This is a genomic window from Microcoleus sp. Pol8_D6 (assembly GCF_036700965.1).
Taxonomy (GTDB): domain Bacteria; phylum Cyanobacteriota; class Cyanobacteriia; order Cyanobacteriales; family Microcoleaceae; genus Microcoleus.
In genome coordinates this window covers 1-57,671 of sequence record NZ_JAUBPW010000017.1, presented here as the reverse complement: position 1 = coordinate 57,671, position 57,671 = coordinate 1, and the positions used below count along the sequence as shown (strand labels likewise).

The 57,671-nt window shown below is 46.3% G+C and carries 48 protein-coding genes (1 of these 48 running past the window's edge); 28 read left to right on the top strand and 20 right to left on the bottom strand.

Annotated elements, in window-relative coordinates:
* A protein-coding gene (locus tag QUA10_RS09720; protein WP_333082664.1) for a COP23 domain-containing protein crosses the window boundary here: on the bottom strand, positions 1-280 show its 5' portion. Its footprint begins 185 nt before the window's first position; 280 of the gene's 465 nt are visible here — the first part of the coding sequence; it begins with the start codon at positions 278-280; the stop codon falls past the left edge of the window.
* 345 nt (positions 281-625) lie between these two features.
* Here QUA10_RS09720 and QUA10_RS09715 point away from each other — a divergent pair, with 345 nt between their 5' ends.
* The 5 genes from QUA10_RS09715 (at position 626) to QUA10_RS09695 (ending at position 9,093) form a co-directional block, all read left to right on the top strand.
* The gene (locus QUA10_RS09715; RefSeq protein ID WP_333082663.1) at positions 626-1,123 is read left to right on the top strand and encodes an HNH endonuclease; all 498 of its coding nucleotides are present in this window, start codon (positions 626-628) and stop codon (positions 1,121-1,123) included.
* 238 nt (positions 1,124-1,361) lie between these two features.
* Complete coding sequence (locus QUA10_RS09710; RefSeq protein WP_333082662.1) at positions 1,362-2,639, top strand: bifunctional oligoribonuclease/PAP phosphatase NrnA; 1,278 nt, start codon at positions 1,362-1,364, stop codon at positions 2,637-2,639.
* Positions 2,640-3,510: 871 nt separating this feature from the next.
* Entirely contained in the window at positions 3,511-7,152 is a 3,642-nt protein-coding gene (locus tag QUA10_RS09705; protein WP_333082661.1) for a diguanylate cyclase domain-containing protein, read from the top strand.
* 67 nt (positions 7,153-7,219) lie between these two features.
* Positions 7,220-7,714 carry a phosphohistidine phosphatase SixA gene (gene sixA, locus QUA10_RS09700; protein WP_333082658.1) on the top strand — a complete coding sequence of 165 codons (495 nt, stop codon included), beginning with the start codon at positions 7,220-7,222 and terminating at the stop codon, positions 7,712-7,714.
* A gap of 233 nt (positions 7,715-7,947) precedes the next feature.
* Entirely contained in the window at positions 7,948-9,093 is a 1,146-nt protein-coding gene (locus QUA10_RS09695) for a citrate synthase (protein WP_333082657.1), read from the top strand.
* A gap of 422 nt (positions 9,094-9,515) precedes the next feature.
* Here QUA10_RS09695 and QUA10_RS09690 read toward each other — a convergent pair whose 3' ends face one another.
* The 4 genes from QUA10_RS09690 to QUA10_RS09675 all read right to left on the bottom strand — a co-directional run bounded on the left by QUA10_RS09690 (position 9,516) and on the right by QUA10_RS09675 (position 17,383).
* Positions 9,516-10,022 (bottom strand): DUF29 family protein, encoded by a 507-nt coding sequence (locus QUA10_RS09690; protein WP_333082656.1) that lies wholly within the window; start codon positions 10,020-10,022, stop codon positions 9,516-9,518.
* Between the two features lie 206 nt (positions 10,023-10,228).
* Complete coding sequence (gene argZ, locus QUA10_RS09685) at positions 10,229-12,343, bottom strand: bifunctional arginine dihydrolase/ornithine cyclodeaminase (protein ID WP_333082655.1); 2,115 nt, start codon at positions 12,341-12,343, stop codon at positions 10,229-10,231.
* Positions 12,344-12,720: 377 nt separating this feature from the next.
* Positions 12,721-15,873, bottom strand: coding sequence for a PAS domain-containing protein (locus tag QUA10_RS09680; protein WP_333082654.1), 3,153 nt, complete (start codon positions 15,871-15,873; stop codon positions 12,721-12,723).
* Positions 15,874-16,444: 571 nt separating this feature from the next.
* The gene (locus QUA10_RS09675) at positions 16,445-17,383 is read right to left on the bottom strand and encodes a glycosyltransferase (protein WP_333082653.1); all 939 of its coding nucleotides are present in this window, start codon (positions 17,381-17,383) and stop codon (positions 16,445-16,447) included.
* Positions 17,384-17,692: 309 nt separating this feature from the next.
* On the opposite strand from QUA10_RS09675, the gene QUA10_RS09670 reads away from it, so the two are divergent.
* Positions 17,693-18,901 (top strand): argininosuccinate synthase, encoded by a 1,209-nt coding sequence (locus tag QUA10_RS09670; RefSeq protein WP_333082651.1) that lies wholly within the window; start codon positions 17,693-17,695, stop codon positions 18,899-18,901.
* 356 nt (positions 18,902-19,257) lie between these two features.
* Here the strand turns inward: QUA10_RS09670 and QUA10_RS09665 are convergent, their stop codons facing one another.
* From QUA10_RS09665 to QUA10_RS09655, 3 genes are all read right to left on the bottom strand, one after another.
* Positions 19,258-20,727, bottom strand: coding sequence for a GTP-binding protein (locus QUA10_RS09665; RefSeq protein WP_333082649.1), 1,470 nt, complete (start codon positions 20,725-20,727; stop codon positions 19,258-19,260).
* A 179-nt stretch (positions 20,728-20,906) separates the two neighbouring features.
* The gene (locus QUA10_RS09660; RefSeq protein WP_333082647.1) at positions 20,907-21,329 is read right to left on the bottom strand and encodes a hypothetical protein; all 423 of its coding nucleotides are present in this window, start codon (positions 21,327-21,329) and stop codon (positions 20,907-20,909) included.
* 114 nt (positions 21,330-21,443) lie between these two features.
* Complete coding sequence (locus tag QUA10_RS09655; protein ID WP_333082646.1) at positions 21,444-23,552, bottom strand: hypothetical protein; 2,109 nt, start codon at positions 23,550-23,552, stop codon at positions 21,444-21,446.
* Between the two features lie 215 nt (positions 23,553-23,767).
* Between QUA10_RS09655 and QUA10_RS09650 the strand changes: the two genes are divergently transcribed.
* Positions 23,768-24,601 (top strand): type II CAAX endopeptidase family protein, encoded by an 834-nt coding sequence (locus QUA10_RS09650; protein ID WP_333082645.1) that lies wholly within the window; start codon positions 23,768-23,770, stop codon positions 24,599-24,601.
* A gap of 81 nt (positions 24,602-24,682) precedes the next feature.
* Positions 24,683-25,042, top strand: a complete 360-nt coding sequence (locus QUA10_RS09645; RefSeq protein WP_333082644.1) for an S-layer protein — start codon at positions 24,683-24,685, stop codon at positions 25,040-25,042.
* Here QUA10_RS09645 and QUA10_RS09640 read toward each other — a convergent pair.
* From QUA10_RS09640 to psbH, 4 genes are all read right to left on the bottom strand, one after another.
* The gene (locus QUA10_RS09640; RefSeq protein ID WP_332958583.1) at positions 25,039-25,305 is read right to left on the bottom strand and encodes a DUF3146 family protein; all 267 of its coding nucleotides are present in this window, start codon (positions 25,303-25,305) and stop codon (positions 25,039-25,041) included. The two genes, QUA10_RS09645 and QUA10_RS09640, sit on opposite strands and share 4 nt — an antisense overlap.
* Positions 25,302-25,964, bottom strand: coding sequence for an aminoacyl-tRNA hydrolase (gene pth / locus QUA10_RS09635; protein ID WP_015176009.1), 663 nt, complete (start codon positions 25,962-25,964; stop codon positions 25,302-25,304). The genes QUA10_RS09640 and pth overlap by 4 nt, the downstream gene beginning before the upstream one ends.
* Positions 25,965-26,225 (bottom strand): TatA/E family twin arginine-targeting protein translocase, encoded by a 261-nt coding sequence (locus tag QUA10_RS09630; protein ID WP_333082643.1) that lies wholly within the window; start codon positions 26,223-26,225, stop codon positions 25,965-25,967.
* 151 nt (positions 26,226-26,376) lie between these two features.
* Entirely contained in the window at positions 26,377-26,580 is a 204-nt protein-coding gene (gene psbH / locus QUA10_RS09625; RefSeq protein ID WP_333082642.1) for a photosystem II reaction center phosphoprotein PsbH, read from the bottom strand.
* Between the two features lie 212 nt (positions 26,581-26,792).
* Between psbH and psbN the strand changes: the two genes are divergently transcribed.
* The 7 genes from psbN to QUA10_RS09590 all read left to right on the top strand — a co-directional run bounded on the left by psbN (position 26,793) and on the right by QUA10_RS09590 (position 33,667).
* Positions 26,793-26,924: a photosystem II reaction center protein PsbN gene (gene psbN, locus QUA10_RS09620; protein ID WP_190742515.1), complete on the top strand. Its 132-nt coding sequence runs from the start codon at positions 26,793-26,795 to the stop codon at positions 26,922-26,924.
* 244 nt (positions 26,925-27,168) lie between these two features.
* A complete protein-coding gene (aroC, locus tag QUA10_RS09615; protein ID WP_190659307.1) occupies positions 27,169-28,269 on the top strand; it encodes a chorismate synthase in 1,101 nt (366 codons plus the stop codon).
* Position 28,270: 1 nt separating this feature from the next.
* Positions 28,271-29,182 (top strand): MBL fold metallo-hydrolase, encoded by a 912-nt coding sequence (locus tag QUA10_RS09610; protein ID WP_333082641.1) that lies wholly within the window; start codon positions 28,271-28,273, stop codon positions 29,180-29,182.
* A gap of 633 nt (positions 29,183-29,815) precedes the next feature.
* On the top strand, positions 29,816-30,739 hold the full coding sequence (locus tag QUA10_RS09605) for a hypothetical protein (protein WP_333082640.1): 924 nt from the start codon (positions 29,816-29,818) through the stop codon (positions 30,737-30,739).
* An 868-nt stretch (positions 30,740-31,607) separates the two neighbouring features.
* Positions 31,608-32,225, top strand: coding sequence for a class II aldolase/adducin family protein (locus QUA10_RS09600; protein ID WP_333082639.1), 618 nt, complete (start codon positions 31,608-31,610; stop codon positions 32,223-32,225).
* Positions 32,226-32,469: 244 nt separating this feature from the next.
* Positions 32,470-33,024, top strand: coding sequence for an Npun_F5560 family protein (locus QUA10_RS09595; protein ID WP_333032327.1), 555 nt, complete (start codon positions 32,470-32,472; stop codon positions 33,022-33,024).
* A complete protein-coding gene (locus QUA10_RS09590; RefSeq protein WP_333082638.1) occupies positions 33,017-33,667 on the top strand; it encodes a hypothetical protein in 651 nt (216 codons plus the stop codon). The genes QUA10_RS09595 and QUA10_RS09590 overlap by 8 nt, the downstream gene beginning before the upstream one ends.
* Before the next feature lie 44 nt (positions 33,668-33,711).
* On the opposite strand, the gene QUA10_RS09585 is transcribed toward QUA10_RS09590, so the two are convergent.
* A complete protein-coding gene (locus QUA10_RS09585) occupies positions 33,712-34,056 on the bottom strand; it encodes an STAS domain-containing protein (RefSeq protein WP_333082637.1) in 345 nt (114 codons plus the stop codon).
* Positions 34,057-34,406: 350 nt separating this feature from the next.
* Here QUA10_RS09585 and QUA10_RS09580 point away from each other — a divergent pair, with 350 nt between their 5' ends.
* Together QUA10_RS09580 and QUA10_RS09575 are read left to right on the top strand one after the other, a co-directional pair.
* Positions 34,407-35,030, top strand: coding sequence for a DedA family protein (locus tag QUA10_RS09580; RefSeq protein WP_333082636.1), 624 nt, complete (start codon positions 34,407-34,409; stop codon positions 35,028-35,030).
* A gap of 298 nt (positions 35,031-35,328) precedes the next feature.
* Positions 35,329-35,514 carry a Uma2 family endonuclease gene (locus QUA10_RS09575; protein ID WP_333082635.1) on the top strand — a complete coding sequence of 62 codons (186 nt, stop codon included), beginning with the start codon at positions 35,329-35,331 and terminating at the stop codon, positions 35,512-35,514.
* 793 nt (positions 35,515-36,307) lie between these two features.
* Here QUA10_RS09575 and purM read toward each other — a convergent pair.
* Positions 36,308-37,336: a phosphoribosylformylglycinamidine cyclo-ligase gene (gene purM / locus QUA10_RS09570; RefSeq protein ID WP_333082634.1), complete on the bottom strand. Its 1,029-nt coding sequence runs from the start codon at positions 37,334-37,336 to the stop codon at positions 36,308-36,310.
* A 471-nt stretch (positions 37,337-37,807) separates the two neighbouring features.
* Between purM and QUA10_RS09565 the strand changes: the two genes are divergently transcribed.
* The 5 genes from QUA10_RS09565 (at position 37,808) to QUA10_RS09545 (ending at position 43,836) form a co-directional block, all read left to right on the top strand.
* Positions 37,808-38,908 carry a septal ring lytic transglycosylase RlpA family protein gene (locus tag QUA10_RS09565; protein WP_333086229.1) on the top strand — a complete coding sequence of 367 codons (1,101 nt, stop codon included), beginning with the start codon at positions 37,808-37,810 and terminating at the stop codon, positions 38,906-38,908.
* A 194-nt stretch (positions 38,909-39,102) separates the two neighbouring features.
* A complete protein-coding gene (locus QUA10_RS09560; protein WP_333082695.1) occupies positions 39,103-40,719 on the top strand; it encodes a bifunctional pantoate--beta-alanine ligase/(d)CMP kinase in 1,617 nt (538 codons plus the stop codon).
* A gap of 487 nt (positions 40,720-41,206) precedes the next feature.
* Positions 41,207-42,142, top strand: a complete 936-nt coding sequence (locus tag QUA10_RS09555) for a polysaccharide deacetylase family protein (protein WP_333082632.1) — start codon at positions 41,207-41,209, stop codon at positions 42,140-42,142.
* A 624-nt stretch (positions 42,143-42,766) separates the two neighbouring features.
* Positions 42,767-43,264 (top strand): helix-turn-helix domain-containing protein, encoded by a 498-nt coding sequence (locus QUA10_RS09550; RefSeq protein WP_333082631.1) that lies wholly within the window; start codon positions 42,767-42,769, stop codon positions 43,262-43,264.
* A 50-nt stretch (positions 43,265-43,314) separates the two neighbouring features.
* Positions 43,315-43,836, top strand: a complete 522-nt coding sequence (locus QUA10_RS09545; protein WP_333082630.1) for an IS630 family transposase — start codon at positions 43,315-43,317, stop codon at positions 43,834-43,836.
* 10 nt (positions 43,837-43,846) lie between these two features.
* On the opposite strand, the gene QUA10_RS09540 is transcribed toward QUA10_RS09545, so the two are convergent.
* Together QUA10_RS09540 and QUA10_RS09535 are read right to left on the bottom strand one after the other, a co-directional pair.
* A complete protein-coding gene (locus tag QUA10_RS09540; RefSeq protein WP_333082629.1) occupies positions 43,847-44,914 on the bottom strand; it encodes an FAD-dependent oxidoreductase in 1,068 nt (355 codons plus the stop codon).
* 64 nt (positions 44,915-44,978) lie between these two features.
* Positions 44,979-45,731 (bottom strand): methyltransferase domain-containing protein, encoded by a 753-nt coding sequence (locus QUA10_RS09535; RefSeq protein WP_333082628.1) that lies wholly within the window; start codon positions 45,729-45,731, stop codon positions 44,979-44,981.
* Positions 45,732-46,200: 469 nt separating this feature from the next.
* Between QUA10_RS09535 and QUA10_RS09530 the strand changes: the two genes are divergently transcribed.
* Positions 46,201-47,046: a YaaW family protein gene (locus QUA10_RS09530; protein WP_333082627.1), complete on the top strand. Its 846-nt coding sequence runs from the start codon at positions 46,201-46,203 to the stop codon at positions 47,044-47,046.
* A 43-nt stretch (positions 47,047-47,089) separates the two neighbouring features.
* Positions 47,090-48,604 carry an O-antigen ligase family protein gene (locus QUA10_RS09525; protein ID WP_333082626.1) on the top strand — a complete coding sequence of 505 codons (1,515 nt, stop codon included), beginning with the start codon at positions 47,090-47,092 and terminating at the stop codon, positions 48,602-48,604.
* A 188-nt stretch (positions 48,605-48,792) separates the two neighbouring features.
* On the opposite strand, the gene glmS is transcribed toward QUA10_RS09525, so the two are convergent.
* The 4 genes from glmS to QUA10_RS09505 form a co-directional block, all read right to left on the bottom strand.
* Positions 48,793-50,715, bottom strand: coding sequence for a glutamine--fructose-6-phosphate transaminase (isomerizing) (gene glmS / locus QUA10_RS09520; protein WP_333082625.1), 1,923 nt, complete (start codon positions 50,713-50,715; stop codon positions 48,793-48,795).
* A 159-nt stretch (positions 50,716-50,874) separates the two neighbouring features.
* Positions 50,875-51,120 carry a photosystem I iron-sulfur center protein PsaC gene (gene psaC / locus QUA10_RS09515; protein WP_015175986.1) on the bottom strand — a complete coding sequence of 82 codons (246 nt, stop codon included), beginning with the start codon at positions 51,118-51,120 and terminating at the stop codon, positions 50,875-50,877.
* 597 nt (positions 51,121-51,717) lie between these two features.
* Positions 51,718-52,929: a chloride channel protein gene (locus QUA10_RS09510; protein WP_333082623.1), complete on the bottom strand. Its 1,212-nt coding sequence runs from the start codon at positions 52,927-52,929 to the stop codon at positions 51,718-51,720.
* Positions 52,930-53,270: 341 nt separating this feature from the next.
* Positions 53,271-54,176 (bottom strand): CoB--CoM heterodisulfide reductase iron-sulfur subunit B family protein, encoded by a 906-nt coding sequence (locus QUA10_RS09505; RefSeq protein ID WP_333082622.1) that lies wholly within the window; start codon positions 54,174-54,176, stop codon positions 53,271-53,273.
* A gap of 436 nt (positions 54,177-54,612) precedes the next feature.
* On the opposite strand from QUA10_RS09505, the gene QUA10_RS09500 reads away from it, so the two are divergent.
* The 4 genes from QUA10_RS09500 (at position 54,613) to fabF (ending at position 57,285) form a co-directional block, all read left to right on the top strand.
* Entirely contained in the window at positions 54,613-54,879 is a 267-nt protein-coding gene (locus tag QUA10_RS09500; RefSeq protein WP_333082621.1) for a hypothetical protein, read from the top strand.
* A complete protein-coding gene (locus tag QUA10_RS09495; protein WP_333082620.1) occupies positions 54,872-55,225 on the top strand; it encodes a VOC family protein in 354 nt (117 codons plus the stop codon). The genes QUA10_RS09500 and QUA10_RS09495 overlap by 8 nt, the downstream gene beginning before the upstream one ends.
* A gap of 454 nt (positions 55,226-55,679) precedes the next feature.
* Positions 55,680-55,934 carry an acyl carrier protein gene (gene acpP, locus QUA10_RS09490; protein WP_333082619.1) on the top strand — a complete coding sequence of 85 codons (255 nt, stop codon included), beginning with the start codon at positions 55,680-55,682 and terminating at the stop codon, positions 55,932-55,934.
* Between the two features lie 97 nt (positions 55,935-56,031).
* Positions 56,032-57,285, top strand: coding sequence for a beta-ketoacyl-ACP synthase II (gene fabF / locus QUA10_RS09485; RefSeq protein ID WP_333082618.1), 1,254 nt, complete (start codon positions 56,032-56,034; stop codon positions 57,283-57,285).
* Positions 57,286-57,671 lie beyond the last annotated feature (386 nt).

The window sequence follows — 57,671 nt, the reverse complement described above, 5'->3', positions numbered from 1 at the left end:
TATCCCAAGTTCCTTGCGGTTGTGAGTTGTTGAGAATTCCCGATACTCTGGTGCACCGAGTAATCGCGTCTTCTCCTGATTCATTGAAATAGTTATCAGCTAGCCACAAAATAACGGGAATATTTTTGCCTTGTTGGACAGCAATTGTAGCTGGGCGACCGCCCGCAGCGCCACAGAAGAATGAAGGCGTTTGAGCAAAGGCTGGACTGTTTGCTAAAATCGGAGCAACAAGGGCAATAATTGACGCGCTAAAAGCTGACTTTAAGAGCCGAAATTTCATGAGCAGTAATAAGCTTTTTCATTTAAGGTTACTAATAGTCTAAAAAGTTAAACTGTTTGTTGCCGGGAAGATTAGGCATTTAGAGAAAAAAATAAAGTTTATTCTGCAAATTTTTGCGATCGCACACACTGGCCTCATCTAAGCCAAAACTCAGGGAAAAAAGCTCGCTGACAAACACCAAAGGCAGAAAACAGGTGCAGCCACAGGGGGCGCAAGCGCAAAGGTATAGGGTAAAGGAGTGGTTTTGCACCGTTTTTTGCGCTCCCCTCGCTCTTTCTGAGGTTGTCCCACCTAAAGGGGAACCTGTGTTAACATCGAAAAAAATATTCTCTTTAATAATCAACAATGGGCAATGTTCTGGTGCTGAACGCCTCCTACGAACCCCTTAACATCACCAATTGGCGAAGGGCGGTAGTTTTGTTGCTGAAAGGAAAAGCAGAACAGGTAGAACACAACGGGAAATTTATTGCGCCAAACTTCCCGCTACCAACTGTGATCCGACTGCGGCATTACGTCCGAGTTCCCTATAAGGATATTCCGCTGACCCGCCGGAACATCTTGCACCGGGACGCACACTCTTGTCAATACTGTAGTTATGCGGGGGACGATTTAACCCTCGATCATGTGATTCCCCGATCGCGCGGAGGAGGCGACAGTTGGGAAAACCTCGTCACCGCTTGTGTCCGCTGCAATGTCAATAAAGGCAGCCGCACGCCGAAAGAAGCGGGAATGTCGCTGCGCTATCCGCCTAGGAAACCTCACAGCGGTCTTTATTTTGAAGTGACTAAACACGTTAAGAGCGGTATGCACAAAGAATGGCAAAAATATGTAATAGGCCTTTAAAACCCCTGTCAGCGCAAGCGCGGGGGTTTTTTGCGGGAGTTATTAGTTCTGAGGCTGCTTCGTTCCTGGCAACACACACTCTCTGCATGAATTAAAAAATTAAAGAGAGAATTTACGCTCTTAAATCAGGTTTGTCGTAAAAAGTATGGGCTTGGACCAACAGGCATCTACAAACAAACCGGGTTTAAGATCGAATGTCGTGCAAATCCTGAAATAGTTAAATTGTTAATTTTTACCGATGAAAGACCATCCCCCTAACAATTCCGATGAAACATCCGGCAACCGCGAAAAAAGTGAACTTGAGGCCAGCAGCGAGGTTGTACCCGGAGTGAGTGGGCCTGGGAAACGGCGCAGCAAAGCCGAAGTTGTTTCCGAGGAAAACCGCAGCCGTCTCCGCGAGGAATTGCACGATCGCAAAGTCGAGCAATTGCGCCAAATGTTCGATCGGCACAAAGGCACTCGCCAGTTAATCTTGCTGCAAGATTTTCCCGATCCCGACGCACTTTCCAGCGCTTGGACTTACAAATTAATTGCCGAACAATACGATATCCAATGCGAGATTATCTACGCCGGCGCCCTCAGCCACCAAGAAAATATTGCCTTAGTTAAATTGACAGGGTTGCCGTTGCAGCGGTGGACGCTGGAAACAGTAAAGACTAAGGATTTGTCGGTGTTTCAGGGCTGCGCTTTCATTGACAATCAAGGGACGACTTGTAACTTAACCCAGTATATTTTAGCGGCTGGAGTTCCGATCGCCGCCGTCATCGATCATCACAATTTGCAGGGGGAAATGAACGCAGAATTTACCGATTTGCGCCCTCAAATCCGCGCTACAGCCACCATTTTTGCCGAATATTTACAGTCTGGAATGTTAGCTCTCGACGCCAGCGTCAGTCTGCACATCAAGTGTGCTACAGCTTTGATGCACGGTTTGCGATCGGATACGATCGCCCTCAGACAAGCTCAGGAAGAGGACTTTTTAGCTGCCGCTTATTTGAGCCGATTTTACGACCCGCAGTTGCTGAATGCAGTGTTACAGTCGTCTCGTTCTAAGTGGGTGATGGACGCGATCGAGCGATCGCTCAAACACCGCACCGTCCAGAACAATTTTTCTATCGCCGGCATCGGCTACCTCCGCTATGACGATCGGGATTCTATTCCCCAAGCGGCGGACTTTTTAGTAACAGAAGAGAACGTACACACGGCAGTTGTCTACGCAATTGTTCACGACAAAGACGAAGAAATTGAAGTAGTAATTGGCTCCCTGCGAACTAATAAACTTACTCTCGACCCCGACGAATTTATTAAAGAAGCCTTCGGTCAAGATGCTCAAGGACGCTTTTTTGGGGGAGGCAGAAGTCAAGCTGGAGGTTTTGAAATTCCGGTGGGATTTCTTTCCGGTGGGAATGAGAAGAGCGATTATGCAAGGCTGAAATGGGAAGTATTTGATGCTCAGATTAAGCAAAAATTGCTGAATTTAATTAGTCCTAAAGACAATCCTGTTTACGATCATTAACTCTGGAGTTTTTTAGGTTCGGTCTTAATTCCTGCAACAGCCTGGGAATGCGATCGCTTTTTGACCTCCGCTTGCTACCAGGTGTTGCCGTGTTTTTTTTCTCAGTCCTGGCAAAATCTTAACTTGATAATCAGTCCTGCCCACACTCTAACTCTCATCAATCGGCTTTGTTAAGTTTTATTGAGGGTTTGAACTCACGCCTAGTGCGCTTCTGCCATCAACAGGCTTTCCGGCCTGTTTCACAACAACTGTATTTTCTTGTGGGGAGTAGGGGTTGGGCAGCAGAATCCGCCCATAAAAAGTTTATTGAAAATCCTGCAAGATGCCACTTTTAACGAAGTAAGGAGGTTAAAAACCCTGTTGACTTCTCCAGGACTAACCCTAATAAATTTTATCCCCATGTCCCCAAAATACACACCAAATAAACTGGGTAGTTTAACTATTGTCAAGGGAGGCAACGAAGTATTTTGCTCAAAAAAACCAGGTTGCAGAGCAAATTTAGTTTTATCGAGTTTACTAAAGTCACAATAATTTTTACTTTTTAACAATTATGAAGGTTGATTTTTTGATATTTTAGTGCTTGTTCGCTAAATCAATCACAATTTGTTATAGTTGGTGCAGGAAAGTTTCGATAATAATTAGTAAAAAAAACCTTGAAAAGAATCAAAATAGATACCCAACAACCTAAACCATTGGCTAAATGATATGAAAAAAGTAATTGTAGCAGTCAAAAAAAGTTTTGCTTGTCACATAAACATGGTTTTTTTCCTAAGCCCATGTAGCGATTCCTACAATTTAAAACAAATTATTATATTTATTTGCAGCCGGTTAGGATAGTAGAAAATAGCTTAAAAAAACAAGGAACACGGAGATGTCTACAAAACAGACTTTCTCTTGGTCGTTAGAGAAAAGCCTAGAAAAAGTTTCAGAAATTGCACTTAAAATCAACGAGTTCGTGGCTCTGGAGACAATTTTGCAATGTGCGCTAGAAGAAACCAGGGTGCTGCTGCAAACCGATCGCGTAATTATTTATCGCTTCCTATCGCATAGAGATGGCATAGTATTTGCAGAATCGGTTGATGCTCAGTGGCCGCCAACCCTCGGAAAACAGATTTATGATCCTTGCTTAGAAGCCACCTGGGTAGATCGTTACAGCCAGGGACAAACGAGCAGCATTTCTGATATTCACGCTGGTGATCTTCAAGCTTGTGATGTCGAATTGCTCGATCGCATCCAAGTGCAGGCAAATTTAGTTGCGCCAATCTTGCTAGATGGCCAACAACAGCAATCTCCGAAGCTTTGGGGACTGTTGATTGCTCATCAATGCCGAAATCCGCGTCAGTGGGAACCTCTCGACCTTGAGATCCTGCAACAGGTTGCAATGCAGATCGGGTTGAAGATATGGCACTTGGAATCTCACCCCCCGGTGCTGCCACCGAATCAACCGCGGGAACTCGAAACAGCACCGAATCAAACTGATCCCAATACAGAAAGCGCGCCCAGAGTCAATCATCAAAATTGTCTACCACCAGAGTTTGCCTGTTCCCTGAGCGGCGATATTGTCCACCTCAAAGCCTTTGACTTGTTGCAAAACCCGATCTGGATATTTGATATTGAGGATTGGCAAATGCCATGGGGAAACCAAGCTTCCTTGTACCTGTGGAATGCTTCCACGCGCCAGCAACTCGCGATCCGCAACTTTAGGGATATGTTGTCAGAGTCTACTCGGATTCGCTTGCAGAGCTATCTGCAGCAGTTTGAGCAAGGCCAAACCTTGTCCGAGCAGTGGACGTTTTACCCGGCCGGTGAGGCTGTTTCTGTCGGCTGTCGGTGCTCTGGCATCAGGATTGATAGCGGGCGTTTGGCAATCCTGGTCGAGGGTAAGGTCGAAACCGCTCCTCAAATCGAACCGGAAACCCTGCGATCGATCGAGGCAATCCGACACACCACGCTGATGGTTTCGCTATACACCCTCGAAGGTGTGCCGCTGCTGCAAAACCCGGCGGCCTTGCGCTGTTACGGGGAGGCGCTGCACCGTGGCTCTGCGACAGATAATGCTTTTGTGAGTCACTTTGTTGACTCTCAGGTAGCAGAGCGAGCAATGGCAGTTCTTCAGTCCGGTGAGGTATTTAGCACGGAGGCTCAAGTGATTACTCTGGCGGGAATTCGCTGGCATGGGATGGACGTGCGGTGTACCAACGACCCGGTAACAGGCAACCCGATGTTGCTCGTGAACGAAAAGGACATTACCGACCGCCAGCAGACAGAAACAGCCCTGCAAAAGAGTGAAACCCGGTTGTCAGAAGCCCAGCGGGTTGCCCACATCGGTAACTGGGAGTGGGACGTGATTACGGGTAAAATTACCTGGTCTCCCGAACTATTCGAGATTTTGGGACGATCTAGGGCCCTAGGCGAACCTACTTATGAAGAAAACTTGCGGCTTTACCATCCCGAAAGTGCCAAACAGCTACACCGGGTAGTTCAACGAGCGCTCACTCACGGAGAGCCTTATCTATTGCGCCTTAGAATCGTGGGCGCGAATGGTTCTATCCGCCATACCGAAGCCAGAGGACAGGTTCAACTCAATGCAGAGGGAAAAGTCATTCGGTTGTTTGGTACATCCCAAGACATTACGGATATTGTCCAGGCGGAAACAGAACTCAGAGAAATGAGTACAGCTCTTGCTAATGCTGTCGAAGGCATCTCGCGACTGGATGTTTTCGGACGCTACCTCACCGTTAATCAAGCCTACGCCAATATAGCGGGTTATCAGCCTGAAGAAATGGTTGGTATGAATTGGCAGAAAACAGTTCATCCCGACGACTGCCACAGGATGATGACGGCTTATCAAAAAATGCTAGCCGAGGGCCGAGTGGAAGTTGAGGCCCGGGGTATCAGGAAAGATGGTTCGATTTTTTACAAGCAGGTGGTGATGTTGGCAGCCTACGACTCGCAGGAGCGATCGATCGGGCATCACTGCTTTATGAAGGATATCACCGATCGCAAGCAAGCAGAAGCAGCATTACAGCAAGAGTTCGGGCGTCTGGCTGTGGTGATTGCCACCCAACAGGAAATCGCCATCCGCAATCCTAACCTGGATGCAGTGATGGCGGTGATTAACGATCGAACTCAAAAATTGATCGGTGCCGATGGGGCCGTGATTGAAATCTTGGAAGGGGATGAGTTGGTGTATCGGGCAGCCAGCGGTATCGCCAGCACCTATGTTGGATTACGGATGAAAGTAGGGACAAGTTTATCGGGAAAATGTATTGCGACCGGCCAAATTATGCTTTGTGATGATTCACAAACCGATGCACGGGTGGAGCAGTCTGTCTGTCAGCGCATTGGTATCCGGTCACTGGTGGTTGTTCCCTTGTTCTATCAGGACGATCGGGTTGGCGTCTTAAAAGTTGTTTCCGCTAGACCCTGTGCCTTTACAGAGTCAGATATTCATACCTTACAACTGATGGCCGGGTTTTTGGCGGGTAGCCTGCATCTGGCTTCAGAGTTTGAGGCTAAAAACATTCTCCTGAGTCAATTACAGGAGAGCGAGGAACGGTATCGTTCTGTGATTACAAGCATGACTGAAGGCGTCGTACTTCAGCTCGCAGACGGACAAATTACTACCTGTAATGCTAGTGCCGGAAGGATTCTCGGACTGATCCCCGAACAACTGATGGGGCGTACATCCATAGATTTAGACTGGCGAACCGTTCACGAAGATGGCTCTCCTTTCCCCTGCCAACAGCATCCGGCAATGATTACCCTACGGACAGGAAAACCCGTATCAAATGTGGTGATGGGCATTCAGAAATCGGATAAAACGCTGACTTGGATTTCGATTAATTCGCAACCGCTGTTCCAAATGAATCAGTCTCAACCCTATGGGGTAGTAACAACTTTTGCTGATATTACAGAACGCAAGCGGGCCGAGGAGATGCTCAGACACCGGGCGGAACAAGAAAGATTAATTGCTACGACAGATGGGTTAACACAAGTAGCAAACCGCCGCTGTTTTGATGAGCGATTGCAGTCGGAATGGCACCGACTGATGCAGGGGAAACAACAGCTTTCGTTGATTATGTTGGATGTAGATTATTTCAAGCGATATAACGATTGCTACGGACATCAAGCTGGGGATATTTGTTTAGTAAAAGTGGCTTCATCGGCTGCACAAGCGGTTAAACGTTCATCGGATCTGTTTGCACGTTACGGGGGCGAAGAATTCGCTGCTATCCTACCGAATACGGATGCGGATGGCGCGATTGCGGTTGCTGAGTCGATCCGAGAGGCAATCCGAGATTTGGGAATCCCTCACGAGCAATCTAATGTGAGCTTGATCGTGACTGTTAGCATGGGAATTGCAACTGTGATTCCCACTGCGGAAACATCACCGGATGAACTCATTGCCCTCGCCGATCAAGCATTATATGATGCGAAACGACAAGGGCGCGATCGCTACACAAGCGCCAACCAGATGACAGCGCCAGATTTCAATACAGTTGTAGAATAGGCAAAAGGTAGGTATATCCTAGACATCTCCTAGAAAAACGGGACCCAATGCCTGGAAGTATTGATATATGGTTATTTATCTGATCCGGCACGGTATCGCCGCCGCACCCGAAGAATATGATACAGACTCAGAACGCCCCCTGACTAAAGAGGGCGATCGTAAAACAAGGAAAATTGCCCAACGGCTGTACGAACTCGAAATTCAGTTTGACCTGATTCTCACCAGTCCCCTACTGCGGGCCCAGCAAACCGCCCAAATCCTGCAAACAGTCGGTTTGAGTTCCCAAATAGAAGAATCAGCCACCCTCGCACCTTCAGGAGACATCGGGAACTGGCTGGAGTGGTACAAACATTGGCAGGAAATAGGTAGCCACAGCTTGGCCCTGGTTGGCCACCAACCAGACTTAGGCAACTGGGCAGAAACTTTGCTTTGGGGTCGATCGCAAGATGCCCTGATTCTCAAAAAAGCAGGTATCATCGGCTTAATCCTCCCCGAAACAGGCTCCCCAGTGGGCCGCAGCCAAATGTTTTGGCTAACTGCGCCCAAGTTTTTGCTCCCCTAGAAACAGCGAACCGCCCCGACATTAACAGGACGCGCCAGCCCTCTTAAAACCGCATTCTGGCACGGCGAAACCGGGTTTGAGGGGCGACAATACGCAGCGGGGCGATCGGGCTATCTGTTGAAAAACCCGGTTTCTGAACCCCAATTAAATGATTATTTGTCAAGACTGTGACACTATCTTCGTTTCTGGTAATGTACTTTTAGTAGATTGAACTCACATAAAACGGTATCGCAATGGTCGTCGGCGAATTCAAACCAGGTTTAGAAGGTGTTCCCGCCACCTTGTCCAGCATTAGCTACGTCGATGGACAAAAAGGGTTGCTGGAATATCGCGGGATTAGCATCGAGGAACTGGCACTCAAAAGCTCCTTTCTCGAAACTTCATATTTATTAATCTGGGGGGTACTTCCGACAAAGGAAGAACTAGAAGCTTTCGAGCATGAAATTCGCTATCACCGCCGGATCAAATATCGCATCCGGGACATGATGAAATGCTTTCCAGAAAGAGGACATCCCATGGACGCACTGCAAGCTTCAGCAGCCGCCCTGGGCTTGTTCTACTCACGCAGAGCTCTGGCTAACCCAGCATACATTCGAGAAGCTGTAGTGCGGCTGCTAGCTAAGATTCCCACAATGGTAGCAGCGTTCCAGCAAATGCGACGGGGAAATGACCCGGTGCGGCCGAGGGATGACTTGGACTACTCGGCTAACTTTCTTTATATGCTCAACGAGCAAGAACCCGATCCGCTGTTAGCTAGCATTTTTGACACTTGTCTGACTCTCCACGCTGAACATACAATTAATGCCTCTACATTTTCGGCAATGGTAACAGCTTCGACGCTGACAGACCCTTACGGGGTAATTGCTTCAGCAGTTGGCACTTTGGCGGGGCCGCTGCACGGGGGAGCTAATGAAGAAGTGATTGATATGTTGGAGCAAATTGGTTCGGTAGAAAACGTGCGGCCTTTTGTCGAGAAGTGCGTTGCAAATAAGGACAAAATCATGGGTTTCGGTCACCGAGTTTACAAGGTGAAAGATCCGAGAGCAACTATTCTCCAAGGGTTAGCAGAACAGTTATTTGAGAACTTCGGTCACGATGATTATTACGACATTGCTGTCGAGTTGGAAGAAGTGGTTGAGGAGAAATTGGGTCACAAAGGAATTTATGCAAATGTAGATTTCTATTCGGGTCTGGTTTACCGAAAAATGGGAATTCCGATCGACTTATTTACACCAGTTTTTGCCATCGCCCGCGTTGCTGGCTGGTTGGCGCACTGGAAGGAACAGCTAGAGGCAAACCGCATTTACCGCCCGACTCAAATATATACGGGCACTCACGGTGAGCCTTATATTGCGATCGAGGACAGACTGCCATCCTAAAGCAATAATTATCAACTCAGATCTGAAAATGGCGAGAAGAATTGTTTTGCTTTTGTGAAGTGTTGAGTTAAAAATTGCTTTCGCCTTCCGAGTCAGGAAGCAATTTCTGTCTGCTACAAGCTGTCGTGCTGGGTTGCACCCCTCTTGTATGTTGTGCTGTTTGTTAGCGACAATAGTAAGAAGTGACGATTTTCAGGAACTCCGGTCCTCAGACTTGCGGGTCTGAGGTTTTTTATTGCAATATCTAAAGTTGCAGCCGATTTAGGGGCGAATTCCCCAAATAGCTAAACCAGCGGGAAATAGCCAGTAAACCCACCCCAGCCACGCTTTGATTTACGAATAGCTTTCCATAGGGTGCGATCGCACAAATCCTTTATTACCCTGACTATTCTACAGCAATGCTTTTTCGATTTTTGACTTTCTCAACTCCACTCTTCACCCCCAGGCAACTGGGACAAATATTCGTCGATCGCATCCTCGAATTCACCTCTAGAATAAGTGTAGGTCAAAGACAGTAGCCCAGTTGCGATCGCCATAATTTGCTCTCTGTCCACTCTTTGATTGAGTTGAGCACGGCTTAACTGTCCTTCCAACACTTCCCGGCTAGACTCACGAATAGCCGCTTCTAGTTCATCTTCTATAAAAGGCTCCCACTCCGAGGAATTGATATAGTAGGATGTTTTATTATCTTTGAGATTGAGCTTTTTAATACCTCGGACAGAATTTGCAATAGAAGCGGCCCAAGAATTTGTTAAACGCTGTTCTACTTGATTTGTAATTAGGTGGATTAGCAGAATCAGTAAAAAAGACCCGATATTTCGCAGAGTTGCTTGTTTGCTCATGCCCTCTAATTCATCGACAATTGCTAGAGCATCTTCCTTCCTGCCTTCTAAAATACAATTTCTGAGGTCTATTAATTCCTGTACCATTACTGTTATCCTCAACATTTATAGGAATTTCGTACTCTAACTCAGGGTTGTAGCCTAGTCTCAATCCCCCTAAATCCCCCTTAAAAAGGGGGACTTTGAGTGCTTCCAGCCCCCTTTTTAAGGGGGGTTAGGGGGATCTCCGGGTCAAGAAAACACGCCCTAGGGGAGATTTCCGCCGGGTTTCAACCGCCGATTCCGCGCTACATCTAAACAGATTGAGTTACATGATGGCGGCTAGTCAATTTATCCAATTGATTAACCAACAAACTTAGGAACAATCCCACATCGGTAACAACTCCAATAGACTCGATCGAACCCCGATCGCTCAATTTCGTCACCACCGCCGGATTAATGTCCACACAGACCATCTTCACACCAGCCGGCGTCATATTTCCCACACCAATTGAGTGCAGCATAGACGACAGCATTAACACCATATCCGCACCTCGTAACAGCTCAGTATATTCTTCTTGAGCTTTAACTAAATCCATTTGCGTGTCAGGAAGCGGGCCGTCATCGCGGATCGAACCGGCAAGAGAAAACGGTATATTGTTCTTCACGCACTCGTACATCACACCGTTAGTAACCAGGCCTGCTTCTACAGCTTTTGCAATACTCCCGTAACGTCGCACACTGTTAATTATTTTCAAGTGATGTCGGTGTCCGCCGCGCACAGCAATACCGCGTTTCATGTCAACCCCTAAAGAGGTTCCCATATTCGATTGTTCCATGTCGTGAACTGCGATCGCGTTTCCGCCCAACAACGCTTGTACGTAACCTTCGCGAATCAAATGGGCTAAATGTTCGCCACCGCCGGTGTGGATGACAACAGGCCCTGCGGTAACTACAACTTTGCCACCGCGATCGCGAATTTGGCGTAATTCCCACGCTACTTGTTCCACTACCAATTCTACGCGGCGCTCGCTAGAAACGCTGCCCGACATAAAACTGAATTCTTGAGAATTGCGCTGTTCCCGCGATTCTGTTTTGCGGATGGTGCGGATACCCACTACATCTACAACGACTTTTTCACCTACTTTTAAGTCGCGCAATAATTTGCATTTAGCCACTAAACCATCAGCAGTTTCAGTAATAGCAACGGCTCCATCCATCCGCTGATTTTGCACTTTCACCCACTGGTTATTTACCCGCACTTCTGTGGGATAAATGGTACTCACATAAAAGTCGTCCGGGCCGACACCATCTTGGACTACTGGTTCTAAAATAGCGTCGCAAATCTCTTGTGGTGGCGGCACGGCACCCAAGTCAATCAGCATTCCCATCATTTCTTCCATCACATCGTGGGAAGGAGCCGAAACTTTAACGTCGGCCGATGATGTGCTTTGCCGCTGCTCTCCTAAATTGAAATTGAGCACTTGGAAACTGCCGCCGAGATCGACAATTAAGTCCAAAGCACGACTAATTAAACCAGCGTCAAGTAAGTGACCTTCCATGCGAATTGTGCGGCTTTCTACCATCACGTTTGCCGATCGATCTTCTTGCACCGGTTCCGTTACCCGTAGCGTCAAACACTTACAGGCGCCGCCCGCTTTCAGAAATTCGCTCATCGGCGTTTCAATTACTTGAAAACCGGCCTGAGTAATGCGCGATTTTAAGGCTTCGCTAACCTTGTTCATTACCACAACTTTGTCAATATTGACCGCATTGCAGGCAAAATTTGCGGCATCGGCTTCTTCAATAGCAATGCGTTTTTCCGGCGCAACTCGCATTTCGATTAAGCGGTTGGAGTAGGAGTCAAATGCTGCTGGATAGTAGAGCAAATAGCCGCCTGTCAGAGGACAAAAACAGGTGTCTAGGTGATAGAAACGTTCGTCAACTAAACGCAGCGAAAGCACTTCTATGTTGAGCCATTTTGCTAGTAACGGGTGCGAGTCGAGTTCGGAACGGAATCCGTATCCCGCCCACAACCAGCGTCCTTCGCGATCGAGCAAAGCATCGCCAGCGCCCTCAAACGGCAAGTCTTTCGGGAGTTCATGAACTGTGAAACCTTTGCTTTCAAACCATGCTTTGAAATAGGGTTCTTCGCCTTGGCGTTCTTTGTGATAGAAACGGCTGAGGACGAAGGTATTGCCTAAAAGTAAGCCTGCGTTGGCGGTGAAAACCATATCAGGCCAACCTTTTGCGGGCGGTACGAGGTCTACCACAGCGTTGTCTTTGAGGACGTGGTAAAGTTTTTCCCACTGTTCAACGGCGCGATCGCGCGATGATTTGTGGACATTTCCCTCCATCCACGGATTAATCACGTAATCCACATCGTAGTGGTCGGGAGCACACATGAGGAAGCGAATTGAGTCAGTCATAATTCAGTTAAAATGTGGTAGACGCTACAGCAGACGTATGTTGACAGAGTTTGTATAATAGCAACTGTAATATTCACTACTAATTTTAGCAGCTCCACGTCTGGAGCCTCAAAAGGCTAACTTTTCATTATATCATGTTTAAGATAAGATTAAACTAAATGACAGACCGTTCGCAGCAAGTACGGGAGAAAATGTCAGGTTATGACGCACTCTAAAATAGGTTCTGATAGACGATTCATATAATATCCGTTGAATTCCCTCCCATCTGACGGTCGGGGTGGGTTTAGGCTCATCTCTGGCTGATATTATAGATGGTTGGTGAACTGGCGCCTACAAAAATTATGGTTAATTTACCGCCCCTGATTTAACAGCTTATCCTAACTTTTAACTTTTAACTTTTGCGAAATTGGCAGTTCGATGGCAAATTCTGTTCCCCGGCCAACTTCTGAATGACACTCCAACTTACCGCCGTGGGTGTCTTTCACAATTTGGTAACTAATCGACAGCCCCAAACCAGTGCCGGTGCCGATCGGTTTGGTAGTAAAAAATGGGTCAAACATCCTTGACTGAATTTCGGGACGGATACCGGGCCCGGTGTCAGAAATCCCCACACGCACTTGATTTTCGCTGCTGACTTCAGTAACAATTCGAATCTGGTTAACTTTGCAAGTACAGTTTGCTGATGACTCTTCCACAGCGTCGATCGCATTCACCAGCAAATTCATAAATACTTGGTTTAATTGAGCCGGATAACACTCGACTTTGGGCAGGTTCCCGTAATTTTTAATAACTTGAATCTCCCGACGTTTTGGCTGTGACTGGAATCGGTGCTGCAAAATCACCAAAGTGCTCTCTATCCCTTCATGAATGTCTATTACTTTGCGCTCTGTTTCGTCTAGTCTCGAAAAGTTTCTCAAAGACAGCACTATCTGCTTAATTCGGTTAGCACCTTCTTGCATTGAAGACATGATTTTTGGGAAATCATCAGCAATGAAATCTACCTCAACTTCTGCCAATTCTTGGGCTATTTCTGGAACTTGTTCGGGATAGTATTGCTGGTAGAGATGGATCAATTTTACCAAATCGCGAGCATACTGTGCGGCGGGAATAATATTGCCATAGATGAAGCTGATGGGGTTATTAATTTCGTGGGCTACTCCCGCTACCATTTGCCCAATACTTGACATTTTTTCTGATTGAATAAGCTGAGATTGAGCTTTTTTCAAGTCAGCCAGAGTTTTTTCTAACTGTTGCGCTTTTTCTCGTTCTCGCTGTTCGCTAAATTGCAAATCTACTTCGGCTTGTTTGCGATCACTAATATCAATATGCGTGCCCGTCATCCGCAAAGGATTTCCCGAAGCGTCGCGTTCCATCACCTTCGCTTGAGCTAAAATCCACTTCCACTTGCCTGATTTTGTCAGCATCCTAAATTCCACTTCGTAAGTAGGATTTTGGCCTTCGAGGTGAGCACTTAGCGCTGCTTTAGCCGGAGACAAATCCTCTGGATGTACCAGTTTCTCCCAGGATGCAAAACTATTTGCTATTTCCTCTACTTCATATCCCAGCATCATTTTCCACCGCGGATTAAAATAGACTTCTCCTGTGGCTAGATTCCAGTCCCACAATCCCATCGCACTGCCTTCAAATGCCAGATAAAAACGTTCTTCGCTAATTTGCAAAGCTGCTTCGGCTTGTTTGCGATCGCTAATATCCATCACTGTTCCCAACAGTTTGATTACTTCCCCGGTTTCGCTAAAAACAGCTTCTCCCCTTCCTTCCACGTAGATAATTTGACCGCTAGGATGCAAAAATCTAAACTCTCTTTTGTAGGCAATGCCTTGTGAAATAGTCAGGCTGACTGTTTGTTGAAATAATTCTCTGTCGTCGGGATGACACATCTTTAAAAGTTTGGCAGATGTCGGTTCAGTTGCACTTGAGTCAAGACCAAAAATGCGGAATACTTCTTCTGACCAAGTAATTTTATTGGTGACTAAATCAAATTCCCAACTGCCGATATGGGCAATTTTCTGGGCTGCTGCTAGACTAGCTTCGCTTTGTTGAAGTTTAAGTCGCTGTTGTTTATCTTGTTCCAGAAGAGTTGCTTGAGCGATCGCAATTCCCATCTGTGCCGCCACAGCACTCAATAATCTGATCTCCTCCTGCGTCCAGTGGCGGGGGCGATCGTACTGATGCAAGCATATCATTCCGTTGGCTTTTCCCTGGTAAGAAGTGCGGATAGATATCATGGATTTCAGACCTATTTGACAGCACAAATCTCGGACGTTTTCTAGCAGCGGTTCGGAAAAAACATCGTCAGAAACTACAGCTTGATCTTGGGACAATAAAAACTGAGCGTGAGGATTGCCCTGCACAGGAATTTCTACATCTAAAAGCGATCCTGAGTCAGATTTTCTGTATTTTCCCACACAAAAAATGCGGGGACTAGGGTGGTCTGTGTAGGTGTGAACCAAGCAGCAATCGGCATTAAAAATTCGACCTATTTGGGCACTAGCTGTTTGAAAAACTTGATCTTGATTTAAGCTGTATCGAATTTCGAGAGTAATCGTTTCTAGCATAAATCTTTGTTTGATTTGCCGTTCCAAAGCAGCTAAAGCTGTTTTAAGTTCGAGTTCTGCTTGTTTGCGATCGCTAATTTCAGTAGCCGTCCCCAAAATTTTCCAAGGTTTGTCGTCGGCTGTTCTGGCAAACACGGTATCCACGCTAACAAACCAGCGATATTCACCATTTTTGTGCTGAATTCGGTACTCAAACTCAAAGCTTTCACCGTCTTTTGCTACCTCAATCCTCCTCAGATGTTCTGAGAATCCTGGCAAATCGTCTGGGTGTATTAAGTTAGGAAGAAATCCTCCTGCCATCTGCTGGATTTCTTCTAGGGTGTAGCCAATATCGCTATAGATTTCGCGGTTGATATACAGAGTTCGCTGTTCAATCAAATCGGAAACGTACAAAAGATTAGGATGTGTTTGAATTACTGCCGACAGCCAGCGTTGGCTGTCTCGGAGTTCTGCTTCGATCCGCTTGCGTTCTTCTATTTCTGCTTGCAGACGCGCATTTTGTGCTAAAATTTGTTTATAAAGACGGCTCAGAAGCAGTTGATTTGCGACGCGGCTCACCACTTCTTCTGTTTGAAATGGTTTAGTAATGTAGTCTGCCGCTCCCAGTGAAAAAGCTTTGACTTTATCAAAAACTTCATCGAAACAGCTAATAAAAATCACAGGAATATCTTTGGTTTGCGGACAAGCTTTTAGCTGTTCGCAGACTTGATAGCCATCCATACCGGGCATCATAATGTCCAGCAAAATCAAATCGGGTGGATTCGAGAGAGCAAAGTTAAGAGCCAATTTACCATCTCGTGTCGGCCGCACTTTATATCCCCGCTTAGACAAAAGCTGGGATAAAAGTCGCAAGCTTTCTGGATGGTCGTCCACCATTAAAATATTTTCTTGTAAGACAGTATTTTGAAGTCTAAGTGTTTCTAGTCTTGGATTTTTATTGTCAGTTCTATTCACAGCAGACCCTCAAACGATTCAAGTTGTATATGTGGGAATATTTTTAAAGTCATTAACCGCTTGTAGCTAACACTCTCAGATAAACCAGCACAACTATTGGCTCTCTAGCACACTCCTAAATTATCTGTCATTATATCAAAACTAATGCTCGTTGGAAAATGTTGGTAGATAAAATTATCGGAGCCGAGTGAGAAAACAGCCTATATTGCTCAAATCACAGGCTAAGCAAGCAATTTTGATTAAAGGTAAAGCTTGTAAACTTTCTATCAACCGATTTTGCCTGCCTTTATCTGGTGGCTTTTTTTGTGTTTTTTTTCAGTAGATATCCTCACTGGAAAGGTTAATTAAAACAGGCCGGAACATGGGTGTCAACTTAAGACTAAAATTATTTGTTTTTCTGGTTTGTATCCAAGTCTTGAGTTCCCTAAATCCTCCTTTTTAGCAGCGCTAGGGCAGTGTAGACATAATTGTCAAACAGTAGGCCTTTACTACATTTGAGCTTAAGTTGACACCAATGGGCCCTGAAAGACTCCTACAATATCTTATATTTTATTTGCGCTGTCGGGCTGATTTATGGTATCTTTGTCTCGGTCTGCAATTCCCCGCAAGCGGCGTACACGGCTTTCACGTTATACCAATTCAGAAAAATCCGAGCAATTTCTAGAGCTAACTGCGGCTTGCCTTGGTCAATCAACCACTGCAAAAAAGGAGTCATAGTTCGCTCGTTCAGCATCCCACCTAATGATAAAACTCCCCATAGGATTTGGTGCAAAAAAGTCATTTGAATCATCATCCGTACTTCCCAACTTGGGTGTTTTTGATAAAACAAAACTCCCATTCTACCGCGCTGAATTTCTCGGTCAATCATGCCCGGAATTTGCTCTAAACTAAAAGGTGGATGCCAGTGATAGCCGACAGCATCCGGACATTTAATGAGTTTCAAACCTAATTTTTTTAACCTAACTCCCAACTCTAAATCTTCCCATCCGTACAGTTGAAAGCGATTGTCAAACAGTCCAGCAGCCAGTAGCCAGTGACGGGCGATCGCCACATTTCCCGTAGCAAAATAAGCCGCTGAAAAATCGGTGATTTTATAAGACTCTGAGGTAGGATTGTCGAAATTGCAAGTATTAATCACGCTGCCGTAAGTAAAAACAGCATCAGTATCTTTGTAACCCTGTAGTAAAGCATCGGCGTGTGCTTGCAAAAAATGCTCTGTTACCACCAAATCGCTGTCAATAAAAATAATCGTATCGCCCTTAGCATCTTCAACGCCCAAATTCCGGGCCGCCGCCGGGCCCTGGTGAGATTGACAGATTGATCGCACATGAGGCAACAAGTCAGCATTTGTCGCCAACCACTCCAGCGTCCCGTCCGTCGAACCGTCGTCTACGACAATTACTTCATACTCTCTGACAATCTCACCGAACTGCTGATTTTCCAAAGCCAGTAGACATTTTGCCAAAATCGGTTTACGATTGTACGTCGGAATCACAACACTAAAAAACACGGTTTTTCCCCATCGCCACAGTTACCGTATCCCACGGTAGCAGATTTTCCCCAGCAACTCCCCCGGTAAATAGCCAAGTTTAGCAAAAAAAGAATATATAAATCTGTACTATTTCTGACAAGAATCGATCTCAATTAGGTGCATAATGAAAAGTCGGTTAAATCGGATATCTTGCACCATTCTCAAGAACAGGCTTTCCGGCCTGTTCCACAAAAATGATATTTTTTTGTGGGTGGGCCGAAGAGCCCGCCCTGAAAAGCTTAGTGACAATGGTGCAAGATGTCAGTTAAATTCAGGATGTAAATAGCAATGAGTCGCGCTAAAAAAGTTGTGCTAGCATATTCGGGCGGAGTCGATACCTCCGTCTGCATTCCTTACCTCAAAAACGAGTGGGGTGTGGAAGAGGTAATTACTCTGGCCGCGGATTTGGGACAGGGAGACGAATTAGAACCAATCCGCAAAAAAGCTTTAGCATCCGGTGCTTCGGAATCTTTAGTTATTGATGCTACCGAAGAATTTGTCAAAGACTATGCGTTTCCAGCGATTCAAGCTAACGCACTTTACGAAAATCGTTATCCCCTTTCGACTGCCCTAGCTCGCCCGCTGATTGCTAAATTGTTAGTAGAAGCTGCGGAAAAATACGGTGCAGATGCGATCGCCCACGGTTGCACAGGTAAAGGAAACGATCAGGTGCGGTTCGATGTGTCGATCGGCGCGCTCAACCCCAAGATTAAAATCTTAGCACCGGCGCGGGAGTGGAAAATGAGCCGGGAGGAAACGATCGCATACGGTGAAAAATGCGGCATTCCGTCGCCGGTGAAAAAGTCTTCGCCTTACAGTATCGATCGCAACTTATTGGGAATGGCAATTGAAGCCGGAATCCTCGAAGATCCTTGGGCGGAACCGCCGGAAGAGGTGTATTTGATGACAAAGGCGATCGAGCAAACTCCCGACACACCCGAATACCTAGAAATCGGTTTTGATTGCGGGAATCCTGTCACTTTAAACGGCAAAGATTTATCACCAGTTGCCTTAATTTCCCAACTCAACGAAATAGTTGGAAATCACGGAGTAGGGCGCATCGACATGATTGAAAACCGCTTAGTCGGGATTAAATCGCGGGAAATTTACGAAACACCAGCGATTTTAGTTTTGATGCACGCGCACCGAGACTTAGAAAGTTTGACCCTGACAGCAGATGTCACGCGATACAAGCGCGGCATCGAAGAAACTTACAGCCAAATGATTTACAACGGTCTTTGGTACAATCCTTTGAAAACCGCTTTAGACGCATTTATTCAGGACACGCAAAAGCGAGTCACTGGAACCGTGCGGCTCAAACTATTCAAAGGAAATGCGACGATTGTCGGCCGCAAATCTGACAATTCACTGTACAGTTTCGACTTAGCAACCTACGGCGCAGAGGACGAATTCGATCACAAAGCTGCCGAAGGATTTGTCTATGTTTGGGGACTACCAACCCGCATTTGGTCGGAGAAAAATAGGGGTTATAAATAGGAGCGAATTAGGGTTGAAAACCTGATGTTAAGCCGCTGACTCGGATTAGGATTAAAAATTCGATCTTAACCCGCCGAATCGAATTGGCGGCTACATAAACAAAGTTCGCCTTCGCGGAATTAGAGTAGGGTGTGCACAGCACACCTTATTTGCCGTAATCTCCCCACCTGTGCCAGTTGCATAAGTTGTGAGTTAGTAAGATATAGTAATAATTGCTAATTGGTAACAGGTTGTTATCCTAATAATTTGTTAAATTGTCTTCACACAAATTTAGCTTTGAGGCAGGGGTTTAAACCCCTGCCGGATTGCGCCAGGGCTGCGCCATAATTGCTGGGTCAACGTAAAACAGTCGATCGCTAAGATTTCTGTTTTTCCACACTTCCCAAATCCAACTTAGCCCGCAACTCCTCCTTAATCCGATTTAAAATAGAATCCTCATCCAAAGAAGACAAAATCTTGCTCACCACAGCCTTTGGCCCATCATCTCCCCAAGAAGCACCATTAGCCAAATAAGCCTTAGTAACTTGACCAATTCCGTAGGAAGAAACCCCGGCGATCGCAGCTTGCGTCACCGCCACAGACAAATAAGGCCCTAAAGCCAAACCCCCCGTCGCCGGCGTCGCCAAACCCAACAATCCTTTCAAAGAACTCAAACCAAAATTAGCCAACAATTCCCCCGCAGTAATTCCCCCCATACTAATCGCAATCTTTTGCAGCAATTCCACCGCGCCCGCTTCCGTCATCGCAATGCCGTAAACTTTAGATAAAGTTAAGATCATCACCACATCAATTACCGCACCGCTAAGAATATCAACTACAGTAATTGGATTAAGTGCGATCGCCACCGCTTTCGTCATTACCCCGTTCCAGATAATTCGATTAGCCGCGTCATCTCGAATTTCCATTTTTCGCTGCACCAACTGCTCGTTAATATCCCCCGCACAGAGCATCGTATTCAGCGCCACCAAAGACTTGCCTTCTCGGTCTAAAATCTCCAAAATCTTTAATTTTAAATCTTGCACTTGTGGCAAACTGCGAGTCATTTGCACACCCATACTGCCGTCGGGACGGCGCACCGCCCTCGCTGTCAAAGGCGAAGCCGCCGCCATCACAATTTCATCGGGAGACAATAATTCTCTGACGCGATCGTCCCGAATTTTATGATAAATTGCCAGCCTGTCTGCATCAGGATACTGGTCAATTTTATTAAACACTAATAACATCGGTTTTCCGGCTTCCCGCAACTGCGAAAGTGCTGCGTATTCCACCTTCGTAATGTCGCCAGCAACCACAAACAAAATCAAATCTGCTTGTTGAGCAACGCGGCGGGCTAAAAGTTCGCGAGTTTCGCCGTCAACTTCATCTATTCCCGGAGTATCGACTAATTCAACTTGCGACAAACGGTAAATAACTGGCGAAAGTCGTAGCGTAGCGGGGCGTAAGCCATCGGGCAAATTCTCATCAATTCCCTCTCCGACATCCCACTGGCCGATAGTCGTCGTGCGAGTCACCCCGTGAGTCGGGCCAGTTTCAAACACATTTTGACCTAGCAGCGCGTTCAAAACCGAAGATTTTCCCCTTCCCACCATCCCAAACACAGCTATTTGCACGCAAGCGCGCTCTAGCTTGTCGAGCATTTTCTCTAACCCGCCAATTTCTGGTTCCAGTCCAGTTCGCTCTTGAACTGTCAAGTCGAGATTTTCTACTATATCTCGCAGAGCATCTTTAGCGTGGCGCAGGTTGAGTTCTGCCTGAATGTCTGCGAAGCTTAAAATTGTGTCATCTAATTCTTGATCGACATTGGAAAAATCGGAGGCTTCAGTCATTGTCACCTGGCTTTTTAACTTATTTTACCTAAAGTTGCAACAGCTACAATGCTATTGTACCTGTTTCTGTCTGCTGCGTACAGCCCGCACCAGTTCGCAGCGCCCAAAAATCGGCTTTGCACAATTATGAAATAACCGCAAGATGTCAATGTTTAATTTCCCGTGGAATCGGCTAGTTGCTAAAGCATCGGCATCTCTTCCTTGGATGCTCGCAACTCCATTTTTCCGTTAAGAATCCAGACATCAACAAAAGGAGTCTCTTGCACTCGGATTTCCTTGGTTTGCGTCTCGCCACCCTCCACCGCCACCTTCAATTTAACTGTGGATTCCCCAACAGGAACTTCCACCGCATCCGCGAAGGAAATCGTCAAATCCGTAGTCACGCCAGACTTGCGATAGACTTCCTGTTCATTCACTTCTACAGTCACTGTGTTATTGCTGAAACCGTCGCGAAGTTTGATCGATAAACGCATAGTGGTACTCGCTTGGTAATGGTAAGGGGTAAAAAAATCGGCTTGGGGGCGATCGGGTACGCAGCTAGACCCGATCGCCAAAAGTGCCAACAGAATTATCAGGTGTCGAACCAACAACAGACTTATCATTAATGCTGTGAAGTTGTTCCTAGCAGTGTTTTGTACAAACTAACAAAAATTGCTTTACTTATTTAGTTTAAAATAAAGTAAAGCAATCTTCTGGGTAATTCACCAATTCACTTTTTACTTCTTGGCTGCCGATCGCAATGTCTTGACTTCCATTGCTGAGATTTTGCTAAAGGTTTTGCTAACAGCATCCTCATCGCCGGTTTTAGCCTGAACCTCAGCTAAACAGGAAAGGGACATCTGTGCCGAAACAGGGTCGAGAATATTGGAATCGGCGACTGCTGTCAGCAACTTGGCGCTTTCATCCAACTCCGCAGGGCGTACAATCACCCGGGTTTCACGATCGTCGGTAATCGTTTTAAAGTCACGGCTAGCGTTGATACCCTTCACCATCCGAACATAGTTTGCCATCGCGTGTTTCGGATATTTTGCTAGAACTTCCTCAAAAGCATCGTTACCGCTTCGCAAAGACTCATCATCCGAACCCAGCAAATAGAGCAAAGAACCCTGTTCGTCGCCGATAAACAGAGCGGCCAATTCTTCCTCAATTGGCGTCACAGGATAGCGAACGCGAATAGTGATGATATCCGAGAATACCTCTGAACCGTCCAAAGCCCCATAGACCGCCCGTACCCGGTAATTTCCGGGTTGATCGAAATAAAATCCGTCTTTGCCATAGCCGATATATGCGCTTTCTGGAATTACATCATCGCGCGCGATCGTACTTTCTCGCTGGCCAACTAAATGATCGATTAGCGGTTCATAAACCACAACTGCGCCGCTAGGCTTGCGAATCACGATTTTGACCAAGCCGCAATTCGGATGCAGCCAAGTATGCACCCGGCGCCCACCCGCAGCCGTCGTTCCCAGCATTAATTGCAGTACCACAGGCTCACCTAGCGCGAAGCTCTTTTGGTTGGTAGAGATACTGAAAGTCAGTCCCGACTCATCGCGAATCGGATCGGCCATCACTTCCTGGCCCAGACCAGAGCCGATCGCAAAGTCGTTTCCACCCACAATAATATTGTTGCGGAACGCATGGCGGAGATGGATGACCTCCTCATTGTCGAACTGAAACGCAAACTGGCTCCAGTAGGTAGCCTCGCCACCCGGTGCTGGGTAATTAAAGGGATAGTTCATCCAAGACAGTGCCAGCGGGCGATTCGTACCAGGGGGCGTCGCCAAGGACTTTTGCCACGAGTGCAGCAAGTTAAAACTATGCCCCAGCTCGTGAACATAAGTGTAGAGCTGCAATCGCAGCTTTTCGGGAGTTTCGCCACCTATACCTTGATGAAAAACGGCGCAGCCTTGCCGCTGCTTCCCTTGCTGGTCAAACATGATGCCGTAGAGCCCAGGGCCCAGGTCGTGAAGTTGAGCAACTACCTGCCAAACAGCCCACTGCGGCAAATCCTGCCACAAGGTGAAGTGTTTCTGCATCGAAGCGTGCAGTTCGGAGTTGCTCCATTTAGCGCCCGCACCAGCTTCATCGATATTGATGACGTTGTTTCCTGCTGTTGCGATCATCTCGATCCCAGCTTCTGCATAGGAACTGACGACGCTGAGGTTGCGCGCTGGCCCCCCCGACGGCAGGGAACCCGTGTTGTAGCTGCTGAATATGGGAGTGACAACATCGGAAACCTGGTCTGTTTCTAGTCGCAGACTGCGGAAATAGACAGACTCGAAGACACAAGTGTAAGTTGCTCCGGCGACTCCGCCCTTTGTGAAAAATTCCACCGTTGCTGGCGCCTGCGGCTGGAAGATGAACTTGCGCTGGATTGTCACCTGTATTACGGGAGATCCGGCGGCAAAGGTAAAGCTTCCGAGGCCCTTGATGACGACTTGAGAAGCTGTTACCTTTATCGTCGGCGCATCGACGATAAAGGAGCCAAAATAGGTAGTCGTACCGCCGCTGACTTGGAAGAAGTCGCCGCTTAACCGCTTCATTGGTCGAGTGCGATCAACGTCAACCCGGAGTTCGAGTTGAAAGCTGCCTAATGTACCGCGGTAGCGCCCACTGACGGGCCGTTTGGCGATCGGAATTGCGGTCGGTGCGATCGGTAGCGGTGGGATACTAGGTATTGGTGCGGTTTCGCCCTCGATTGGATGTGTTGGATCGCTAATTCCAGCCTCTATTGCTGCGATCGCAGCTATGTCATCGACTGACATTTCTCCAAACGAAAAATCACTACTGGTTAAATCGATACTTGTAGGATCTTGCTGAGACATTTTTATTTATCCTTTCATATTGTGATACTCCATATATAAGTGGCAGTATTGGGGAGTTTACAGTCGCTTTTTGGAGTGACACTTACTTGTGCTACACCATTTGAGTGTCACTCATTTAAGCGACTGTGTTGTTGACTATTTCACTCATGCGTCCGACCCGTGTTATGTTTATTTTTACTAAAAATTAAAATCTCTCAGCAAGTAAATTGTAACCAATGATTAACCGCTGCCAAATAATAGCCACTTATCCATTTCCTTTCCGTGTGATAATTTTCCTATTAATTTTGCTAGCAATTTGGCTGCCGCTAGCAGCACCAATTTATCTGTTAGTTAAAGATAGTAACCTAGCCACTATTCTGACAATGGGATTGTTGTTTACTGAGTTTCTGTTCTTAGTGCCGCGCTGGGGAAAACTGGTTTACGGACAAACCAAATTACTCAAGAGTTACGGTTTAATCAATACGCGAAAAAACGGTTTTGAGCTTTTAATCGGATTGGCGATCGGGCTTTTGCTCACTTTCAGCTTATTTGCGGTGCAAGGGCTGTTCGGCTTAGTCGCGTGGCAAAATTCTGATAATTTGCCGAGAATCATCGCAGAAGGGCTGTTAAGCGCCCTTGGAGTCGGTTTTGCCGAGGAGTTGGTATTCCGTGGTTGGTTGCTGGACGAGTTGCAGCGAGATTACAATTATAAAATATCTCTGTGGGCGAATAGCCTGGTGTTTGCCCTATCTCATTTTATCAAACCTGTCGCGGCTATGCTGGGGAGTTGGCCGCAGTTTCCGGGGTTGTTGTTGCTGGGTTTGAGTCTGGTTTGGGGTAAAAGATCGCGCCAAAATCGCCTCGGTTTGTCGATCGGGCTTCATGCAGGTTTAGTCTGGGGATATTACATTATTAACATCGGGCAGTTAGTGCGATATTCGGCATCTGTTCCCGACTGGGTGACAGGAGTTAACGGCAATCCGCTAGCTGGCGCGATCGGGCTGTTGTTTTTGACTGTCTTGGCTTTGGGAATGCGAAAAATGTCCCAACAGTCCAAAGGTTTCGAGTAAGGACGAAGAGTCCTTATTTGCCACAATTTTGAGGACTAAATTCCTCACTACCACCCAACTTGTCCAGAAATTTATAAAGTTATGAAACTCAGCATCTTTGGCACTGCTACACTGTTAATTTATACAGGTTTGTTAGCTCCGGCAAACGCACAAAATACCGCACCAGTCAAGCCAAATAATTCTTTAGTTCAAATGCAGGTAATACGAGAAGAAATTCTCAATGCTTGCGTGCAGAATCAGGCTGAAACTTTGCCAAATCCTTTTACCGATGTACCTTCCAATCACTGGGCTTACAAAGCTGTTTTGACAATGTATTATTGCGGGGCTTACCGAGAAGGGACGCCACCTGCTTTAATTAAAGAATCACTGGAATCGGGAGATACTACTAGAGAAAGTTTGCCTTCCCCAGCGCTTTTTCCCTTCCCATTACTAAGATTTTAAAACTCAGCCCGAACCGTAAACGAATAATCGCCACCTGGTTCTAATTGATAATCCCATTTTTCCAGAAACCGGTGCAGCGGTTCCTGAATCAATGCCCTACCCTGAGAAGGCTCAAGTATCAGCGTTTTTTCTGACGTGAAACGCCACTGAAACTGCCACTCAAAATTACCCGCAGTCACTTCACCCTCAATCGTGCCTTTTTGCCAAGATTGACCAGTAACCCGGACATATGCAGTTGTTTCAGGCAAACGTCTCGAACTCACCTTTTTGTTTCCGCGTTTGTTTCTGCAATTGTGCGACTATTGTAAAGGCTCATGGCTTTTTCTACTCCTTGATGTAGACTTAGTTCCACAGCTTCTACAACCAGTTTAAGCACTTTTTCTACTAACTGACTTTCCTCTGAGGAAAACTTTCCTAACACGAAGGAAATCGTATCTTTCTCATTTTTAGCAGCATCGTTTTGAGGTTTGCCGATGCCAATCCGCAAGCGGGGAAACTTGTCTGTACCCAAATGAGAAATTGTGGATTTCATGCCGTTGTGTCCGCCGGCTGAACCGGCAAGCCGCATTCTCAATTTCCCGATCGGCAAATCCATATCATCGTATACTATTAATACCGACTCCGCAGGTATTTTGTACCAATCCGTCGCCGCCCGAATCGCTTGACCCGACAGATTCATGTAAGTAAGCGGTTTCAGCAAACGGATTTTCTGTCCCCGCGGCCGATTTCCCTCGCCAAATATGCCTTGAAATTTGCGATTTTCCGACAGGGAAATCTGCCAAGATTTAGCCAAGGCATCGACAGCATTAAAGCCTATGTTGTGTCGGGTGCGATCGTATTTAGGTTCTGGATTTCCCAACCCAACTATTAGCTGGGGAATCACTAACTCCGCTGGTGTTTCCGACTTCTGAGTGTTGTTCATTTAACTGTCTGTGCTATCTTCCTTGGGAGTAGCCGCCGCGAGTTTTTCAGTTTCCGGTTTGCTGGTAGTTGCTACTGCTTCTTCTAACTGCTTAGCTTCCCGCGTGAATTCCGACTCAAAATCCCGCGAAGCGTCTTGAAAGCCCCGAATTGCTTTCCCCATACTCCGACCGATTTCAGGTAATTTTTTAGGGCCAAATACCAATAGGGCGATCGTAAAAATAACTGCCATTTCGGGCAAACCAATGCCAAAAATATTCATGGTTTTTCTCCAGCAATTTGTTTAGTTACTTTTTGTTTATTTATGGCAAAAGTAATCGGAAAGGGTAAGGAAAAATGGGAAAACTTAGCTTTTACCCTTTCTCCTCAACCCTCAGCTTTTACTTTTAGCCTTACTGTTTTGCGATCAATTTTTAGCGGTCGAGACTCGACCAATCCATATCCACACTCTCCAGAATCAGAGAAGAGTTGTAGATTTGCAAAATAATCAACAAGAACACGAAAAACAGTCCAATGAACACGCTCATCAACAGCGTGGTTCCCCAGCCGGGGGCTACCTTGCCGTATTCCGAGTTAAGGGGTTTGAGTATATCTCCTAACCAAGTCCGTTGTGCCATAAGTCACCTGCAATGAATCTCTACAGAAAAGTTTGACATATTTCTACCGCTAATTGCGATCGCAATTTCTCAGAAATGCTGCCGGGGTACTCGGAAAACGGGGAGTGGCGGTTGGCTGCCATACCGTACAGCGCCTAAAATCACGAGACTTTCAGACGGATTGTTATTTTTTGTAATATTATAGAGTGGAGCACTCATAATCGATCACAAATATGGAACCCGCAGCAGTTCTCGGCATTTCTCTCGGTGTGTGTCTGGTGGCCATCACCGGTTTCTCGATCTACACGGCTTTCGGCCCTCCCGCTAAGGAATTGAGAGATCCTTTTGAAGAACACGAAGACTAAAGAAGAAGGAAGGCACAACACGGATTCGGACACGGATATACGGATGAATTTAAGTGTGTTTCCAGATATCTCCTATTCTCTGTCTCTCCCTCTCTCCCTGGTAGATATTCTTCTAGGGGTGGGAAGGGAGTGATGCTGTGAGGCGATCACCTGTCGCCTACTCGTCAATGGTATATTTTTCATAAATACAGTAAATCTCTATTCCATTTAAGCTAAAAATTATTAGGTGTCAGGCTAAAGCATCATGGGGAACACATTTGGGCATTTATTTCGGATATCGACATTTGGGGAATCTCACGGCGGCGGTGTCGGAGTAGTAATTGACGGTTGCCCGCCCCTGGTGTCGATCGACGCATCGGAAATTCAAGCAGAACTCGATCGCCGTCGCCCCGGCCAAAGCAAAATTACTACGCCCCGCAAAGAAGCAGATACCTGCGAAATTCTGTCCGGGGTGTTTGAAGGCAAAACTTTGGGAACGCCGATCGCAATTTTAGTCCGCAATCAAGACACTCGCCCCCAAGATTACGGCGAAATGGCGACTACCTACCGCCCTTCCCACGCTGATGCTACCTACGATGCTAAGTACGGAATTCGTAACTGGCAAGGCGGAGGTCGATCGTCCGCGAGAGAGACAATAGGTAGAGTAGCAGCAGGGGCGATCGCTAAAAAAATTCTCAAACAAGCAGCAGGAGTCGAAATAGTCGGCTACGTCAAACGCATCAAAGACTTAGAATGTGTCGCCGATCCGGACACTGTTACCTTAGAACAAGTAGAAAGCAACATCGTCCGCTGTCCAGATGCCGAATGTGCCGAAAGAATGATTGAACTGATCGAAAAAGTTCGTGACAGCGGAGATTCAATCGGCGGTGTAGTCGAATGCGTCGCCCGCAATGTACCCAAAGGTCTGGGAATGCCCGTATTCGACAAACTCGAAGCCGACTTGGCCAAAGCCATCATGTCCTTGCCCGCCAGCAAAGGCTTTGAAATTGGTTCCGGGTTTGCCGGGACTCTGCTCAAAGGCAGCGAACATAATGATGAATACTATACTGATGATAAGGGTGTAATTCGTACAGTGACGAATCGCTCTGGCGGAATTCAGGGTGGGATTGCTAACGGCGAAAATATCATTTTGCGGGCGGCATTCAAGCCGACTGCGACAATTCGCCAGCAGCAGCGCACCGTTACCCGAGAAGGCGAAGAAACGCTGCTGGCTGCCAAGGGACGGCACGACCCTTGCGTTTTGCCAAGAGCTGTGCCAATGGTGGAAGCGATGGTAGCTTTAGTGTTGTGCGATCATCTGCTGCGCCATCACGGACAATGTGGAACCTTAAAGCCTGAATTTTAAAATGGAAATCAGCTTGTCCTCTGTAGCGGCAAATCCCCTTGATTGCCCTCAACCCTCCGAATCAATAAAAGGTATAGATGAATTTGTAGTACAGTTTTGGGGCGTGCGGGGCAGTGTTCCGACACCCGGACAGGAAACTGTTCGCTACGGCGGCAATACTTCTTGTTTGGAAATGCGAGTCGCTGGCAAACGCTTGATTTTTGACGGCGGAACAGGCTTGCGGATGCTGGGAGACCAGTTGGTGCAAGAAATGCCCGTGCAAGCTTATATGTTTTTTACTCACTATCACTGGGATCACATTCAAGGTTTCCCTCTGTTCGCCCCAGCTTTCATCCGCGGCAATAGCTTTGATATTTATGGGGCGACTCCGCCGGATGGAGATTGCATGAAAAGGCACTTTGTTGAACGGGTGCTCCACTCGAATTCGCCGGTGCCGCTGATGGGTTTGCAGGCAGATTTGAATTTCTACGAACTCAATCACAACCAGACGATGATGCTGGACGATATTGAGATTAGGACGGGTTCTCTTAATCACCCGAATACTGCTATGGGATATCGGGTGACTTGGCAGGGACGATCTGTTGTTTATTGTTCGGATACTGAGCATTTTCCCGATCGCCTAGATGAGAATGTCTATAATTTAGCCCTCGACGCTGATGTGCTGATTTACGATGCGATGTACACAGACGAGGAATATCACAACCCCAAGTCTCCGAAGGTGGGTTGGGGACACTCGACTTGGCAGGAAGCGGTGAGAATGGCTAAGGAGGCGCGGGTGAAACGAGTGGTGATTTTTCACCATGATCCGGCTCATACTGACGATTTTCTCGATCGCATCGCCGAAGATGTGCAAATTGCTTTTCCGAAGGCTGTCATGGCACGCGAGGGTCTTATTTTGCCGATCGGCTTGTGAACATTCGCCTCAGAGGCTCGATCAAACCATCAACTGATCGAACCATAATTGTTATGTGAATATGTGGATCTGGTCTCGCGCCCCGATCCACAATTTTTTTTAATACGCAGCAAACTCTTAACTGCATGGTATAATTCTTGCTTGTTAAGTTTTTAGGCAGATTATTTAAGGTTTTTTTTATTCTTCAACCGCGTCCGCAAGACGCCAAGACGTAAGATAATTGGAGGATTGCCAAGGGTGAAAAGGTGACTCTTTTGAATGTCAACAAACACGGGGAGGCGAGGATCTCGCACGCCTGAGTGCTAGTCTGATGCGAGTAGACTTCCAGAAGCCTTGTTACAGATTAATTATTAAGGACAAAAACTGAAGTTATAGCTCGGATCAAATAAAAGCGCGATCGGTTTTTTGGGTTCATGAATATTGACAACTCTCAAAAGCTAATAGCTTTTAGGTACAAACTGAGAAAATTTTCAGCAGTCAATTTGACTAACCAGAAAGAAACGATCGCTCTGGTGTTTGGCAGTAGCTGCGGCAAGCGAATGTTATGACTTGACTATCAAAATGGGAAATTTACGTTTTAGATCTTCAGCACATCAATACAGATGGATTGCCCTAGGCAGTTTTGCTGTAATTATGGGTATTTCAGGCGCCCTGGCCTACCGCCTCGCCCCGCCCCCCGGATTCATGGCTCAAGGCACTCTCACTTCTAATAATCCGCCAGTCAAATTTTCGACCACGGGCACGACAATTCTCAAGCAGGGAGAGCAACTCACCCCGGAGGTTCTCCTAGCAGATAATGTTGTCAAAGCCGTGGCAGATGCAGTTAAGCTGTCGCCCCAGCAAGTTCGACAAAATGCTAGTGTCAAGATTTCTAAGCCGGAACAACCCCTAGAGATTGTTGTTGGGTATCGCTCGCTCGATCAGGAGCAAGCAATCCAAACGGCGGATATGTTGATGAAAGGCATGGTTGAAAAAAGTCGCCTGATTAACAGATATCGGTGGCAATCAGTCAATCAGTCGCTCAACCAACGGTTGGCACAAGTCACTCAAGACCTGAAACAAGCTCAGCAAAAACTCGACCAATACGAAAGAGAGCGTGCTCGCCTGTTGCAGCAAATGAAGCTTCAGCAAGACTTTTACAACAAAACTCAGCTTGCAATGGCGGATACGCAAGCGTCGGAAAAAGAAATGGTTAGCAGTTTGGCCGCCGCTACAGTGCCGCAAATTGTGGCGACGCCCACAAGCGATCCGACAGTGCCTCTGATTTTGGGAATTGGCTTACTGTTGGCTATTTTGGTCAGCCGCGGTTTGATTCCTTCGGTGGCGGATTGGAAGTACAAAGCAGCTTTTCAGCGAGAAGAGAGCGAAAGGCTCCAAAGTGCTTTGTACCGACTGATCAAAGAAGGCCACGGCGAAATAACTCTGGTGCGGTTTGCGATGGAAACGCGGCTGTCACCGGATGTGGCTCAGCGTTTTTTGAACCAACAAGCTGAAGTTTTTAATGCCAATTGCGAAATTAAAGACGACGGCAGTATCTTGTATCACTTCCACATTTAAAGGGCTGGGGGCGATCGCGCTTCACAGAAAAATTTAGCCGATCGGGCCCTCACTGCTCGATCGGCTTGTTTGTTTCTTAATAGGATTTATATCAGGTTCGGTCGATCGACTATCCCCCTTTAGGCAGGCGCGGGTTGAGGGGATCTATAACTTATACTACTACTACTACAGATTTTGGTGAACCCGCCGACGCGAGCTGGCGTGGCGGTGATTTTACTGGACATGATATTACCCTCAACCCGCTTTCTTAGCTTGTAGGATGCCCCGGAGCTAAAAATTGCTCGATCGACAGAGGTGTGGACTAACGTAGATCACCCGAAGATTGTGCCAGTTCCTCCCAGACTGGCTAAAAAATATTTTTGTGTTCCACTTGCTTTTTGCTTCATTATATGTATAATGATAAAAAATCAGTAAATGTACGGTTGCTTTTTGCCGGAGTTACCGAATTAAGGGTACTTTATCCTTAAATATTTATTAAGGTAGAGCTCACCTCAGTAGAAATGCTGTAGTATAGAACAATAACCGATTCAGGGATGTTATGTAGTTTCACATCAGAAACTCGATCGGGCAATAGCCTGAAATTAAACTCCCCGACTGAAAGCGTACATATTCATATTGAACTTTTGTAATCACCTAGAGGCTAAATCATGATTTTTGGAATAATTGGTTCTTCTTTCCTAGCTTACTTTTTGCTAATGTCGGTCGCTAATTACGGCGACACTGGAATGTAGATTAGTTAAGGCACTAATGCACGGAGACAGCAGGCCGCAGGCAAAAAAGTTGTTTGACAACTTCTTGACAACTTCGATTAAGTCTCAGCTTCGGCAAGGTCTGTCGTGTCAGAGTCGTGTCTGAATCGGACAAAAAAATGGATGAAGGAGTCGTTAAGTACCGCTGTGACTGGGAAAAAGCAGACCCTGTAGCTGCCCAGAACATAGCAGATTTGATGGACTGGCGCGATCGGCTCCACGCTTGGGGATTAGTTGGCGTCTACGAAAATGGCATAGGGTTTGGCAACGTCAGTGTCAGGCTCGGCAATTCTTGCCAATTTGTGATTTCGGGAACCCAGACTGCACACTTTAGAACTCTGGGACCAGAATCATACTGTACTGTTACCGAATTTAACTTAGAACAAAATTTCCTCGGCTGCCGGGGGCCCGTACAAGCTTCGTCGGAGTCCCTGACTCACGGGGCCCTGTACCTTCAGAGAGAGGATGTGGGCGGGATAATTCACGTCCATAATCCTAAGCTATGGCAGCAACTGCTGTTTAAGATTCCTACTACTAGAAAAGAAATACCTTACGGTACTCCCCAAATGGCTTTAGAAATGTCTAGACTTTTTGAGGAGGAGAATTTGGCAGAGCGCCAAATTCTGGCGATGGCCGGTCACGAGGACGGTATTATCTGTTTTGGCAGCACCGTGGACGAAGCTGGCAAAGTCCTTTCGGCTGCGATTTGTTACACATCAGATCTTGCACTATTCTGAGAAAAAGCTAAGAAACCTGGTTTATTGACAAAAAACCTAGGATTTTACCTGTGTCTAGGGCAAGAAACTAAGGTGGTGACGTGGATGCCTGATTTGAGTTAGACTGAGCTTTACCCTTGACCTCGGGCCGCTGGCTCAATTTAGCCTAATGGGTTCAAAACTTTTGAAGTGCCTCTTGCCTCTGCGGTAAGGGAAAGATATTTTTAAATAGAAACACATTATATAACAAAAGCTGAGAGTCATCGTGAATCAAACTAAACTTGTAAGCTCAAAAGAATTGCAATCAGAGGTATCTCGTCTCACCGAAGAGCTGCAAATGCGCGACCAATTGGTGCAGCAGTTGTCTCAAGAACTTTTCAGGCTGGTGAAGGGCAATTCTAGTTTTGTGCCGGCGCCGGAAGTTTCCGATCGCCACCAAGCTCAAATGCAGGCAATGCGGGAACAACTCCAAGCTGTTGAAGAACAGGTGGGTTTTTATCAGGAACAAATCGCCGAGCGGGATGCTGAGGTTTACCAACTGCGGCAATCGGTGCAAGAATTGACCGATCGCTCTCGGATGCTGGAACAGGTAGTGCAGGAATTGCCGGGGGTTTACCGCCAGAAGTTTGCCGAGCGGATCGAGCCAATCAAGGAAAAGTTGGATCAACTGCAAAAGGAAAATCGCCAATTGCACACTGAGTTGCAAAGCGTAACTTACCGTCTAGCTGTGCGGAGCCGCAAGGCTAAGGGTCTGGATCTGCCGAGCGTCGATGAAACGGATGATCGCGGAATTCAAATGCCGAGCTTTGGCAATGTCTAAGGTTTTGATTGTGGCGGGTAGTGAGCAAAGTCCGGCGGCAAGTCTCAAGGCGGCGATCGCTCAATCTCATCCTTTAACTGAAGTCAATATTTGTGGGGTTTCTGAACTCAATTCGGGCGTGATCGCTCCGGGTGGGGTGATCGTTTGTCCTTTGACGCTGGATGTACCAGAAAATATGGTTTTTCCGGCTCAAGATGTGTTTCGATTTTGTGCCAATGTTTCGGGGGCGCGCGATCGAGTGGCTCAGGAGTTGCTTTGTCCCGTCGGGGGTGGCAATTTTTGGCTGCCTGTGGTGTTGACTGCAAAGGGCCCACTGTATGCTGAGGTGATCGGTGGCGAACCTGATAAGCAGTCTGGCGAGTTGAGTTACTCTCAACCGGTGCATTTGTCGGATGTTTGGCGACAGCAGTTGTATGAGTTGGCTTACCGCTTGCTGAATCTTTTAAATGCGCCGCCGGCGACTTATTTGATGCAGTTCGGGTTTGTGGGGGAAAGGATTTGTTTTGATCGACTTTGGCCTTTTCCGGCTGCACCTGCGATCGCTTCTGTCGGCGTTCAAGTGCCGGATTTATTTGTTTGTCATTGGTATTGCTTGACAAATAAACCTATTTATGATGTACAAATTAACTCTGCGGTTGCTTGAAGTCTCTTGCAAACTTGAGATTTAAACTGGGGATCTCATTTTAATCAAGCAACTAAAGCGGGAGTTTCAGGGGAGACTATTTGGTCGAAACTGTCGAAGATTTCAAAGAGTTGGTCGAGTTGAGTAATTTCAAAAATTAGCTTGACTGTGGCTGAGAGGTTGCAGATGACGAGGCGGCATCCCCGGTGGCGGGCAGCGTTGAGTCCGCCGACTAAGGCGCAGATCCCGGAACTGTCGATGAAATCTACGGCGGCCATGTCTATTACCCAGAGTTTGTGGCGATCGGGCACAATCTCGGCTAGCTGTTGCTGCAGGAGGCTGCCGGCTTGGGAGTCGAGGCAGTTGTGAGGTTGAAGGACGATGGGTTGGTTGAAGTTGGGAAATTCCATAGCAGTTATCCTACGAGCGTAAAGTATAAATAAGTTAGTTTAGTTGCTGACTCTGTTGAGAGACTCAGGGAATTTCAGCGTATGTTTTAGGATTGGCGATCGCCCTTGTCGGAATTGGTGGGGAGAGCCGTTGTGATAAATTTTAGTAGGAAAACTGGCTAGTGATCGCGCGGAACGCAACCGCAACAATTCTCTATTCATCTATTATGCCTGAAAGGCTAATTTTTAGTTGGGCCAGCGATCGCGACAACAGTGTGTTCTTCATCACAGTGAAAGATTGCACTATTGGCTGAATCGAGCCAATATATAAATGTATTGAGCTTTGCAAAAGTTTACGAAGGCAGTATCGAATGTCTTTTGAGTTTTTATCGTTAGAGACTATTCAGCAGTTTGCGCGTGATTACGGCTACTGGGCAGTATTTCTGGGAATTCTGCTGGAAAATCTGGGAGTTCCTCTTCCAGGCGAGACAATTACGATTGCTGGCGGGTTTTTAGCTGGCAGCGGGGAACTGAATTACTGGTTTGTGCTCGGCAGTGCGATCGCGGGTGCTACATTGGGGGGAAATTTTGGTTATGCGATCGGCAGGTACGGTGGCTGGCCACTACTGCTGAAGCTGGGAAAATTTTTCCGCTTTCGAGAAGAACAACTGTTTGACTTAAAAGAACAGTTTAGCAAAAATGCAGCTAAAGCCGTATTTTTGGGCCGTTTCATCGCACTGCTGCGAATTTTTGCTAGCCCCCTAGCAGGTATTGCAGAAATGCCTTTTTGGAAATTTTCGCTGTTCAATGTTCTGGGTGCTGCAAGCTGGGCATCTGTAATGGTGAGTTTATCCTACTTCTTGGGACAAGTTGTGTCTTTAGAGAAATTGGTAGCTTGGGCTGCTCAATTTGCGGTATTTGCTTTGCTGTTAGCAGTTGCTTGGATTGCAATTCCTCTTTGGTTGGAAGCGCGAAGTTTGGACAAGACTAAGTAAGATTAGTGGTTAGACTTTTTGCAAGAGTTCTGGATTTTCTGTTTTTAACCGCAGATAAACGCAAATGAACGCAGATATTATCTATTTTTGCAAAAAGTCTAATGATTGGTGATCGCCTATTAATAAGTCAGGACTTCTGTCCTCAAAATCATCAAGTTTGTAGCGATAACTTATGCCCGTAAAACAATCCATTTGGTAGTGAGTAATTCTGTCCTGAATAGCGAAACTATTACTCAATAATGGCTAAAGTCCTTACTACAAACCTATTTTATGGGTAATTAAAATAACATCATATAAAGTGGAAGTCTTATCTCCGACTACTGAGGCGTTTGACAGAGGAGATAAATTTGCGGATTATCGATCGCTCTCAACTGTACAAAAATATGTATTCATCAGTCACCCAATGGTAAATGTGGATTGCTACCGTCGGGATGTGACCGAACGTTGGGTTTTTTCTTGTTGCAGCGAGGGGGAATGTGTATAGTTGGCTAGTATGAATTTTCACTGTCCAATCTCTGTTTAGTATGAGGATGTTCCTGGATTGAATGAAATAGGATTTCAAAAACTCGATCGCTATAATTATAATTCACAATAATTCACAGAATGCTGCAAACAAGGGAGGAGAAGAAGTGCGCTCGCAATAATCAGCGTGTTAGCTGAAAGGCGATGTAATAAATATTCTAGCTCTTCAATTACTTTAAACAGTCAATTAGCAATATATTCAGGACTTACGTAATCAAGGGTTTGAGATTGCTTCACTAGGTTCTCTTGGGACAGAAAATAGTAGTAAGTGTCTAGATTCTATGGATATCCCTGAATACACCAATGAAACACATTATTTACGATGTAACCCAAAAAATCACCAATTTTTGATTGATTATTTCGGTTGTTTAGCAATAACAAAATCATAATTTTTCCTCTATTATATCCTTTTTTTTATTTTAATGCTTATTGCAGTTGCTATATCTGTTTGGGATTCAGATACTTTTGAACGGCTAGTTTTTCACTAGTTGACGGAAATAATTTGGAATTATACCGTACTTAAAGGCACAAGAGCTTATTTCAATTTCATTTAAAATTAAAGCAACGAGTCATCAGTTGTGAAGTTATTTTTCTCTTTCTTCCTCTGTGTCCTCTGCGTCCTCTGCGGTTACTTTCAAAAGTATAAATTTAACCGCAGATATACACAGATGAATGCAGATTGAGATTGTCTGTTAACGCATAAAACAAAGCAAAGCAATCTTCACCCCATGCGATTGTTTCTTATTAATGACCCATTAACCGTTATCCATGATCAATTCTCCTTTCCCCTCAATCACTTCCCCGATCGCCCAAGCACCTATTCCCTGAGATTCAAACCATTTAACAGCCTGTTCTACTTCCCTGGAATCGAGCAACAGCACAAAGCCAATCCCCATATTAAAAGTATTGAACATATCTGCTGTGGCAACTTGGCCGGCTTCAGCAATCCACTGGAAAATTGGCAAATTTGGCCAGCTATTGCTGTCAATTTTCACAGATTGATTAACCCCCAAACAGCGGGGCAAATTTTCCGGCAAACCGCCGCCTGTAATGTGAGCCATGCCGTGAATTTCTAGAGCGCTCTTAATTGCTTCGAGGACTGGTTTAACATAAATTGTAGTCGGAGTTAGCAGCACTTCTCCTAAAGTTTTGCCACCTAACTTTTCGGGTTGCGAATGCCAGTCAAAACCGCGATCGCCAGCAATTTTTCTCACCAAACTAAAACCGTTGCTGTGCACGCCCGAACTCGCCAGCCCCACAGCCACATCTCCCACCTGCACCCGCGAACCGTCTAACAATTTGCTCTTTTCGACAATTCCCACGCAAAACCCCGCCAAATCGTACTCACCCGCTTGGTAAAAACCGGGCATTTCTGCCGTTTCCCCTCCAAGTAAAGCACAGCCCGCTTGCTTGCAACCGTCAGCAATGCCAGTCACCACCGCAGCTAATTGTTCGGGATTTAACTTTCCCGTGGCTAAATAATCGAGAAAAAAGAGGGGTTCGGCCCCGGATGTCAGCACGTCGTTGACGCACATCGCCACCAAGTCGATACCTACCGTGTCGTGCCGATCGAGATTGTGGGCCAATTTCAACTTAGTCCCAACACCGTCAGTACCCGAAACCATAATCGGCTCTCTTAAACCCTCCGGGACGCTGAAAAACCCGCTAAACCCACCGAATCCGCCCAAAACTCCCGATCGGTGCGTGCTCTTAACCACACTCCCGATACGCGAGACAAAAGCTCTGCCCGCCTCAACATCCACACCTGCTTCTCGATAATCCATAAGTCCGCCAAATCGATTTCTTCTAATTTTTAGTTTATTCCCATAACAGTTGACAAACAGCTTTTTTAAGAGTAGCCATTCCGTAGCCCACAAAATACACTAAAGTTTTGTAAAGTTTTGTAAAGTTTTCCGTAATGGCTGAAACGGCTGTAACCCCTGGCACTAAAGGATTTTATGATAGAGGGTTTTGAGAAAATTTGATGAAGATTGGGTGAAAATCGCGATCCCAGCGATCCCCAAGCACAAAAGTTTGTGGTAGTCTGTTGCAGTTCGTGAACAAAACACAAATTGCGAATCGAGTATGAGTTGTCAAGTGTCAGGGAAGTTTCCGCCAATTTTTTTTGGGGTAGAAGCATTAAAGCAAAAACGCACCCGGATACTTTGCTTTGACTCACGGGGGAATGGCGAAGGGCAAGAGAGAAATCCTTGACGCCCGCCGCCAAATGGCCAATCCTCCAATCTCGGTTGGCAATGGCTATTCACAAAAATGGACGTATGAAGGAAAAATTTGTTGGTGGTCTACTCGCTGTCCTGTTAGTTCCTATGGTAGGAACGGCATCCTCTTGTCACGCACAAGCAACAGGTGCCGACAACCAAAACTCTCAGGTTTCCGAGCAAGTAATTGCCACCCAACCGTCCCGGCAGTTAAACGCTACTCGGGTCGAAGCGCAAAAAGTCGGACAGTATCAGTATCAAGCAAGAGCTGAAATTGCCCGAGACTCGATCGCCAAAATTCAGCCCCACGACTTAGGCGGGCGACAAGCAGCGACAGTCTACGTGCGAAACATTCCAGTCATCACCTTTCTGAACGCGAATCCGGAAACAAACACGCCTTTGGGAGAAACTGGCAACAGCCAAGCCAGTGCTAGCAGTCCGTCAAAAGTAGCGGGCGCGAGAGAAAATCCCAAAGTCGGAAACATTGCCAGCAACGACAGCAACCAAGAACCTGATTCAGTTTGGCGGGCATCAAGCTTAGCAGCAAGACTCAATCAGCTATCCCGCAACAACATCGATCCCAACAGCATTACCGTTAAGTGGGAAAAAGGCGATCGCTACATTATCCAGGCAAACGGCGAGGACTTGGTAAACATCAACGCCGAAACAATCCTCCCCGACACCACCAGCAACTTTAGCCGAGACGCCCTGCAAGCAACCAATCGCCTCCGCCGGCTTCTGGGCAACGCCCCACCCCTGGAAGAAGTCGCAGGCAAACCCCAACCAGAACCCGCTGTGCTGTCTCTGGGCCCAATTCAAGTGCGCCTCAGCGGCTGGGCTTCCTGGTACGGCCCGGGATTTGACGGCAACCTCAGCGCCAGCGGCGAGCGTTTCAACCAAAATGATTTGACCGCAGCCCACCCAAATTTGCCTTTTGGAACGAGAGTTATGGTGAGAAATCTCGACAACGGCCGCACCGTAGTCGTCCGCATTAACGACCGAGGCCCCTATGTGGGCGATCGGCTCATTGACTTGTCCGCCGGCGCCGCCAACGTGCTAGGAATGATCAGCAGTGGCGTAGCCAGAGTGGAAATCGAAGTGGTCGAACCGCCGCAGCAAACAACTGTTGGACGCTGAACGGTAGTCTAAGGCCGAATACAAAAGTTATCCGAAGTGTAGAAGGCAGAAAGTAGAATAAAACTGACATCTTGCACCATTATTTGTAGAAGAGGCATCTTACCTGTTCTTGAGGATGATGCAAGATGTCAAGTCGAACAAATTCCGACAAACAAATTCTGCCTTCTGCAGAATGCCTTCAGGAGATTCTACCGGTGCGCCTGTTTACTACCATTGCAGCACTTCGCTGCTACTTAAATTCACAAAAATCTACTGCACCTCATTTGACAGTCGGTTTGGTGCCGACGATGGGAGCTTTGCACGCAGGGCATCTCAGCTTGATCCAGCGGGCAAGGCAAGAAAATGCGATCGCCCTGGTCAGCATTTTTGTCAACCCGCTGCAATTTGGGCCGACAGAAGATTTTCAAGATTATCCTCGGAATATCGAGCAAGACCGGCTGTTGTGCGAACAAGTTGGGGTTGATGCCATATTTGCTCCCTCAGCAACGGAAATGTTCGGCAACCAAGCGCTCGATTCCCTACGGGATAGCTTCGCCGCGCGTACAGAAACAGAGCAAACCGCCCAAAAACAGATAGAGATTCACCTTTCATCCTTAACTCAAGTAGTGCCGCCATCGGCGATGACATCGGTTTTGTGCGGCAAAGCAAGGCCCGGTCATTTTCAGGGCGTCGCGGCAATTGTTACTAAACTTTTGAGTTTGGTGCAGCCGACAAAAGCTTATTTCGGTCAAAAAGACGCCCAGCAGCTAGCAATTATTCGGAAGCTGGTCTTGGATTTTAACTTGCCTGTAGAGATTGTCGCTTGTCCGATCGTCCGCGAAGAGTCGGGACTGGCAATGAGTTCTCGCAATCAGTATTTAACAGCAGAGCAAAAACAGCAGGCCTCCGTACTCTACCGCGCGCTGCAACAAGCCTCGAAAACTTTTTCTTCAGGCGACCGCACCGCAGCAGCCGCACTCGCTGCCGCCCAGGCAGCAGTCGCAGGAGATCCCGCAGTCAAGCTCGAATACGCCGAACTCGTCGATCCCGACACTCTGACGCCGTTGCAGGTTGTGGAAACAGTGGGACTTTTAGCCGTGGCCGCCAGAGTTGGCTCTACTCGTTTGATTGACAATATAATTCTCAGGAATCGTCGGCCGATTGTGGCGATCGACGGCCCGGCGGGAGCAGGCAAATCTACCGTAACTCGCCTTGCCGCAACTGCTTTGAACTTGTTTTATCTGGATACCGGTGCGATGTACCGGGCGCTGACTTGGCTGGCATTGAAAACAGACACGCCGATTTCCGACGAATGCGCGATCGCCGAATTAATTAGTTCCAGTTATTTGGAATACAACCTCGATCCCGCATCAAAGATGTTGAAGATTAACGGCGAAGACGTAACCGAGGCAATTCGCAGTTTGGAAGTGACATCCCGCGTCTCGGAAATGGCGGCAATTCCCGCCGTGCGGCAGTTTCTGGTGGAGGAACAGCGGCGGTGCGGTACAAAAGGCGGAATTATAGCAGAAGGCCGCGATATCGGCACTAACGTGTTTCCTGATGCGGAACTGAAGATTTTTTTGACGGCTTCGGTACAAGAGCGATCGCGCAGGCGGCTGTTAGAACTTAAAGATACCGATCGGGCTAATACTAGCTTGGCGCAATTGGAACAAGACATCGCCCTGCGGGACGAAAAAGACAGCACCCGCGAGGTTGCACCTTTGCGTAAAGCGGCGGATGCTGTGGAAATTCAAACAGACAATCTGACTGTTGCTGAAGTTATCGATCGGATTGTCGGCTTGTACAAAGAGAGAATCGGCCCTAAAAGTTAATTTTACGACCTTGGGGGCGCGCGATCGCCCTCCTATCAAATCCGGTTAACCTCACATCTTGCACCATTCTCAAGAACAGGCAAGACGGCTGTTCCACAAAGAGTAAATTTTTTTGTGGAACAGGCCGAAAAGCCTGTTCATAAAAAGCTTATTGAGAATGGTGCAACATCTCAGGTTAAATCGCAGTGTCCGGTAGGGACGCGGGCTGATGCGGGCTGAGTCCCTAAGAATATCGTGCCATGAATCCGACTTGAGCGCCGTCCCCCTGGCTAGGGAAAAAGTTCACCCATCCCACGTTTTTATAGGTTAGGGGATTTATGGCACACAAATCTTAAATTTTTTTATCCGGGCGGACTTCCCCGCGATCGGTTATTTCCAGTAGCATTTTTACGGGCTGTCCAATTTAAGATTATCCTCTTAAGTGGATTAACTTGATATCAACATAAAATCTCAAATTAACTGTGCAAGGTGTGAAGGAGAGAATGACGTGACAAAATTGAAACTGCTGTGGAGGCGGCGAAAAACTTTAATCGTTGCTTTTATGGCAGCAACAGGAAGTTTTTTGCTGGGTGTGACATGGCCGATTAACTTGCGGGCCAGTCAGCCATTGCAACCGATTCAGGCGCAAGTCTTGGCCGTATCCCAGTCGCAAGAACAACCGCCGATGTCCAATATTAATAAGTTCTCCGAGGCGATCGCCCATCGAGTTGACTTTTCCCAAAATGCTCTAACCCAATTGCAGGCAATCCGATTTCAATCAGCCGTACCGTCGCAGTTTCAAGGTACAACCATTCGTCACGCGAAACTCGACTCCCAGCACAAGGCGATCGCCCTGACATTTGACGACGGCCCCTGGCCAAAAACAACTACACAAATCCTAGATATTCTCAAGGAAAATAATATTAAGGCTACATTCTTCTGGGTAGGAAAATACCTGCAAAATTCTCCCGAAATTGGCAAACAGGTCGCAGAAGCCGGTCACGCGATCGGCAATCACACTTGGAACCATCAATACCTTCAGTATAACGAAGACGATGCCGCTCGCGAGATTGATCGCACTTCATCCTTAATTGAGGACTTGACTGGCATCCAAACATCGATGTTCCGCCCGCCAGGAGGCATTTTAAACAATGGATTGACAGCTTATGCTCAAAAGAAAAATTATGCAGTTGTGATGTGGTCTGCTGATTCTTTTGATTGGCGAACCCTTACGGAATCTTTGATAGACAACGTGATGAGGCAGGCCAATTCCGGTGGCATTGTGCTGATGCACGACGGCGGCGGCAATCGAGCAAGAACTGTAAAAGCTTTGCCTGATATTATTGCTCGATTGAGAAATGAAGGGTACAGTTTCGTAACAATTCCCGAATTATTTCAGATGCAAGAACAATACTTACAACAACAGGAAACAGCACAAAAGTAACAATTTGGAAAAGTGGGACTTTACACCATTTTTCCATTTTTTTGTGTGTGATTAAATTGATTTTTCATAACTCTAGCGGAACGAAGAAGGAAGAATTAGTAACCGCGCCCGATTCCCGGCGACCTTCTTGACTGCTGAAACCATTGCTTTAATTGCATTTCCCTTCTTCCTTATTCCTTCTTCCCTCTTTCTTTTTCCCTCTTTCTTTTTCCTGACATCCGTTACATCCGTTACATCCGTCGAGCGAATCCGTTGCCGAACTTCCTTATCCCTCCTTCCTGACAAGAGAATTTCTTGATGGTATCCGCCACGTGATTTATCCGTGGAATCAATCCAAAATCTAAAATCTAAAATCCTCAAGCCCCCGAATTTACCCGTGGGGTCAATCCAAAATCTAAAATCTAAAATCTAAAATCGAATGACATCTGATATTCATGTCGGACGGTATTATCACGTTCAAGCGCAAGATAATCTTCGGGGCTAAACCCAGACGGGATGGCAATCATAGCATTAGAGGCCAAATCGATACATTCATTTTAGCCATATTATACCAATTTCATAAAATAGTGCTACACTTAGTAAGTGGCATTTTTGTAATTTAGTACCCAAATATCAGGATAAAAAATGTCAGGAGTCGTTAGAGTTGAGATTCGGGAAACAGCAGCAGAACTGAAAGACCTGATGCGTCAAGAGAAAGATGCTATACGTCTAGAAAAACTGCAAGTTCTGTATTGGCTTAAAACCCAAATGGTAGACAGTGTATTATCCGCTGCTGTGAGGTTAGGAAAACATCGTACCACAATACAAAGATGGTTGTCTAGCTATCGAGCGGGAGGGCTCGCAGAATTATTGTCCCAGAAACCTCGATCGGGAAGACCAAAAATTATGAATGCACAAACGATAGAGAAGCTCGAAAAAGAATTGAGTGACCCTGAAGGATTCAGTAGTTACAAAGAAGTACATCAATGGTTGACAAGCTGTTGCTCCCTTAGAATAGCATATCGGACAGCACATCAATGGGCAAGATATCGGCTGAAAGGAAAATTAAAAGTCCCACATCCCGTGAGTCAAAAACAGGAAACAGGAGCAGTAGAAGAGTTTAAAAAAAACTGCCAGTCCTAATCAAAGCCAGTCTGAGTCAAAGTGAGAGTTTTTTAAAACAATGGAAAAAAGTGCGATATTGGAGTCAAGATGAAAGTAGGATGGGATTGCATAGAATTCAAAAAAGAAAGTTAACGGGAAAAAGAATAAAACCGCAAGGTAAAGTGCAATGGGACTTTACTTATTTGTGGCTGTATGGCGCAGTAGGATCGCTAACAGGAGCCAGCTTTTTTTATGAGTTTACTCATTTAGATACAGTGTGTTTTGAAAAATTTATCGAGCTATTTGCCAGTGAGCATCCGGAGGATTTACATATAATTCAAGTAGATAATGGAGGATTTCATAACTCCTTAAATCTCAGCATACCAGAAAATGTTATTTTACTATTTCAACCCGCCTACAGTCCGGAAGTAAACCCAATAGAAAGACTGTGGGGATATGTAAAAAAACAATGGAAATGGTTGAGGTTTGATGATATAGAAGAATTGAGAACAGCGGTGCAAAAAGAGTTAGAAAAATTGACGAAAAAAATCGTTGCTTCTTTGACGAGATGGGAATTTATTTTAGATGCCTTATTTGTAGCAGGACTTTAGGAAATTGGTATTACCAATTTAGGCTGGAATCTAACTGCAAATTTTGCAACTGAGAATTCACCCAAATAGCCGCCGCCAAACCCGATCGCAAAGCCCCCTCTATTTGACCTTCCCCGCACAAATCCCCCGCACAAACCAACGGCAAAGTCCCCTCTGCAGCCAAACAAGAAACAGGCAAAGGATTTCGACAAAAAGCATAGCGCCAGCGGTGAACCTGCAACCATTCCGGCTTTTTGAGCCAAGGGATTAAATATTCAGAAGTGCGATCAAGCAATTCTTGACCGACTGTTGGCAAGTCAACAGATTCTAAATGGCGTTCAGCAAAATTTGCGCTGCTGTGAACCACAAACACCGGTTGCTGCGACTCAAGCCGCTTGCTGCTATCTAAACCAACCCAAGCTAAATCAGAATTATCTGGAAAAGAAACAGATTTCCACGGCAGATTTAGATTACTTAAATATTGCTGTTTTGTCGCAGAATAGCCAGCCATAACCGTAATGCAAGGGTCGTACTCCACAGAGCGCAATTGGTCAATAAAATCAGATTTTAAACCAATTTCATAATTCAAAAACATTAAAGCTTGAGGTGCAGGAATTGCCATAACCACAGCCTTAGCAATCAATTCTTGAGATATCTCTAAATTGCTGTCAGTGACTTCTAACGAAAGATGCCACATTTGGTTATCTGTAGTAGAAATAGCTTGTACGCGGCGGCCAAACCAAATCTCTAAATCCTGGGCTAAATACTTACCGATAGCATTCATACCCGCAGGTGCGACATAACAACAGCGAGGAATAGCAGAAAGTTTTCCCTGTCTGAATTCCCAGACTGTATCAGTCCAGAGTGTGAGGATGTGGCGATCAACCAAACCCTCAATTAACCCCTGCCCCGCATCCCCCTGCGGTTCCAGATACCGCGCCCCGTGATCGGCCCTAGTACCCTGTACGCGGCGGGTAGCAACACGTCCCCCCGCGCCCCGAGATTTCTCAACAACAGCCACAGAATAACCAGATTGACGCAACCGTTGAGCGCAACTGAGCCCCGCCATACCCGCACCAATCACCGCAACATCGAACATAATTGGACTTTCAGATACATTACTTACCGGACTTTTTCTAGGAAATAAGCCTTAAGCTGATTTCTTAACTTGCAGTTAATTTGCGATAGCAACGAGCGGTGATTAAATGAGGGTGAAAAACCTCCATAAAATTAGACTGAAGTTTAGTAAAAAATGTGTTCATCTCTTGCTTATCTTCTAAATGAAAAGGAAATTCTTGATTAAAACCTTTAAAGAAATACCAGTTAAGGATAATCTTCCCTGACGGAGCCAGCATTTTATGAAAATCTATCAATTGCTGACTGGGATTGAGCAAATGTTCCATCACATCTAAACAAATAATCGTATCAAAAGCCTCTGTAGGAGATACTTCTAGACTACACAAAATCTTCTCACTCAATCCTAACTTAGCAGCTCGGCTTTGAACAAAATTGCAATTTATGGGGTTAAGATCACAATAGACTACTTGTTCTACGTGAGGACAAAGAGCTGCTGCAATAGCATGAGTGCCAATACCGCCGCCAAAATCTAAAACTCGACCGGCAGCCATATCTGATATTAAGGTTAAAGTGCCTCCTATGTAATCCTGATTGGACATATGCCAAGCTCCGAGGTCAAATAGGTAAGCTTGTCCGACTCGATCGCGATAAAACTCGCTAGCTTTTTCCCAATCAAAATCCCGATGACCTATTTCTTTTAGGGATTGTTGACCCAGTGCCAGCTCTTGTTCAATTGTTTCTAAATCTAAGTTTAAAAAATCCTGTAGATGCTGCTTTAGATTGAAAGTATCTTGCCAATATCCCTGCAAAAAAGACGGTGCGACAGAAGAATACATCATTTACTTTGTTCTAAAAAAACCAAACTCATTATAGGATTAACTGACATTTTTGAACAGAAGTACACTAAATTATTTTTCCTTTGTTTATGGCGAATAAAATAGTGGGGGTTCAGGGCGACGGTTGGACTCCTCAAGCTGCGGGGTTGCAGACGTACCGAGGGCTTCCGGGTTTGCTGTTGGGCCTTTAAATTGTATTTTTAGGATCGGCGGGACACCAAAATTGACTGTAAAATTTAGATGCGCGTCCGCCGATCAATGTAGCTGCTGAGGTTATAGCTTCTAGCAGTCGGATCTTCTGTGCCAATCCTGCCGATCGTCCTGCGCCAGGTAGTAGAATAAGGGACAGCACGAATCCATGATTAAGACAAAATAAAAAAAGCCACTGTAGGTAAATACTAAATCCCACTGGTTGTCAATCAGCAGCAATCTAAAATCTACAATCTAAAATCGAATACGGGAGGGCAAAATTTTGGACGAACTCAGAGCAGCACTCGAATTGACAACAGAAGAAGAATTGCAGCAACTAACAGAACTTCTGTTCAGCCGCAAGTTTAACCCTTTAGATTATGTGCAAACCCCCGCACCGATAGATGTACAAAGTCGCGATCGCGAAGCATGGCTCGACGCCGTAGAACAGCGGTTTCGCTATCTTGCAGCGGACGGGTTGACGGTACTCCGAGGGCGAAGCCAACAAGTAACTTACAGACAAGCACTAATTCAAGTTTGTCGCTATCTCAAAATCCCTTATCCCAGACAGTTGTCAACCACCGACTTAGAGGCAGAAGTATTTCTGCACTTAATGGGTCGCGCGTGGAAGCGTTTACCTGCAGACGAACAGCAAGCGCTGACACTGCGCGTACAGCGAGCGATCGTTGATTCTAAACTCTCAGAACCCCTGCCAATTTCTGCTGAAAAAGACCCGCTGGGTTTACTGTTCAAAGGCGGCAGCGCTTTAGCTGTTAGTTCCATCTTAAAACCAATGCTGCTCAAACTAATGGCTAATCAATTTGCGCTGCATTTTGCCACCTATCAAATGGCCAAACAAGGAGTGCTTGCAGGCACTGCAACTGCAGCAACCCAGTTTCAAAATTATGTCGCACTTCAGACGGCGCGGCGTGGTATGGCGGTGAGTGCAGCTCGTTACGGTGCGACGCGGAGCGTATTTTCGTTGATAGGCCCGGTGATGTGGACTTGGTTTTTAGCGGATTTGGGTTGGCGATCGATTTCCACGAACTACGGTCGCATTATCCCGACCATTTTTGCCCTAGCTCAAATTCGATTAACGCGATCGGAATGCGTTTGGGAACTAGCTTAACGATGGTAAATTGTAGATTTTAGATTTGAGATTGGGAGTGTGGGTGAATATCAAAAGTCGCTTGAAATTGGCTGCAAAACAGACAGCCGAAAATCTCAATTCTCGTCTCCAAAAACATCCAGATCCCCGCCTGCAAATCCCTTGGAATTTCGCCCAAGTGGGGATGCTGATTTTTCCCTTAATTCCGATTTTGGGAGCTTTAGGTTTATTTCTGGGATTGGCCGGCACTTGCAAACAAAAGTTCCGTCAAATTAGTCGCCGCCCGTTGAATCGAGGATTCGCAATTTTGAGCGTGCTGCTAGTCATCACAGCCGTTTTTGCCCACAACCGCATCGAGGCTTTTATAGGGTTGTACAATTTCTTGCCGTTCTTTATATTGTTTGCCGCTTTCAGCAGTTTAATTCAAACTTCGGCTCAATTATGGCAATTGTCTTGGATGATTGTAATTAGTTCAATTCCAGTGATAATTTTAGGTCTGGGACAGCAATTTTTAGGCTGGAACGGCATCGATCAATTGCAGCCTGTTTTTGGCTGGGTACTCGCATCCCAAGGCAATCCCCCCGGCCGTATGGCTTCTGTATTTATGTACGCTAATATTTTAGCTTGCTATCTGACAATTGCTTTTATTTTAGCACTGGGACTGTGGATGGCAGAAGTCAGTTGTCAGTTGTCAGTTGTCAGTCGTCACCACTTACCAATGCCCAATGCCCAATGCCCAATGCCCAATGCCCAATTCCTATTTTTAAGTTTTGCAGTGATCGGAAATGCTGTTGCTTTGATTTATACTAATTCTCGCAATGCTTGGGGACTGGCAGTTTTGGCAGTTTTGGCTTTTGCACTTTATGCGGGCTATAAAAAATTATTAGCTGCGGTTTTGAGTGTGGCTAGTACAGTTTTTTTGTCTGCCTTTGGCCCGGAACCTTTACGGCAGTATTTGCGAAGAATTATCCCGGCTTTTTTCTGGGCGAGACTCACCGACGAGATGTTCCCAAATCGACCGACAGCTACTTTAAGAAAAACTCAGTGGGAATTTGCTTGGTCGATGGCTCAGCAGCGTCCTTGGACTGGTTGGGGATTGCGAAATTTTACGCCTCTCTATCAAGCTCAGATGCAAGAATGGCTCGGTCATCCTCACAGTTTGATACTGATGTTGACTGCGGAAACGGGAATACCCGCAACGCTATTTTTGTTTGGTTTAGTTGGTTGGGTTTTGGCTAGAGGCGTTTTGCTGCTGGCGAATTGGCAGCTTTTTTCTGGGGATATAAAACACGAGCAAATAGCAACACAGAAACAAGCGGAAACTGCTTTAGTGATTAATCAACAGTCTATAATTATTAAAAAAAATCAGATAGTTGGTCAAGATGTAAGAGCAACCGATCGCCTAATTTTTTTCAGTTATTTATTAGCCTTCGCCGCCTGTACGCTTTTTAACACTGTAGATGTGACACTGTTTGATTTCCGAGTCAATACTACAAGCTGGTTGCTGTTGGCGGCGATTTGGGGTGTATGCGAAGCTTCAGTTTCATTTTCCCACAAAGAGGCACGACACGGATTTTGACACAGATACACGGATGATACTAAATCCTGGTTATTCACCCCCTTTATGATTCGGCGGTTAAAACCTCTTCTTGTAAAACGAAAGTATGCCTCCGCAGACTAAAATATAAAGGAGGTATTTAAGTCTGTTCAGTATAGTTCCTATAATTAACCCGTGTATACGTGTCAAAATATGTGTCGTGTCATAGCTCATTCTACCGTCACAGACTTAGCCAAATTACGTGGCTGATCCACATCCAAACCCCGACGGGCTGCAATGTGATAGGCCAACAATTGCAGCGGAATCACTGTCACAATCGGCGACAACAATTCATCCACCAAAGGCACCGGCAAAATGTGGTCAAAAATATCGGCTTCCGCCACACCTTGCTTGGGCGTAACGCCAATTAAACGAGCGTCACGCGCCTTCGCTTCCTGAGCGTTGGAAAGCACCTTTTCGTAGACGCTTCCGGGCATGGCGATCGCCACTACAGGCACTTTCGCATCCAAAAGGGCGATCGGGCCGTGTTTCATCTCTCCCGCCGGATATCCTTCGGCGTGAATGTAGCTAATTTCCTTCAGTTTTAGCGCCCCTTCCAAAGCAATCGGAAAGTTAATTCCCCGCCCCAAAAAGATAAAATCTTGCGTTTCTGTAAACTGGTGAGACAATTCCTCCACATACTGTTCTTGAATCTCCAAAAACTTCTCAATTTCCGCTGGCAACTGGCGCAAACCAACAATAATTTCTGCCAATCTCTCAGTGCTGATTGTTTGCCGCTGGTGCGCCAAATCCAAAGCTAAGAAATAGAATGCCATCAACTGAGTGACAAAAGTTTTAGTGGCAGCAACGCCGATTTCTATACCAGCGTGGGTGTTGATTACCTGCGGCATCATGTGGGCGATCGAACTTTCGGTTCTGTTAGTAATGCCTAACATTCTCGCCCGGAATTTATCGGTAAAACCAGCGCGGCGCTGCTGTTCCATCCCCAAAGCAGCCAGCGTGTCCGCCGTTTCTCCCGACTGTGTTACCCCAATAGTTAAAGTATTTGCTGTCAGCGGTGCGGGCGCATAGCGGTACTCAGAAGCGTACTGCACCGCAGTGGGAATATTAGCTAATTGTTCCAACAAATATTTGCCAATTAGTGAGGCGTGCCAGCTCGTTCCGCAGGCGAGAATTGAAATTTGTTCGACATCGGCGCAAAGTTCATTGGGCAAGTTGAGGTTGATGGGAGAGCGCGGATTTCCCGGCTGCCACTCGCTGTCTAAATAAGCCTCCAAACAAGCTCGGACTACGGCGGGCTGTTCGTAAATCTCCTTGTGCATGAAGTGTTTGAAGCCTTGTTTTTCGACTAAAACCGGACTCCAACCAAGGATGCGCGGGCTTTTTTTCAGCCTTTCTCCTGCAAAGCTGTAAACTTCCACTCCCATCGGAGTTAGCCTTGCCAACTCGCCATTTTCTAGAGATAAAACAGTGCGGGTGTGAGATACTAATGCCGGCGTGTCGGAAGCGCAGAAAAATTCGCCTGCACCAAAGCCAATCACCAAAGGAGCTTGCTGTCTGGCGACAATTATTTCGTCGGGAAAATCGGCGCAAATAACGGCGATCGCAAAGGCTCCTTCTAACCTATTTACCACCTTAGCAACGACTTCCAAAAAGGACAAATCAGCAATTTTTTGGGGTTTTTTCTCTTTTTCTCCTTCGTTCTCCCTTTTTGCTTCTGCAAAAAACTCAGCTATTAAATGAGGAATAACTTCTGTATCGGTATCCGAGACAAAGTTATGTCCCTTTGCTTTCAATTCTTGCCGCAAATCGCGATAATTTTCGACAATTCCATTTTGAACTACCGCAATTCGCCCGCTATTATCCAGGTGAGGGTGAGCGTTATATTCCTCTGGTTTGCCGTGAGTTGCCCAGCGGGTGTGTCCGATGCCGATGGGAGCCGGAGAGTCTATCTCTGCTAGCTTTTCCCGGAGGTTGTGCAATTTGCCCTTGGCTCGGATGCAGGTAATTTGTCCTTCCGAGATGGTAGCGAGGCCCGCTGAATCGTAGCCCCGGTATTCTAGTTTCTCTAATCCTGCTAGCAAAATCTCGCTTGCTGCTTGCGTGCCGATATAGCCAACGATTCCGCACATTTAACGTACTACTCCTGCTTAGCGATCGCAATAAAACTCAAGTTTTATCATTTTTACCTTCTTCCGGCCCCAGAATGCAGATTCCGCGACAAAAAAGAGGGGGCGATTAAATTGCCCCCTCTTTTGTACCCGTAATTCGATCAGTGTGTCGATCGATATTTAGTAGGCTAGACCCATACTGCGAGTGGTTTCTGCTCCCAGGTAAACCCGGATGCTCAGAAAATCGGTGGGGCAAGCAGTTTCGCAACGCTTGCAGCCTACACAGTCTTCGGTGCGGGGAGATGAGGCAATCTGAGCTGCTTTGCAGCCATCCCAGGGCACCATCTCCAAAACGTCAGTCGGACAAGCGCGGACGCATTGAGTGCAGCCGATGCAAGTATCGTAAATTTTGACTGAATGAGACATTGAATAAAGGCTCCCAACGAGTCACTAAAAATTTGCTGCCTCTGCGAGTGAACAGATTTGACGGCGAGGTGCCACCGCTATAGCCTGCACAGAGAATTAAAGGTTAGTCTACCGCAGTGACTGGAAGCACTTCGCGAAAAAGCGACAAAACTTCACAGTTATTCACGCTGGGACTCTGATAGAACCCATTGGGGATTTATTCATTTGCCAACCGTTTCAGCATCACCCTGATGAAATACAAATTGAGTTTGGCAGTAGGATTGGTGAGAGTGGGCTCAAAGTTCTTGACCAAACTGCGATGATCTTATCCGGGTGATACCCCTTACCCTTGCAGAATGGTAATCTGCGGAATATTGACGGGCCCGAGTGTGAAAATAATCGAGGTTATGACTCAACGTTTCAATCAAGCCACAGTCATCGGCCCCACTGGCTTTTGTGCAATGGTTCAAAAACGGCAGGCTGACTGGTATCAACGGCTAGATGTTGTTTGATGCCATTGGTGCATTTGTAATGGCAGAAGCCTTTAGACTCGGCACTCGCAAAATGCACGTATTTTTCGCCGCTACACGGAGCTATTAGAGGATTTCTAGGCGTTTGTTAATCAATTTTACGCTGTGAGGTAATGAAGGGAGATCGGGGAGCCAAGAAGAAACCCACGAGACTAGCGAATAGAATCGGTGTAAAAGTGCTCAATCCTGTCAACTTGGCGAGTAGCAGAGTTGTACTAATTGGAGTTCTAGTAACTGTTGAATTCAGAGCAGCCATTACACAAATCATTGCCAAAGTCTCGTTTGATGCGGGATTAATGATAGCGATTGCCTTTCCTAAACAGGCTCCTATAAAAAACAGTGGGATGATAATTCCCCCCCGCCAGCCTCCATTTACGGTCGTACTAATGGCAAACACTTTAGCAATAACTAAAGTTAATACAACGCCCAAAGAAAAGTTGCCCTCAACAATTTTTTCAATTTGATGTTCACCAAAGAAACGAGTGAGTGGAAATAAAGCTGATAAAACACCAAGTGCTAGCCCAGCTAAAGTAGTTCGCACATATATGGGACTGGGTATCGAATCAAACAAGCGACCAACACTGCGAAATACAGCGATAAAAAGCCACCCCATGATCGCACCTACGATTCCATAAGCAATCGCTGCGCCCAAGTCATAAAGGCTGTCCACATTGTATTGAGGAAAATGCCAGGTAGGACCAATTCCTAGCTGGGTAATTGCTACAAAAATGGTGTAACTTGTACAACTTGCCACGACTGCAGGTAATATTGCTTCAAAATACTCCACAACATTCTGATGATGCAGGATTTCTAAAGCAAAAAAAGTACCACCCAAAGGAGCGCCGAACAAAACTGTAAAACCCGATGCCATGCCAGCAATACTCAAAGTTCGTAGTGCCTCTCCACGCAATTGAAAGCGATCTGCCAACCACGTACCAATTGAACCTGTTACTTGCACCATTGGTGCTTCTGGGCCAGCACTCCCTCCACTGGCAATACTGATTAGCGACGACAGAATCATCGAAGGATTCTCGTTCATTGGTAACCGCCCGCCATTGAGATGAATATTGTCAATAATCAACCCTATTTCGCCAGGATTTCCCAGCCAATGAATGAGCAAACCGATGAGCAAACCAGCAAGGGGCATAATAATTAGTAGAGAAACTCCACTAAAATATTCAAATCCCAGCATTAGGTAAGACAAAAATATCCAATAAGTGGCAGCAAACAAACCACAAATTATTCCTAGCATTGCCCATAGCAATACCGAACGTGTGAGATTTACTGGGTTTCGTGTCATTGCTTTTTCCTTGCCTCTAACTAGGAAGTTAGGAAGTCTTAATAACTATTTTGTATAATAGTATACTGTTTTTTTGATCCGTATCTTCTATTAACTCAAAAATGTATGAGCCCGATCAAGCTTTCGGCTCGCGGACTCTGTATAATTCCGATCTAACCGGATTTGATTTGAGAAAAAACTCAAGTCTTTATGCCAAATTCCCAAAGTTGTGCAACAGTTGTAAGGACTTGTTGTGTGATATTTTGGCTTTTAGCAAGGATTTGGGTGAACTAGCCCCTATACCAACTGTTGCAAAATTTTTGATAATTAGGGCTTGCTGCAAACTGCTGCAAATCGATCGACTACAAGCCTAATTTTTCTAACACGGGCTTAGTTGAAACAATATGTCGATCGAGTCCTAGTTTTTTCGGCTCCACACCCAAAGCCAAAGCTACCAACTGCGGTAAATGCAGCACCGGCAAACCCAATTTGCGTCCGATTACTTTTTCCACCTCCGGCTGCCGCGAATCCAAATTTAAATGACAAAGCGGACAAGGCGTTACCATACAATCAGCGCCATTGTCAAGAGCATCTTGAATATGTTTGCCTGCCATCTGAAAAGATTGGTTAGTGGCATAACTTGCCAACGGCCAGCCACAGCACTGCGTCCGCCCTCGATAGTAAACCGGAGTTGCCCCGATCGCCCGAAACACATTTTCCATCGATTCCGGTTGGTGGGGGTCATCGTAAAGCAGCTTATCCTGAGCTCGCAGCAGATAGCACCCGTAGAAAGACGCGCACTTCAAGCCCGAAAGCTTTCGGGTGACTCGCTTCTGCACTTCCTCCAAACCGTAATCGGCAACGATCGCCCACAACAGATGTTTCACCTCGGTACTGCCTTGATAAGGCGAACAGCCTTGTTTGTCGAGTAAACCGTTGATTTTCTCTATGTAGTTGGGATCGGTTTTCTGAGATTCCTTGAGGCGATCGTCCACATGACCGATTACCCCTTGACAAGTGCTGCAATGCGTCAGCAAAGGCAGATTCAGTTCCTCAGCCAAAGCAATATTGCGAGCGTTGACAGTATCTTCGAGTAACTGCGAATCTTCCTTGAAAGTGCCAGAACCGCAGCAGGAAGCTTTTTTGAGTTCCACCAGTTCAATCCCCAACGCTTGAGTGAGCGCCATTGTAGACAGGTAAAGTTCGCGGGCCGCCCCTTGGGCAACGCAACCGGGAAAATAAGCATATTTCAGATTTTGGGATGGCATAATCGTTTCTGCTGGGGACACAAGGAAAGGGACAAAAAAGGAGGGCGATCGAAGCTGGGATGCTTCCTGCTTCGTTTCCGTTCTCCATATCCTTACCTAGTTTTAGACAATTATCGATGAAGACGCATTTTTTATGTTGGTGGCGGGGCGATCGATCTAGAATCCACTTGAGGCACTTTTGGGAAAATTGCCTCGCTGATGATTTCTGGACTCAGATTGCGATCTGCAGACAACCATCGAAGTTTACCTGAAACTCGGCTTATTCTAAAAGTTCTTGCACACGCTTAGGCACCAATGAAGAGACTGGATCAGAATACTTGATGTGATAACATTGGAGGGGACAGCATTGTGATTTTTTGGATGATAACGAAAGTTATTTCTGTCGCTCATTTCAACCTTTGTACCGCATTTCTTGCCTCTAGTTAAGCATCTTGTAATGCAGCATTTAGAAGACAATCCATTCTTTTATGTGCGTGTTCAAGCACGAGTTTTAGGATGCTTGCGTGGTGGTGAAATTACCGTTATTTTGCTGCCTGGGCATGGGTTAGTGTTAACAGAACCCATACAGACTTATTTCGTTCCTGAAAGCTTGAGAATGCCCAATAGTGAGTTTGATGTGTTGTTCAAACATCCTGGTGCAGAAATGGTTCGAGTCTTGCGTCACGATGAATCATGTCCAGAAACTGATAAAAGCAATGAGTAAAGTCCAACTGAATCTTGTTGTCATTCGCTCAGGTAACATTGAACAAGCTACTTTGTTCTATCAAAGGCTGGGTCTGTATTTCATCAAACAGCAGCATGGCAATGGTTTAGAGCATTTTGCTAGTGAGGTAGGCTGTATCACCTTTGAGATTTATCCGTGTACTGCTGGAACATTACCAACGACGGCAACTCGGCTGGGATTTCAAGTGGCTTGTGTAGATGCGGTTGTCTGTGAACTCAAAAAGCATGGTGCTTCAATTGTTTCACCTCCTGCAGATTCAGCTTGGGGACGACGTGCAGTCGTGGCAGACCCAGATGGACATCGAGTAGAGTTGACACAGCTCTAATAATCTCGATTTGCTCAAAATTAGCCATTGATGTAACGGCTACCTTGACTAGATAATGGTCGCTGCCTATCACACGCTACCAAGCTTCGACCTGTGGAGATTCTTAGAGGAGCGATCTAATCTTATCGCATCGATGCCCAAAAGACTTGATGGTAATGAATGCGGCGATCGGTAATCCCAGTTTTTCTGGGCAGTCCTGGACGCAAAAATTGCTTTCCAACACTATTTGTAGCGGTTAAGGTGGGGTGTACACCGTCAAATAGAGTTTATGCGTCCAGGACTATTCATAAAAGCGATCACACGTCCGCAACAGTCCTTAACTTGACACCCATGCCTAATGCCCACGGCCCACTCCCTAGACAAAGGGTCAGTTAGAAAAGTGGCAAGCCTTTTCCCCGAAGATCCCCCTTTCGGATAAGATTAGATACGCAGCAACCAATGAGGACACGATGTTATGAGCCAAGACGACATTTTTGCTAGAGTCCAGAAAATTGTGAAAGAGCAACTGGAAGTCGAGCTGAGCGAAGTCAAGCCTGAAGCCAACTTTGCTAATGATTTAGGAGCAGATTCCTTAGATACAGTAGAGCTGGTAATGGCCTTGGAAGAAGAGTTTGATATTGAAATTCCCGACGAAGCAGCCGAAGGAATTACTACGGTTCAAGCTTGTGTAGATTACATCAGCAGCCAACTTGCAGCTCCAAAAGCATAAAATACCTGTCTTTTCCCCTAAGAGGAGAGAAGTTATAAAACTGGAAACTCCTCTTTAGTTCTGCGTTCTGGGTGTTTAATTTTTTGAAACTGAAATCATGACAAATTTAGAGCGTAAGCGCGTTGTTATCACGGGTCTCGGCGCGATTACACCGATCGGCAATACCTTGTCCGAATATTGGGACGGGTTGCTTGCCGGGAAGAATGGTATAGGCCCGATCACCTTATTCGACCCGTCGCGGCACGACTGCCGCTTTGCCGCAGAGGTGAAGGGTTTCGACCCACACGACTATTTAGAGCGCAAGGAAGCAAAGCGGATGGATCGCTTTGCTCAATTTGGGGTGTCAGCGAGCAAACAAGCTGTTGCTGATGCAAAGTTGGAGATTAATGACCTGAACGCAGAACAGGTGGGTGTCATTCTTGGCACTGGCATTGGTGGCTTAAAGGTTTTGGAAGATCAGCAAGAGATATATCTGACTCGCGGCCCCGATCGATGCAGCCCGTTTATGATCCCCATGATGATTGCGAATATGGCCGCGGGTCTGACGGCAATTCAAACGGGTGCTAAGGGGCCAAACTCTTGCACGGTGACGGCCTGCGCTGCCGGGTCAAATGCCGTGGGCGATGCGTTTCGCTTAGTTCAGGGGGGTTACGCCCAAGCCATGATTTGTGGCGGTACAGAAGCTGCGGTGACACCTTTGTGCGTGGCTGGTTTTGCTGCGGCGAGGGCGCTTTCGACTCGCAACGATGACCCGACTCATGCTTGCCGTCCGTTCGATCGCGATCGTGATGGTTTTGTCGTCGGCGAAGGTGCTGGCATTCTGATTCTAGAAGAAATGGAACACGCTCTGGCGCGTGGCGCGAAGATTTACGCAGAAATCGTCGGCTACGGTTTAACTTGCGATGCGTATCACATGACTTCTCCGGTACCGGGGGGGGAAGGTGCGTCGCGGGCGATGGCTTTAGCGCTCAAGGATGGGGGTTTGACGCCGGATATGGTGAGCTATATCAACGCTCACGGCACGAGCACGCTTCCCAACGATTCTACGGAAACGAAAGCGATTAAAAAGACTTTGGGAGACCATGCTTACAAAGTAGCAATTAGTTCTACCAAGTCGATGACCGGCCATCTTTTGGGCGGTTCTGGGGGAATTGAGGCGGTGGCGACGGTAATGGCGATCGCCAATGACAAAATCCCGCCGACAATTAATCTGGAAAATCCCGATCCTGAGTGCGATTTGGACTATGTTCCTCATACAAGCCGCGCTCTAAAAGTTGATGTGGCGCTGTCGAATTCCTTTGGATTTGGCGGTCACAACGTGACTCTGGCATTCAAGAAGTTTGTTCAGTAACGGGCAATTTGAAAATCGAGAGTTAAAAGGTAAAAAATTAATTTTTTACCTTTTAACTTTTAGATAAATTTTAGATTGGGCGATCGGCTATTAAGTAAATCAAATTAACTCAACCTAAAATGCGATCGCGCCTGAGATCCCCGCAGCACTTTAACTCCTGCGGAGTTCTGGCTATTCTTTTTTTTGATTAGCCGTTGCTCATATCATGTCCCCGCGAGCGCTTGACTCCAAACGCTTACTTGTCATGAGTCAAGCGCAACGAAGTCAGCGCGTTGCCCAAAGGGCGAGATTCTTCAGTTCATTCAGGACTTATACCACTTCTCCAAAAATATGCTACAATAGCACTTCTAGCAAAAGGACGATTGTATGAAAGTAAATTACCAAGA

Coding starts and splice junctions, on each gene's coding strand:
- QUA10_RS09715 (WP_333082663.1), top strand. CDS start 626: ATGGGCAATGTTCTGGTGCTGAACGCCTCCTACGAACCCCTTAACATC.
- QUA10_RS09710 (WP_333082662.1), top strand. CDS start 1,362: ATGAAAGACCATCCCCCTAACAATTCCGATGAAACATCCGGCAACCGC.
- QUA10_RS09705 (WP_333082661.1), top strand. CDS start 3,511: ATGTCTACAAAACAGACTTTCTCTTGGTCGTTAGAGAAAAGCCTAGAA.
- sixA (WP_333082658.1), top strand. CDS start 7,220: ATGGTTATTTATCTGATCCGGCACGGTATCGCCGCCGCACCCGAAGAA.
- QUA10_RS09695 (WP_333082657.1), top strand. CDS start 7,948: ATGGTCGTCGGCGAATTCAAACCAGGTTTAGAAGGTGTTCCCGCCACC.
- QUA10_RS09690 (WP_333082656.1), bottom strand. CDS start 10,022: ATGGTACAGGAATTAATAGACCTCAGAAATTGTATTTTAGAAGGCAGG.
- argZ (WP_333082655.1), bottom strand. CDS start 12,343: ATGACTGACTCAATTCGCTTCCTCATGTGTGCTCCCGACCACTACGAT.
- QUA10_RS09670 (WP_333082651.1), top strand. CDS start 17,693: ATGAGTCGCGCTAAAAAAGTTGTGCTAGCATATTCGGGCGGAGTCGAT.
- QUA10_RS09665 (WP_333082649.1), bottom strand. CDS start 20,727: ATGACTGAAGCCTCCGATTTTTCCAATGTCGATCAAGAATTAGATGAC.
- QUA10_RS09660 (WP_333082647.1), bottom strand. CDS start 21,329: ATGATAAGTCTGTTGTTGGTTCGACACCTGATAATTCTGTTGGCACTT.
- QUA10_RS09655 (WP_333082646.1), bottom strand. CDS start 23,552: ATGTCTCAGCAAGATCCTACAAGTATCGATTTAACCAGTAGTGATTTT.
- QUA10_RS09650 (WP_333082645.1), top strand. CDS start 23,768: ATGATTAACCGCTGCCAAATAATAGCCACTTATCCATTTCCTTTCCGT.
- QUA10_RS09645 (WP_333082644.1), top strand. CDS start 24,683: ATGAAACTCAGCATCTTTGGCACTGCTACACTGTTAATTTATACAGGT.
- pth (WP_015176009.1), bottom strand. CDS start 25,964: ATGAACAACACTCAGAAGTCGGAAACACCAGCGGAGTTAGTGATTCCC.
- QUA10_RS09630 (WP_333082643.1), bottom strand. CDS start 26,225: ATGAATATTTTTGGCATTGGTTTGCCCGAAATGGCAGTTATTTTTACG.
- psbH (WP_333082642.1), bottom strand. CDS start 26,580: ATGGCACAACGGACTTGGTTAGGAGATATACTCAAACCCCTTAACTCG.
- psbN (WP_190742515.1), top strand. CDS start 26,793: ATGGAACCCGCAGCAGTTCTCGGCATTTCTCTCGGTGTGTGTCTGGTG.
- aroC (WP_190659307.1), top strand. CDS start 27,169: ATGGGGAACACATTTGGGCATTTATTTCGGATATCGACATTTGGGGAA.
- QUA10_RS09610 (WP_333082641.1), top strand. CDS start 28,271: ATGGAAATCAGCTTGTCCTCTGTAGCGGCAAATCCCCTTGATTGCCCT.
- QUA10_RS09605 (WP_333082640.1), top strand. CDS start 29,816: ATGGGTATTTCAGGCGCCCTGGCCTACCGCCTCGCCCCGCCCCCCGGA.
- QUA10_RS09600 (WP_333082639.1), top strand. CDS start 31,608: ATGGATGAAGGAGTCGTTAAGTACCGCTGTGACTGGGAAAAAGCAGAC.
- QUA10_RS09590 (WP_333082638.1), top strand. CDS start 33,017: ATGTCTAAGGTTTTGATTGTGGCGGGTAGTGAGCAAAGTCCGGCGGCA.
- QUA10_RS09585 (WP_333082637.1), bottom strand. CDS start 34,056: ATGGAATTTCCCAACTTCAACCAACCCATCGTCCTTCAACCTCACAAC.
- QUA10_RS09580 (WP_333082636.1), top strand. CDS start 34,407: ATGTCTTTTGAGTTTTTATCGTTAGAGACTATTCAGCAGTTTGCGCGT.
- purM (WP_333082634.1), bottom strand. CDS start 37,336: ATGGATTATCGAGAAGCAGGTGTGGATGTTGAGGCGGGCAGAGCTTTT.
- QUA10_RS09565 (WP_333086229.1), top strand. CDS start 37,808: ATGGCTATTCACAAAAATGGACGTATGAAGGAAAAATTTGTTGGTGGT.
- QUA10_RS09550 (WP_333082631.1), top strand. CDS start 42,767: ATGTCAGGAGTCGTTAGAGTTGAGATTCGGGAAACAGCAGCAGAACTG.
- QUA10_RS09540 (WP_333082629.1), bottom strand. CDS start 44,914: ATGTTCGATGTTGCGGTGATTGGTGCGGGTATGGCGGGGCTCAGTTGC.
- QUA10_RS09535 (WP_333082628.1), bottom strand. CDS start 45,731: ATGATGTATTCTTCTGTCGCACCGTCTTTTTTGCAGGGATATTGGCAA.
- glmS (WP_333082625.1), bottom strand. CDS start 50,715: ATGTGCGGAATCGTTGGCTATATCGGCACGCAAGCAGCAAGCGAGATT.
- psaC (WP_015175986.1), bottom strand. CDS start 51,120: ATGTCTCATTCAGTCAAAATTTACGATACTTGCATCGGCTGCACTCAA.
- QUA10_RS09510 (WP_333082623.1), bottom strand. CDS start 52,929: ATGACACGAAACCCAGTAAATCTCACACGTTCGGTATTGCTATGGGCA.
- QUA10_RS09505 (WP_333082622.1), bottom strand. CDS start 54,176: ATGCCATCCCAAAATCTGAAATATGCTTATTTTCCCGGTTGCGTTGCC.
- QUA10_RS09500 (WP_333082621.1), top strand. CDS start 54,613: ATGCAGCATTTAGAAGACAATCCATTCTTTTATGTGCGTGTTCAAGCA.
- QUA10_RS09495 (WP_333082620.1), top strand. CDS start 54,872: ATGAGTAAAGTCCAACTGAATCTTGTTGTCATTCGCTCAGGTAACATT.
- acpP (WP_333082619.1), top strand. CDS start 55,680: ATGAGCCAAGACGACATTTTTGCTAGAGTCCAGAAAATTGTGAAAGAG.
- fabF (WP_333082618.1), top strand. CDS start 56,032: ATGACAAATTTAGAGCGTAAGCGCGTTGTTATCACGGGTCTCGGCGCG.